This is a genomic window from Pseudoalteromonas sp. TAE79 (assembly GCF_000498015.1).
Lineage (GTDB): Bacteria > Pseudomonadota > Gammaproteobacteria > Enterobacterales > Alteromonadaceae > Pseudoalteromonas.
Genome location: NZ_AUTL01000058.1, coordinates 1 through 45,674, shown reverse-complemented (window position 1 = coordinate 45,674; position 45,674 = coordinate 1). Strand labels below are relative to the sequence as shown.

The 45,674-nt window shown below is 39.8% G+C and carries 32 protein-coding genes and 4 pseudogenes; 24 read left to right on the top strand and 12 right to left on the bottom strand.

Going from position 1 to position 45,674, the window contains the following annotated elements:
• The 4 genes and pseudogenes from L655_RS0102235 to L655_RS0102220 form a co-directional block, all read left to right on the top strand.
• A pseudogene (locus L655_RS0102235) lies at positions 1-321 on the top strand (replication initiation protein); the annotation flags it as partial.
• 1,906 nt (positions 322-2,227) lie between these two features.
• Positions 2,228-3,454, top strand: coding sequence for an RNA-guided endonuclease TnpB family protein (locus tag L655_RS0102230; protein ID WP_024603964.1), 1,227 nt, complete (start codon positions 2,228-2,230; stop codon positions 3,452-3,454).
• Between the two features lie 902 nt (positions 3,455-4,356).
• Complete coding sequence (locus L655_RS0102225) at positions 4,357-5,280, top strand: restriction endonuclease (RefSeq protein ID WP_024603963.1); 924 nt, start codon at positions 4,357-4,359, stop codon at positions 5,278-5,280.
• Between the two features lie 57 nt (positions 5,281-5,337).
• Complete coding sequence (locus L655_RS0102220) at positions 5,338-6,000, top strand: type I restriction-modification system subunit M N-terminal domain-containing protein (protein ID WP_024603962.1); 663 nt, start codon at positions 5,338-5,340, stop codon at positions 5,998-6,000.
• A gap of 11 nt (positions 6,001-6,011) precedes the next feature.
• Here the strand turns inward: L655_RS0102220 and L655_RS1000000127490 are convergent, their stop codons facing one another.
• The 8 genes from L655_RS1000000127490 to L655_RS0102175 form a co-directional block, all read right to left on the bottom strand.
• Complete coding sequence (locus tag L655_RS1000000127490) at positions 6,012-6,866, bottom strand: hypothetical protein (protein WP_024603961.1); 855 nt, start codon at positions 6,864-6,866, stop codon at positions 6,012-6,014.
• A 1-nt stretch (position 6,867) separates the two neighbouring features.
• A complete protein-coding gene (locus tag L655_RS0102210) occupies positions 6,868-7,149 on the bottom strand; it encodes a hypothetical protein (protein ID WP_024603960.1) in 282 nt (93 codons plus the stop codon).
• Positions 7,142-7,984, bottom strand: a complete 843-nt coding sequence (locus L655_RS0102205; RefSeq protein WP_024603959.1) for a SprT family zinc-dependent metalloprotease — start codon at positions 7,982-7,984, stop codon at positions 7,142-7,144. The genes L655_RS0102210 and L655_RS0102205 overlap by 8 nt, the downstream gene beginning before the upstream one ends.
• A gap of 5 nt (positions 7,985-7,989) precedes the next feature.
• On the bottom strand, positions 7,990-11,316 hold the full coding sequence (locus tag L655_RS0102200) for an HsdR family type I site-specific deoxyribonuclease (protein ID WP_024603958.1): 3,327 nt from the start codon (positions 11,314-11,316) through the stop codon (positions 7,990-7,992).
• Positions 11,300-12,316, bottom strand: coding sequence for a RhuM family protein (gene rhuM, locus L655_RS0102195; RefSeq protein WP_024603957.1), 1,017 nt, complete (start codon positions 12,314-12,316; stop codon positions 11,300-11,302). The genes L655_RS0102200 and rhuM overlap by 17 nt, the downstream gene beginning before the upstream one ends.
• 152 nt (positions 12,317-12,468) lie before the next feature.
• Complete coding sequence (locus L655_RS0102185; protein ID WP_024603956.1) at positions 12,469-13,671, bottom strand: restriction endonuclease subunit S; 1,203 nt, start codon at positions 13,669-13,671, stop codon at positions 12,469-12,471.
• Positions 13,672-13,697: 26 nt separating this feature from the next.
• Positions 13,698-15,218: a type I restriction-modification system subunit M gene (locus L655_RS0102180; RefSeq protein WP_024603955.1), complete on the bottom strand. Its 1,521-nt coding sequence runs from the start codon at positions 15,216-15,218 to the stop codon at positions 13,698-13,700.
• A 54-nt stretch (positions 15,219-15,272) separates the two neighbouring features.
• A complete protein-coding gene (locus L655_RS0102175; protein WP_024603954.1) occupies positions 15,273-15,890 on the bottom strand; it encodes a restriction endonuclease subunit S in 618 nt (205 codons plus the stop codon).
• Here L655_RS0102175 and L655_RS1000000127380 point away from each other — a divergent pair.
• From L655_RS1000000127380 to L655_RS0102095, 15 genes and pseudogenes are all read left to right on the top strand, one after another.
• Positions 15,889-16,026: a hypothetical protein gene (locus L655_RS1000000127380; protein ID WP_158000937.1), complete on the top strand. Its 138-nt coding sequence runs from the start codon at positions 15,889-15,891 to the stop codon at positions 16,024-16,026. The genes L655_RS0102175 and L655_RS1000000127380 overlap by 2 nt on opposite strands.
• A gap of 97 nt (positions 16,027-16,123) precedes the next feature.
• The gene (locus tag L655_RS0102165; RefSeq protein ID WP_080670010.1) at positions 16,124-17,509 is read left to right on the top strand and encodes a site-specific integrase; all 1,386 of its coding nucleotides are present in this window, start codon (positions 16,124-16,126) and stop codon (positions 17,507-17,509) included.
• Positions 17,502-20,090, top strand: a complete 2,589-nt coding sequence (locus tag L655_RS0102160) for a hypothetical protein (RefSeq protein ID WP_024603952.1) — start codon at positions 17,502-17,504, stop codon at positions 20,088-20,090. The genes L655_RS0102165 and L655_RS0102160 overlap by 8 nt, the downstream gene beginning before the upstream one ends.
• On the top strand, positions 20,087-22,081 hold the full coding sequence (locus L655_RS0102155) for a hypothetical protein (RefSeq protein ID WP_024603951.1): 1,995 nt from the start codon (positions 20,087-20,089) through the stop codon (positions 22,079-22,081). The genes L655_RS0102160 and L655_RS0102155 overlap by 4 nt, the downstream gene beginning before the upstream one ends.
• A 1-nt stretch (position 22,082) precedes the next feature.
• Positions 22,083-22,487, top strand: coding sequence for a DUF6262 family protein (locus L655_RS0102150; RefSeq protein WP_024603950.1), 405 nt, complete (start codon positions 22,083-22,085; stop codon positions 22,485-22,487).
• 680 nt (positions 22,488-23,167) lie between these two features.
• A complete protein-coding gene (locus tag L655_RS0102140) occupies positions 23,168-24,694 on the top strand; it encodes an arylsulfatase (protein ID WP_024603949.1) in 1,527 nt (508 codons plus the stop codon).
• A 767-nt stretch (positions 24,695-25,461) separates the two neighbouring features.
• Entirely contained in the window at positions 25,462-26,199 is a 738-nt protein-coding gene (locus tag L655_RS0102135) for a glycosyltransferase family 2 protein (protein ID WP_024603948.1), read from the top strand.
• Positions 26,165-26,848, top strand: a complete 684-nt coding sequence (locus L655_RS0102130) for a VTT domain-containing protein (RefSeq protein ID WP_033011230.1) — start codon at positions 26,165-26,167, stop codon at positions 26,846-26,848. The genes L655_RS0102135 and L655_RS0102130 overlap by 35 nt, the downstream gene beginning before the upstream one ends.
• Positions 26,849-26,860: 12 nt before the next feature.
• Positions 26,861-28,582 carry a glycosyltransferase family 39 protein gene (locus tag L655_RS0102125; RefSeq protein ID WP_024603946.1) on the top strand — a complete coding sequence of 574 codons (1,722 nt, stop codon included), beginning with the start codon at positions 26,861-26,863 and terminating at the stop codon, positions 28,580-28,582.
• Positions 28,582-28,740, top strand: a pseudogene (locus L655_RS1000000127770) (UDP-glucose 6-dehydrogenase); the annotation flags it as partial. The gene L655_RS0102125 and the pseudogene L655_RS1000000127770, both read left to right, overlap by 1 nt.
• 15 nt (positions 28,741-28,755) lie before the next feature.
• Positions 28,756-28,953 (top strand): annotated as a pseudogene (locus tag L655_RS1000000127765) (protein CapI); the annotation flags it as partial.
• Between the two features lie 565 nt (positions 28,954-29,518).
• Positions 29,519-30,487, top strand: a pseudogene (locus tag L655_RS0102115) (type I restriction-modification system subunit M); the annotation flags it as partial.
• Positions 30,480-31,673 carry a restriction endonuclease subunit S gene (locus tag L655_RS1000000126195; RefSeq protein ID WP_024603943.1) on the top strand — a complete coding sequence of 398 codons (1,194 nt, stop codon included), beginning with the start codon at positions 30,480-30,482 and terminating at the stop codon, positions 31,671-31,673. The pseudogene L655_RS0102115 and the gene L655_RS1000000126195, both read left to right, overlap by 8 nt.
• Positions 31,674-31,679: 6 nt before the next feature.
• On the top strand, positions 31,680-33,665 hold the full coding sequence (locus L655_RS0102100; protein WP_029751550.1) for an RNA-binding domain-containing protein: 1,986 nt from the start codon (positions 31,680-31,682) through the stop codon (positions 33,663-33,665).
• A 53-nt stretch (positions 33,666-33,718) separates the two neighbouring features.
• Positions 33,719-36,607 carry a type I restriction endonuclease subunit R gene (locus tag L655_RS0102095; RefSeq protein ID WP_024603941.1) on the top strand — a complete coding sequence of 963 codons (2,889 nt, stop codon included), beginning with the start codon at positions 33,719-33,721 and terminating at the stop codon, positions 36,605-36,607.
• Between the two features lie 314 nt (positions 36,608-36,921).
• On the opposite strand, the gene L655_RS0102090 is transcribed toward L655_RS0102095, so the two are convergent.
• A complete protein-coding gene (locus L655_RS0102090; RefSeq protein WP_024603940.1) occupies positions 36,922-37,299 on the bottom strand; it encodes a hypothetical protein in 378 nt (125 codons plus the stop codon).
• Positions 37,300-37,487: 188 nt separating this feature from the next.
• Between L655_RS0102090 and L655_RS0102080 the strand changes: the two genes are divergently transcribed.
• The gene (locus L655_RS0102080; protein ID WP_024603939.1) at positions 37,488-38,069 is read left to right on the top strand and encodes a hypothetical protein; all 582 of its coding nucleotides are present in this window, start codon (positions 37,488-37,490) and stop codon (positions 38,067-38,069) included.
• Between the two features lie 72 nt (positions 38,070-38,141).
• Entirely contained in the window at positions 38,142-38,987 is an 846-nt protein-coding gene (locus L655_RS0102075; RefSeq protein WP_024603938.1) for a hypothetical protein, read from the top strand.
• Between the two features lie 293 nt (positions 38,988-39,280).
• Here the strand turns inward: L655_RS0102075 and L655_RS0102070 are convergent, their stop codons facing one another.
• Together L655_RS0102070 and L655_RS0102065 are read right to left on the bottom strand one after the other, a co-directional pair.
• Positions 39,281-39,865, bottom strand: a complete 585-nt coding sequence (locus L655_RS0102070; protein ID WP_024603937.1) for a hypothetical protein — start codon at positions 39,863-39,865, stop codon at positions 39,281-39,283.
• 3 nt (positions 39,866-39,868) lie between these two features.
• On the bottom strand, positions 39,869-41,206 hold the full coding sequence (locus L655_RS0102065) for a cyclic GMP-AMP synthase DncV-like nucleotidyltransferase (RefSeq protein ID WP_024603936.1): 1,338 nt from the start codon (positions 41,204-41,206) through the stop codon (positions 39,869-39,871).
• 647 nt (positions 41,207-41,853) lie between these two features.
• On the opposite strand from L655_RS0102065, the gene L655_RS0102060 reads away from it, so the two are divergent.
• Positions 41,854-42,450, top strand: coding sequence for an HD-GYP domain-containing protein (locus L655_RS0102060; RefSeq protein WP_024603935.1), 597 nt, complete (start codon positions 41,854-41,856; stop codon positions 42,448-42,450).
• A gap of 337 nt (positions 42,451-42,787) precedes the next feature.
• Here L655_RS0102060 and L655_RS0102055 read toward each other — a convergent pair whose 3' ends face one another.
• The gene (locus L655_RS0102055) at positions 42,788-43,075 is read right to left on the bottom strand and encodes an endonuclease (RefSeq protein ID WP_241764425.1); all 288 of its coding nucleotides are present in this window, start codon (positions 43,073-43,075) and stop codon (positions 42,788-42,790) included.
• Positions 43,076-43,279: 204 nt separating this feature from the next.
• Between L655_RS0102055 and istA the strand changes: the two genes are divergently transcribed.
• The gene (istA, locus tag L655_RS0102050) at positions 43,280-44,824 is read left to right on the top strand and encodes an IS21 family transposase (RefSeq protein WP_024600838.1); all 1,545 of its coding nucleotides are present in this window, start codon (positions 43,280-43,282) and stop codon (positions 44,822-44,824) included.
• Positions 44,825-44,838: 14 nt separating this feature from the next.
• Complete coding sequence (istB, locus tag L655_RS0102045; protein WP_024603886.1) at positions 44,839-45,594, top strand: IS21-like element helper ATPase IstB; 756 nt, start codon at positions 44,839-44,841, stop codon at positions 45,592-45,594.
• Positions 45,595-45,674: the final 80 nt, after the last annotated feature.

The window sequence follows — 45,674 nt, the reverse complement described above, 5'->3', positions numbered from 1 at the left end:
ATAGCTATCAAATTCCTTATGAGTTGGATAACAAAAGGCAATATTGAGGAATTTAATGAACGCGATGCTATTACAACTATTAAAAAGCTAGAGCTTAAAAGGCAGCAATTAAAGTCTGAAGGCAATGGTAAAAAATTATCAACTGCAGAACTTAAACTGTTACTTTCTGCATACAATTACACTGGTAATGAGAAGCTATCTAATAAAATAGCTACAACCTTGATTGAAAGGCGTAATAACCGCGCAGAACAAGCATCCAGCAAAGAAGAAATAGATATTGCGAATAAACTGACTATAGATAATTTAGATATTCCATATTAAAAAGCATATTACATATTTTTGGTATGTGCTCTCAATAACACCAAAAATATGTAATGTAGCTCATATAAAATATGCTCACGTAGACCTATTTTTAATAACTTCCCATAAAATACGACGAATATAGCCCTACAAATAAATAAAACACCAAGAATATGTTACGTACATACAAAGGTACAAGCTCTCAACACCAAAAATATGTTGCGTACATGCAAAGATATAACCCCTAACACCAAAAATATGTTGCATACCTACAAAAATAGTACATGCAAAGATATAATCTCCATGATAAGAAATATGTTACATACACAAAAAAATGTTACATACAAAAATATAATCCCTCAACACCAAAAATATGTTACGTACATACAAAGATACAAGCTCTCAACACCAAAAATATGTTACGCATATACACAAATACAAACTTTCAACCTCAGAATTGTGTTAAATATATTAAAAAAGAGCTTAATCTATCATTTTGCATGCTAGCAATGAGACATATACTATAAAAATAGTGTATGTCGTCAGAACCTTATTCTAAAAAAGAACACCAAATATATGTAATCTAAACACCAAATATATGTAATCTAAACACCAAATATATGATCCGAAACACCAAATATATGATCTAAAACACCAAATATATGATCCGAAACACCAAATATATGATCTGCTATTATGTTTTTATCTTTTAATAACAATAACTTACAGACGCCTATAGTTCTTATAGATCTTATAGTTTTAATAGATTTAATAGAATTAATAGGTACTGTGGATATGTGAATAAGTTAATGACGATTCTAACGAGTTAATTGGATCAACATCTTACTAACTCATTGGTGAAATAGTTAATAATCAAGACTAATTACTCTATTAAGCTACTATTAAAAAGAATTAAGCTTTAAAAACACTATGGAGTAACTAAATATCTGATCTATAAAGCACTTTGCTGGCAATACTCAGTGATAGTTAAATTGCTAGCTTGCTACTCTTCTATAATACTACGCCAGTACTCAAGGCTACGTGTTTTCCTCATGTAAAGCTGGAGAAAGATTAATAGCTTTAACTGATTATTAGCAGGTGCCCTTTATTAGACGCTTATGGTAGTTATTACCTATTCATAAAGGCCTTTGAAAGGTCCTTTAAAAGACTAAAAACCAATCAAATATTTAACTTGAACAGGCAAGTATATATTTAGGTCTCTAAAGAGACCATTTAAGTTTTATTTTTAAACGCTACTTTTATCGAAATTTTCCGAGAAAACCCATTGCTCGACGCGAAGCGGCGTCGATGGGTAGTTCACTTTGGATAAATATCTCACTACCAAGTCACAATCCCAGATAAATAGGAAATGATCCAATTAATCCCTGTAATAGCTATGTATGAGCTATTTTTGCGGAAATATGCATTACAATCCCAGAAATAAAGGGAATGCTCCTACCAATCCTCTGTAATAGCTATGTATGAGCTATTTTAGTGGAAATACGCATCACAATCCCAGAAATACAGGGAGTTCTCTTATCAATCCCCTGTAATAGTTATGTATAAGCTGCCTTCGTGGAAATATGCATCACAATCCCAGATAGATAGTTATTTGGGAAGTGATTGGAAAGTTCCATGGGGTTTATTCTAAGTAATGAGGCAGAGTATTTTCCCCATTTAATGATAGAAGTTCTGCAGATGAGAGGTTTTGTTTACTAACGAAATACTTGAAAGCAAGTCGTCAACAAAGAAGGGCGTTTCGATAGTACAATTATCAAATCGGTACGGATGTGAAATCCCTAATAAGAAAACTTTTTATCAACTTTTTGCCGTAAAACACCGTTCCTTTAGGTCGGTGATATAAGGCAATAGTCGCGAAGCGACTAAGTGGGTTGTTCCTTTTTGATTGACTGTATATAATAACAGTATGATTATTCGCAAAGCTTATAAATTTCGTTTAAAAACAACACCCGATATTAACGCTAAAATGGCGCAATATGCGGGAAATTGTCGATTCTTGTGGAATAAAGCCTTAGCGATTAACTTATTTAAGTTACAGAATGAACAAAAAATTTGCTACTACCAAGAGTTGGATTTCTTTTCCAAACTTTGGAAAAAAAGCGAGGAGTATGGCTTTTTAACACTATCGCCCGCACAAACTATCCAACAAACATTAAAACAGCTTGAACGCGCCTTTAAAGACGCATTCGATAAAAACCAACCACTCAAACGGGTGCCTACTTTTAAGAAAAAAGGAGAGGTGAATAGCTTTAGTTTTCCACAAGGCTTTAAAATCGACAAGAATGGGAAACGTATTTTTTTACCTAAAATCGGTTGGGTTAATGTTAGAAAAAGCCAAGCTATTTTAGGAAAAGCTAAAAACGTCACTGTTTCACAAAAAGGAAAGCACTGGTTTGTTTCAATCCAAGTTGAACAAGAAGTAGCACCACTTAAGCACCCATCAAACGCCATGATTGGCGGAGATTTAGGCGTGAAACGCCTAATTACCCTTTCTGATGGCAGTTTTGTGGAGCCGATAGATACCAGCAAACAGACAATCAGGATCAAACGATTACAGAAGCAACTTGCTAGAAAAGTGAAATTTTCAAGTAACTGGAAAAAATTAAAAGCAAAGATCACAACATTTCATACGAAAGTTGCCAATATTCGTCATGACAAATTACATAAGATCTCAACACAGTTGAGCAAAAGCCACGCAATCATCGTGCTAGAAGATCTTAAAATTAGAAATATGACGAAAAACAGCAAAGGCAACAGTGAGCAGCATGGAAAAATGGTGAAACAAAAATCTGGCTTAAACCGCGTCATTCTCAATCAAGGATGGGGAATGTTTAAAGAGATGCTGAAATATAAGCAGGATTGGCTCGGCGGTCAGGTTATTTTTGTTGATCCGAAACATACCAGTCAAACGTGTCCAGCGTGTGGCCATCAATCAAAAGATAACCGATTAACGCAGTCTAAGTTTGAATGTGCGAAGTGCGGTTATCAAGATAATGCGGATCATGTTGGCGCATTAAATATTTTAGCGCGAGGTCATCGCGTTCTAGCCTGTGGAGAGATTGACATTAGTCAGCTTGTTGAAGCAGGAACTTGCCTTATGAGTGATCATAAGGCCCCGATGGTTTTAAACTAATCGGAATCCCCCTCCTTTCCTGAACTTGTTCAGGCGCTTAGCGAGGTGGGGGAGGATGTCAAAAGAGGGTTGCTCAATGCTGGCACAAACTAGCGATAAAAACCTTTACCCCAATCAAACTTAGATTACGAAGAAGTAAGTTGCGGGCTGGTGACTTCTTTGGCCAGCTTTTGTGATGTCAGGATAGATAGCGCTTTAACTAGTTTTTAAAAGCGCTACCTACGGCCCACCACCTAAACCCTATAGTTGGTTGCATCGGTTTTCCCAGATAGAGCCGGAATAACCCCCTGAAAACACCTAAATACAGGGAAATAAATCAAATTCCAACCTAAGTCATTGATCTATAACTAGAGGTTTACTGCATCGGTTTTCCGAAGAAATCCCAGATAAACTCTCTTTCAAGCCTAAGAGAAGCAGAGCTTAAAGCACAAAATAAACCTAAGCCATTGTTTTATAACTATAGGTTTGTTGCATCGGTTTAAAGCAGGGTATATAGGTTTGCTGCATCGGTTTGAGTGATTGACAATGGTGAACAAGGATTGATACATCAGAACATACGTCAAATGGATAAAAAACAGTCTAATATCACAACTTATTTCATAAAATACAAAAATCACCTGTGAGCAACTGAGGTAAATAGACCGAAAAACCCTATAGGTTTAGTGCATCGGTTTAAGAAAAATAGTGAAAACTCCGATATTACAATCATAAACGCACGAGGAGGCGTTTGTAACTGTGCGTTCTTAGTTCTTCTTACTACCCAACATCAACTGTGTTGATATGAGACACATGATCATTACATAATCTTTGCCCCTTAATCTTAATGTGTATATTATCTCAACTAATAAAACAAAAGGATTAGCTGTTTAGTTATTAACTAATACGGCTTGGCAGGGAATAGTATGTCGTTACCAGATTACCAATCATTCATGACTCCATTACTGCAGTGCTTAGCTAACGGTAAAACCGTCAAGCTTAAAGACATTGAAGCAAGCGTTTATCAAAACCTCGGTTTATCAGTAGAGCAGCTTAAGCTACGTATACCTAATGGTAAACAAACCTATGCCTACCATCGCTTGCAATGGGCTAAAACATACTTAGTTAAAGCAGGGTTAATTGAGCAACCTAAAAGAGCCTTTTGTACCATTACGAGCAAAGGTTTATCTGCGTTAGCAACAGGTGAACAAATCAATAACCAGTATTTAAGCCAATATCCTGAGTTTTTAGATTTTAAAACCCGTACTAAAGATACTAGCGACTCACTAGACGAAAACACCACCAGCTTAGTAAATAGCAACTCACACAAAACACCCGAAGAGCTGATAGAAGCAGCGGTAGATACACTCAACACTAACTTAAGCGACGAAATACTACAGGCCGTGCTTTCGGCCTCCCCTGCGTTTTTTGAAAACCTTGTAGTCGATTTAATGCTAGCTATGGGCTATGGCGGCTCACGTAAAGATGCAGGGCAAGCTACTCAGTATACTCAAGATGGTGGCATTGATGGCGTAATAAAAGAAGATAAACTCGGCCTCGAAATGATATATTTACAGGCTAAGCGCTACACCAATAAAACAGTGGGTAGAGCAGACATACAAGCCTTTGCGGGCGCACTTGATATGCACCGCGCTAAAAAGGGCGTATTCATCACCACCAGCGGCTTTAGTAAAGATGCACTGGAATATGTAGGCTTAATAGAAAAGCGCATAGTGCTTGTAGATGGTAAACAACTTACAGAGCTAATGCTTACTCATAACTTAGGCGTTAGCACCAAACAAGTATTTGAAGTAAAAGCGCTCGATAGCGATTACTTTTTAGAAGATTAACACGCACGTGCAGTGCGTATGTAGAAGCTCTACACAACTAATTAAGAGATTAGATTAATGGTTCAACAACACCAACAAGAATTAAAAAAGCAGCTTTGGAATATTGCTAACAGCTTGCGTGGCAATATGTCGGCTGATGACTTTCGTGATTACATACTTGGGCTTATTTTTTATAAATACCTGTCAGATAAGCTCAATACCTATGCTGATCAGCTACTAAGTGAAGACGGTATTGTATTTGCTAAAATTGACGAAACTACAGCAGAGGGACAAGAGTACTTAGAAGCTGTAAAAGAAGAGGCACTTGATAAGCTTGGCTACTTTTTAAAACCTGCAGAGCTTTTTCATGTACTTGCTGAGCGCGGTTCTAACGATAAGTTTATACTTGATGATGTAACCAACGTGCTTAACCATATTGAGCAAAGTACTATGGGCGTAGACAGCGCTGATGACTTTAACGGTTTGTTTGATGACCTAGATCTAACCTCTAACAAGCTAGGTAAAACACCGGATGCGCGTAATAAGTTAATAGCCAAAGTATTAGAGCACCTTGGTAACATCGACTTTCACCTAGAAAGTAGCGAAATAGACATACTTGGCGATGCGTACGAATACCTTATTGGTATGTTTGCTAGTGGCGCGGGTAAAAAAGCAGGTGAGTTTTATATAATGTCATCTTCATTTTTTACTAACGAATGCCACCTTCATAAAGCAGCTTAAACTGTTACCGCTTACCAATTAAATTTATCTATTTCTCTCCTTGCTTCACTATAAATTTTTAACCTATTTCCAACAGTAAAAAAGATCTTGCCATGAGCGTTTCCAAGATCAGTTTTCATGGAGTTGAAATTATTTTTCCATTCGCCTTTTGCGCCATCAAAGTGATTTGAGCAGTATTCGATTAATTGGTCCAAATCAACAAAACCATTACTTGATTCAAGTTCTAAAAAACCTTTAATCAATTGATGATTTTTCTGCCAAGGTTTTTGCGACCATATCTTGATTCTATGTAATTTAGTAAATTCATCTAAAGTGGAGTTCACTTGTTGTAATTCTGACGAAGGCTCAGTTATATCTGGAGCTTCCGATGGAGTGATGCAAAATAGTTTTTGAAACAAAGAGCCTATTGAATTAATTGATTCAAACTGACCTTTGTTTATAACTCGAATATTGGGTCGCTCATTTTTAACCCCGTCCTTATTTCCCTTGGTGTGCTTGGCTATCTTAAGGTTATCTATGTTCGGTAAAGGTTCACCAGCTTGATCACCATAAAATAAAAACTCTTTAAACTCTAAAGAGTCTTCATCGAATATGATCCAAACTACACAGCCTGAGGGTTTATCCGCTAATTTTATATGCACTTTTTGCTGGGTTGTTGAGGAAGACCTGTACGATGCCTTCAGTTGAATATGCCGAACAACCCCGTAACACTCGGCAATGATATCGTAACCTGAATTATCAACCTCTGGTTTTGCTACCTCAAGACCGCATTCATGTTCAAGCCAAGATAGTTTCAGTAACTCTCCTACAAATAAATGTTCAATTAACTTTTCTCTATATGACGAGTGTTCGTTATGCTTACTCATATTACTTGCGGTATCCTGTATGCCATTGGTTAGGTTTAAGTTGGGTTAAATATTCAATAGCAAAATCGAGTAGTCCTCTTTCATAAGCCCAGTCAATCTGCTGTTGAACACATTTGCGTTTTTCTTCATCACTAGTATCAAACCAATAACCCAAAATAAGTGATTGAGGCGGTTTACCATTGCCCATTTCTGATAATAGCTCTTCGAATTTAACCCACTGAGGGGGCATAGGGCATACTCTATTGTCACTAATACAAACTGATATTAATTCTGACTTATTCATTCAAATACATCTCCGCCATGTCATCTAATTTGGCTTTTACTTCTTTCCAGTTTGGCATTACTTGGGTTAATAAGCGCCAGAAGCGCTCACTGTGATTGTGTTCTGCAATATGGCAAAGCTCGTGCAGTATCACGTAATCAATACATTCTTTCGGGGCTTTAACTAGGTGTGGATTGAGCATCAAGTTACCTTTGGTAGAGCAGCTTCCCCATTGCTTTTTCATTGCCATCACACGAAAAGACGGAATGCCTGTTACCCATGTGGTCTTAGGAAGTAGTTCGGCTAGTCGCTCATGGAAAATAGCTTTTGCTTTATGCTGATACCATTTATCGATTAGCGGTTTAATTTTCGCAGCGCGGCTACCTTGACTATCCGGGGCAGTATCTTTGCTTATTTCATACTTGAGTGTGACGTTCAATTTGCCTCGGCTGAGCTTCACACTGGGCACTTGCTCAGCATCAACAATGACCTTGAGTACATAGCGCTTACCTAAATAAAATTGGGTTTCGCCACTTACATAACGCTTATGCAATACCGTGTCTTTTTGCTTTGCAAAGTCATTAATACTTTGCCATATCCATCTTGCACGCTTTTGCATGGCATCAACAATAGCATCATCACTAGCATCATGAGGCACAGTAGCTACAACACGTTGATCAGGGTGAATCTTTATAATTACTTTGCGAGCGGTTTTCTTAGTGTTATCACTAGGCTTTGTTTTACGAATGACATCATAGCAAATGGTGTCGTTACCATAAGTAAAAACACCTCGTTCGTTGGTTGTTGCGCTGCTTTTTTCAGAATGAATAGCAGCGGCTACCGTTTTTTGCGTCACTTACATTAGCCTCTAGCTATGCCTAATCGGGTTATCTTTAACACTTCTTCAATCAGCTTTTGAGCGTTATCAAGGCCAAGATCACCAAACAACATAGGTAACAACTTCATGTGTATGGCGTTTTCAATTTCCGCAGGGTTAATGGAATACTCAGCAACCGCGTCATTTACGACGGCATCAATATCAAAAGCAAGCGCTATCAATTTCTCATTATCCAGTGCCTTTTCAGTTAAAAGCTCACTATCGAATAAATGTTTGAACAGGCCAAAATAGGCTTGGGCATGTTTGTTTAACTTGCCTGCGTCATCCATAAAGTCATTAGGGACATCAGCGATCTTGCGGTCTTTTACTTCTTGCTCAAAATCAGCGAACAATATGTACTGCTTTACTGGCGCATCAAACATCGCTTTGGCATCTTCAATGGCCTTTTTAAGCATCTTAGAAAAATATTCCTGCGCATACGGATCGTCAGCTAAGTCTTGCTCAATCATCTTAGTGATTCGGCCTGTAATTTTATCTGTTTGGTTACGCGCTTCGTCATCGCTCATATCCTGTGGCTTAACGTCTTTGCCCAAGTTACCGACTAAATACGCCCCGTCAGGTTCTTTTACTTCAATACCCGCTATGTGTTTATCGAGCAAGCTACGGATATCTTCTGCGTATTCATCATAGTTAATGGTTTCGTCGGCATCCTCACGTACTTGTTTACGTAAATCTACAAAGGCTTTTAAGTCTCGTTTGTATAGGTCGCGTTTGTTATCAAACGACTTATCTTCAAAGTAGGTGGCTGACTGTAGCGCTACTTTCATACAGTTTGAAAATGCGGTTAGTGCTGAGTAGAAGTCATCACGCTTTTTAAGATTGGTATCGGTAAGCTTACCACCAACCTCATGTACTTTTGGTGCCAATGCTTGGCGTAAAGCGGGGCCATCTTGTTTGTTTTTAACCCCATCGAATATCGCCCACAAATCGCTGTGCAGCCCCGGAAGCTTTTTGTATTCCGTATCCATTCGGTTATATAAACCTTTCAGATCATCAATATCAAAGCCGCCTTGGGTACGCTCCGCAAGGTCTTGGTACTTTTCAATGGTGGTATCAAGCTCTTTTAAAATGCCTCGGTAATCAATTAAGTAACCAAACTGCTTTTTGCTATGTAAACGGTTTACACGGGCAATGGCTTGAATAAGGTTATGTTCTTTTAGAGGTTTATCAATATACAGTACGGTGTTCTTTGGCTCATCAAAGCCCGTTAGCAGTTTATCAACCACTATCATGATGTCAGGGCCGTCATCTCTGCCAAAGTCTTCAATAATGGCTTTGGTGTAGGCTTTTTCATCCATTTTATCAACATTGGCTTTCCACCAATTTTGTACAATGTCTTTGCTTTCTTGATCAACTACATCATGCCCCTCACGCGTGTCAGGAGCCGACATTGCAACAACTGATGTCACGGTGCCAATTTTATCTAAAGCCTCTTTATAACGTATTGCAGAGGCTTTAGAGTCACAGGCTAATTGACCTTTTAAACCTTGATGCTTAAAGTTTTGAAAATGGTCGGCAATATCATAGGCAATTAACATAATGCGATCGGCAGTTTGATAAATCTGACCTTTTTGCGAAAACTTTCTTTTTAAATCGGTTTTTTGTTTGTCGCTCAGCTTACTGGTACTGCGTTCAAACCACGCATCAATGGCTTTGTCGTTAACGTTTAGCTCTGGTATACGCTCTTCATACAAAAGTGGGGTTACGGTTTTATCTTCAACCGCTTGTTGCATCGTGTAAGAGTGAATGATCTTACCGAACTTGTTTTCGGTCTTATCGTCTTTTAATAGCGGCGTACCTGTAAAGGCGATAAAAGCCGCTTTAGGTAGGGTTTGCTGCATACGGATATTATTTTCACCGTTTTGGCTGCGGTGACCTTCATCCACTAATACAATAATATTAGGGCTATCGTTGTAACAGTCTTTGTGTTTTATGGCAGAGCCAAACTTATTAATGATCGAGAAAATAACCCGTTCGTTACCTTGACCAATTTGCTCGGCCAAACGCTTACCTGTGGTCGCCATCGCATCTTTTTTATCGCGGTCGGTCAGTACACCACCAGAAGCAAACGTACGGCTTAGCTGGTCTTCTAAATCAACGCGGTCAGTCACAATAATTACGCGGCACTGCGCTAGCTCTTCAAGCCAAATAAGCGCTTTGGATAAAAACACCATAGTAAACGACTTACCACTGCCCGTAGTATGCCAAATAACACCGCCTTGACGTGCGCCAGCGCCGCGAGCGGAAGAAGAGTCATCAAATGTATTAATTCGCTCAATAAGTGCTTTTATACCAAACACCTGCTGGTATCGAGCTACAATCTTGCCAGCTTTTTTATCAAATAAGGTAAACAGGCGGGTCATATCTAATAAGCGTTCAGGGCGTAATAAACTTACAATCAGCCTATCTTGGTCGGTTACCGTCAGCTCACCTGCGGCAATAAGCGACTGGTAATCTGTTTTATCTTTTGCAGGGCGATGATTAAACAGTGCATTTAATTGCTCATCACGCAATGTATGGTTTTTAAGCCTGACAAACTCAGCTTCCGGTATATGCTCTTCTTTCCACTTTGCCCAAAACTTCTCAGGGGTGCCGCACGTTGCATACAAGCCCTCATGCCCGTTTATGGCCAATAATAACTGGCTGTAGGCATATAAATGCGGTATTTCATCTTGCTTTTGGTTACGAATATGCTGAGAGATTGCTGCAAAGTTGGTCGATTTACCTTCTTTGTTTGAATCGGGGCGTTTTGCCTCAATCACCACTAATGGCAACCCATTTACAAAACACACAATGTCAGGTCTACGGTTACCTGTGCCCTCGGCATTTTGTACTACTAATTCTTCGGTACAATGAAACGCATTTTTATCAATATTATGCCAATCAATCAGCCTAATAGTGGGGGATGCTTTTTTACCATCAATAAATTCAGTCACACTCACGCCATACATTAGCGCATCATAAATTTTCTCGTTAGCGGCTTTTAGCCCCAAGTTCATAGCAGGGTTCAGCTCATGCATTACCTTATCAATGGCCGCTTCTGAGAGCGTATGCTGCTTACCTGCAAACGAAAACGTCTGTTTGGCTAAAAAGGCACGCATCACAGGTAACAACACCACCTGATGGGTACTTTTTTTGTTACCTGCTAACGTGTTCCCGCGAAGAGCTTCACACTCACTCGGTGGAATAAACGTATAGCCTAAGTTAATCAGCAACGTTAGCGCAGGAATTTTTGCGCTAAACTCTTCTTGAAATTTAACACTGCTTTTAACCTTATTTGGCATGGTCATCCTTGTTCCTTTGTTGTTGCTGTAAGCGTTGTTGTAATTGTTCTAATGCTTGCAGTTCGCGCTCATCTTCGCGTGTTGCTTCTTCTAATTTACGATGGTTGTCAAACTGCTCATAGCGCTGTTTTGCTATTTCTTCCATATGTGTACGGCTCACTTTGCCTGCATTGGCCAGTAAAGCTTGTTCGTTAAACGTTATAAAGTTGTCTACATACTGTCGCCAGTTCTCAAGCGTTAAACGCTGTTTGTTTTTTGCTCTTAACTCGGCAAATTCTAAAAACATATTAACTAATCGGTTAAGCTTATCTAGCTCATCGGCTTGCAGGTAATTTTTAGCTATTACCACATCGGCTTTACGCACACGATTGCCCGAAAAATTGGTCAGGTTCATATTTGGCAGATCAGGGTTTGCTCGCTCTATCACTAACTCTGCGGCCGTAAACCCGGTGGCGGCGTAAAATAGTTTATTTTGCACCTCAGCAAACAATAAACCGGTGTCTTTTTCATTGGCACGATAATCGTCAGATAAAGCAAATAAATCACGCACTTTCTGATAAAAGCGCTTTTCTGACGAACGTATGTCGCGAATACGTTTAAGCAACTCATCAAAATAATCCCATTTGGGGTCTTTAAGTCGCTCATCATCCATCGCAAACCCTTTGCTTAAATACTCGCTTAAGGTGCGAGTTGCCCATTGCCTAAATTGCGTGCCTCGGGTTGAGCGAACACGGTAACCTACAGCAATAATCATTGGCAGTGCATACAGCTGGGTAAGGTACTCTTTACCATCTGCCGCAGTTGTAAACTTAGAGTTGACAACTGCGGCCTCAGACAGCTCATTCTCTGTTAATACGCTTTTTACGTGCTTGCTAATATTTTGCTTACTGGTTTGATATAGCTGCGCTATTTCAAGTTGTGTAAGCCACACATTACCATCCAGCGTGCGTAGCACAAACTGCGACTGCCCATCATCAGTGGTGTAAAGAATGAGTTCATCTGTCATAGGTCTATATACTCCTTTTTATAGCTAGTTCACGCTAACTAGCTGCCTACCTGCAATTATCGGGCTGTGTTAATTTGTCTCAGCAATGCGAATACCCGCAGGGTCGCCCGTAGGCAAAAAGATTTGAATAGTGCGAGGTCGCTTTTGCGTGATCACGCGACCTCCTTATCATCCACTTTTACTCTGCGCTTGCCTGTTAATAGTTGCTGCATCAGCGCTTTTTTCTCTTGTTTTAGGTCTGCGAGTTGTTGTTCTAATAACTCGATTTCTTGGTCTGCATTAACTAATACAGAGGCAATTTTTTGTTGCTCTTCATCACTTGGTCTAAAAACTGGACAATCCAACACCTCATCTTTGCGAAGATTTGTTTGTTTTACACCATCGTCAAATTGTAAGTAATAGCTATTTCTGTTTAAGGTGTAATATAAAAAGATTGAGTTGATTGATTTTGGACGAAATCTAGCAACACGCTGATTTACAGTGAATTTTTCAGAAGTATCCACGTACAAACATTTTGCAATAGCCTTTCCATTTGGCACATCACTCATGACCATTAAAACATCTCCCACATTAGCTAAGCAAAAGGCGGAGTCAGTAGTTTTTTTCACGAGTCCATCAGATGAAATATATTTAGAATTTACGACTAAGTATTTGCCATCTTCAACAATATGCTTTTCGTGACCTTTACCGTTATTAAATTCAACGACATCAGCCAACTTAACTTCTTCCCACTCTCCCTCAAACGGTTTACCTGAATCATCAAGTAGGCGCTTTCTTTGGGTATGAGCGCCCGTGAGCAGTTGTTGCATTAGGGCTTTTTTCTGCTGTTTGCTGTTGTCGATTAGGCGCTCAGTGGTGCTAATCGCTTTATCCCACGTAGATAGGATTTTGGCGATTTTGCGTTGTTCTGGGAGTGGTGGAAGTGATATATCCAATCTAGCAACATTCTTATGTCCAACGTGAGGTTGTCCTGCCGGATTGAATAGCCTTTTAAGCATTCGCTCACGAGCGTCACTGTTTAGATATACCCAAAGGAACCCTTTGTCTAACTTATTAAGTTTTGAGCTTTTAACTGCTATTTTAAATGCATTGTTACACAATACACCTTCCTTCGCCTGATAAACGCTACCCGATGTGTTTCCAGTATTAACCATTACAATATCACCACTGAGTAATAGCTTATTTGGATATACATCCTTCACATAAACGGGAAACTTGTCTGTGAATAAATCTCTAATATAGATATATCTGACATATCCATCTTGCGGCTGTTTGATAGTATCTTTATCAGCTATTTGTACACCTTGTGTAAAGTCACATAAATTCCCTAAGCGGGTTTGTTCAAATTCACCCATGATTTTCCTCCCGACTTTTCATTCCATTAGGCACCATAACCCAGCTCCTTTAAATAGCCTTCCATTTCCGCTTCCAGTGTTTTTAACTCGCTTTGTAACTGGACACGCTCTGTGCGTACTGCCACTAAATCAATTTCAGCTTCTTCTTCAAAGGTATCAACGTAACGAGGGATGTTTAGGTTAAAGTCGTTCTCTTTGATCTCATCAAAACTGGCTAGGTAGGCGTATTTATCAACGCTTTCACGAGCCTTGTAGGTGTCGATAACTTTTTGAATGTTGTCTGCCGTTAACTGGTTTTGGTTTTTGCCTGACTTAAACTCACGACTGGCATTAATAAACAATACGTTTTTGTCGGTCTTGTGTTTTTTGAATATCAAGATGGCGGCTGGAATACCTGTGCCAAAGAACAACTTTTCTGGTAAACCAATCACGGTATCGAGCAAGTTTTCTTCAATTAGTTGTTGGCGGATTTTGCCTTCGCTTGATGCTCTAAATAACACACCATGCGGCACGACCACACCCATGCGACCTGTTTCGGGTTTTAGCGTTTCAATCATGTGGCTGATAAACGCATAGTCGCCTTTGGTTTTTGGTGGAATACCACGTCTAAAGCGCCCATAAGGGTCGTTGCTGGCATCATCATGCCCCCACTTATCCAAACTAAACGGCGGGTTGGCGGTTACGACATCAAAGTGCAATAAGCCGTTGCCGTCTTTATCAAGTAGCAGTGGGTTACGAATGGTGTCGCCCCATTCAATGCGGTGGTTGTCTTCACCGTGTAGGAACATGTTCATTTTGGCGAGTGCCCATGTTGAACCTATCGCTTCTTGCCCAAATAAAGCGTATTTTTTAGAGCCAGAGTTTTTGCGCACCATAGCGCCACATTTAAGTAGCAGTGAGCCACTGCCTGTACACGGGTCACATATTTGGTCGCCCTCGACTGGCTCTAAAACGGTTGCCAAAAGAGTTGAGACCTCAGGCGGGGTGTAGTATTCACCAGCGGTCGCGCCACTGCCAGCGGCAAAGTGTTTAATAAGGTATTCATAGGCGTTACCGATAATATCTAAGCTGCCTACACGCTCTGTGCTTAGGTTTAAAATGTCTTTACCAAAGTCTTCTAGTAAGTGGCGTAGTAAATCGTTCTTTTGTTTTTCTTGGCCTAAGCGGTCGGTGTTAAAGCTAATGTCTTGGAATACGTTTTTAAGCTTACTGCCGTTGGCTTCTTCCAGTGCGTGTAAGGCTTTATCGATGCGCTCACCGTTACCTGCTTCATAACGCTTTTCGTATAAATCCCAAAAACTTGCGCCTTCTGGTAGTACAAAACGCTGTTTCGACATCATGGCGTGGATCAGCTCTGGATTATCACCATATTGCGCAACGAGTTTGTTGTATTCGTCTTTATACACGTCAGAGATGTACTTTAAAAACAGCATGGTCAAGATGAAATCTTTATAAGTATCGGCACTAATCACACCACGGAAGGTGTCACAAGCGGCCCATACTGCTTTGTTGATATCGTCCTGATTGATTTGGTTGGTTGTGGTCATATTTTTTAAGTCCTTATTATTAATTTTTAAATCTGTTTTGTTTTAGGCTCTCTTTCAAACGCATGAGCTTTCAAGTGCGTGAATAGCAATGGCTTCTAGTTGTTGCTGTCTATTTTCAATCAGCTTTTGTAATACTTTTTGCTCTCTAACAGCGCAGCGGTGCATTGCAGCGAGTTGTTTTTGTTTCTCAAACTTAAGCACCTTAATGGGCACATTCTCTAATACTTGCCTGCGAATACTTAGGTGCATTGAACCCTCGGCAGTCGCTTTGAAATAACGCTGTGCAGGTTGTTGGTTGAGTTGCCAGCACAAGAAATCGGGCACGATCACATCTTTAAACTCAGGCTTTAAACGCACCATAAAAAAGTGTGGTGAGCAGAGTGTGCGCTCTAATACCTGTTCTACTAATACGCTGTAATGTTTTGCCCCTTTAGCGACAAATAACACATCGCCATTTTGTAACCAGTCGGGTTGTTTCTTCGTATTTAATACGGTTTCAACCATAGTGTATTGATTGATATCACCTGTTGGCTCGGTATCCCTTACCTGAACAACATTTACGTCACCATTGTCGTATTGCTTCACCGTGCCACGAAAAGGGTGGCCTAAGCGGATATCGGCAATATCACTCAGGCGCAGCTCTTCAGTAGCTTGGCGCATTTTTGCATTCATGAACGTTAAACCTTGGTTGTGTTCAGTAAACCGATTTGCTCAAAAAGTAAATAAACGCCAATGGGATATGACCAACTGGCGTTACAAAATCGGAATTAATTTAATGAAAATTATTGTGGCTGACATTGTTGGCTAGGTCAATTTATTTTTGCAGTAATCAAATACTGCAATTTGTTGTTGACACCTTAAATGCTCATGCGTATATTTTGCAGTATTGTAATGGAGCATTTAATTTGAGTGGCAATTATCCCAAAGTTGTAAAACAAACTGTAAATTTAGGCAGCCTGCCTTACGTATCGAATGTTGATGAGGAAGGTCAACGCACTGTTGCTTTTCATGAAGATCACATTGTTGAACGTTTCCCTAGAGTGTTATCGCTGGTTCGAATTCAGGACGCTCTCGAAATCAATTTATTCTTAGAGCACCGCTATAAAGGGCTTTTTATGCCGCCTAAACGTGGCGGTAAAAAGAACCCTCTTGGTGGCGTGTCGCTTATTACTGTGCAGTCATTAGCCAATTCGATGAGTTTGTTTTTGCAATGGGTTGAGAAGAATAACGTGGACTGGCATGAGGTTTATGCCGTAAGTGACAGTGATAAAGCGAAATATTGGCTTCCTGTGTACCGTTATCGCAAGCACCTTATAGAACAAGTGATTGCAAAGGATATCGACCGAGATACAGCAAACCTATACATCAACCATGTTAGGCAGTTTTACGAATGGGCAAGAAAGCAACGCAGAATTGATAAAGTGCCATTCAAATATAAAACCAAGGTCATTAAGAAAAAGCGCAAAGATGGCGGTTTAGATTTGCTGTTTACCGACTACGGGAGTGAGGAAAAAGGCTTTACCATTACCACGACTGATTTGCTGATCCCTAAAAAGTATAAGCAAAAGAAATCAGGCGATGCAGGTTTATCACCATACAGCCAAGATGAATTGAAGCTGCTCTATGCCAGCAAGGAACTAACAAAGCAAGGTGCTAAATTGAGAGTAGATTTAGCCGTGCAATGCGGCTTGCGAGCGGAAGAAATTGCCACTTTTACTGCGAGTCATGTTGTTGATCCTGCCTTGGATAATAAAGCAATTTATTACGTAACCATAATCGGCAAGTACGACAAAGAGCGCACGATAATGGTATCAAAAGGCTTGATGACATCACTTTGGCAATATCGTAACGGCAAAGAACATCAAGAAAGATTAGCTAAGTGGCAGCTTGAACATGGAAATTGTGATGATGCTCCACTGTTTCTTAATCGCTCTGGTGATTTTATGTCTCGTAAATCTATCGGCAATGTGATCTCAAAAGTGCGTAAGGAATTAGCGCCATTCGGGAAAACACTAAAGCGTGATTTTCATGATTTACGTTCAACTTTTGCAACAAACCTTGCTGGCTTTCTGATCCATAAGGATCTGCCCATTGGCTTTGTGCAATACAAGCTAATGCAGTTGATGGGCCATGCGGATTTTTCAACGACTCAGAAGTACATCAATTTCGCTAGATCACTGACATTTGATAAGCAAATGGCGAGTTGGGTAGATAAATTATTTGGTGAGTTTGTTGCTCCACTACAAGAAGATGCATTTAATGCCGAGCAATCAGGAGATGCAGATGCTTGATACCGTGCTTGATTTGTCACAGTTAGAAGAGCAGCTAGGCAGTTGTTTAACGGACGAAAACTGTAAACGGATTAAACAACACATTGGCTTTCTAAAACGGCTGTTGCTGCGCCATTCAGTGTTACGAAACCATTGCCAGAGCTTAATACAAGATGTTCACTCGCTATTTCGAGACGACTATTGGCTTAAATTAGAGGCCTTAGCACAAAGTATACCCCACAAAGATGACTTGATGTTCAGGGTCTGTTTATTTCACTTTGCAAGTGCAATTACCAAGGTAAATTCAAGACCTAGCAGCGTTTTTGTATTTGATACAAACATTGATTTATTGCATTGGTATCGGAAAAGCTTTCGCTTAGGTAAAGAGCTTAACGATGCCATAAGTGCATGGGGTCAGCAGTCAATGCTTGCAAGAAGTACCACTCTCTCTAACGCACAAATGGCGCAAAAATGTTTACAGCTGCTGTGTGAAGCAGCTCCATCAGTCGCTGAGCAACTTTATGAGTATGGCTTTCTATGGTTTAACTCAACCATGCACTTTAGACAGGTTTTTAACGAATACCCGATTAAAGATAAACACTGTGTACTTCAGTCGGCATTATTCTCGGTGCTTAACGCATTTAAGCCAGATCATTTTCAAGTTATTCGGATCACTATTAATGATAAATGCATAGACGTTACTGATTTAAACGATATTGAGCCACTGTTGGTTGAACAGCTTCAAGCGCTTGCTAATTCCGATAAATTTAAAGGTGAGCTAGAGCATGATGTTGTGTCAATGACTAGGCGCTTTATGGCTATTGTGAGTAGCATTCGAATAGTCGCTGAGAAGAACAAGTGTGCTTTTGTTGATGAAGGGCTTGATGGCTTCAAGAAAGATGAATTTGCTTTGCTTAAAGAAGCTAAGACATTACTAAGAAGAGATCAATTCACTGAGTTGCTTATACTGCTAGAGCTGCACTTTGGGCATGAGGTTCATCGCCATGATTACGTTGATCATTTGCTGCCTTTTTATTTTGAAAAGGAAAAGATGTTTCGTCACATTAATTACTTTGAATTAGTGAAACAGTGCCCTGAAATTGAGAATGAGCTATTAGAAATCCATCATTCTGAAACCGAACTTTTGCCAGAAAAAAACTATGGCATGGTTACTTTGCATGGCCGCTTCATCACTCTTAATCGAATTTTGGTGAAATTTGTATTACCTGATTATACAGAGCAACTTAAGAAGCATGGTTTTAAATGCCTCAGCTTAAACAAAAACCAAATACAAAAAAGTGTTTTTCAACGCATTCAGTCAGGTGTTAAAGGAAAAACCATAAGCTTAAGAACGGGCACGTCTTATTTTGAAACAATAAGATGGGTAATGGCAATTACAGGACAGACTGTGGTTGAGGCTTACAAACTGTCGTTTAAGCGCTATCAACGTCACGCCAGAAGAATGAAAATTGAAGATTTATACAGTGACGATGAATTAAAAGAACTGATCTTTTATATTGAAAAAGGGATTAAGGAAACGGATAACGTTAAACAATTAATCGCATTATATTTTGCACGCATCCAAGTTAAAAGCTGCTGGAATACGTCACCTATGACGGACATAGAACTCAGTGATATCACGGAAGTTTCTCTGCCAACCGCTAAAAAAAGTATTACAGTGTTGATCCAAAAACCGAGAAAAGGTTACGACACCGATACCTATTCACTAGATGGGCGAACTGTAAATAGTGTGATGCGTGACATAGTTCATGTAAGAGATACTTTGACCAACAGCTATCGCTACCTTGCGGATACACATACACGGCAATATCTATTTATCTCCAAAGAAAAAACCAATGTAAGTCGTGTATTGGCAGGCAATATCATTGCTTATATCAAAACTATTTTAAAGCGACTTGGTTGCACAGTTGATTATGATTCGATGCGCATTCGCAAGAATGGTGCAAATCACCTTTACCGTGAAGTAGCAAAGCAAATGCGTGCTTATGAATCAGCAAAACTTCACACCTTCGATACGTTCATCAAGCACTACCAACGAGTGAGTGAAGAAAAAACACAACAAACATTGCACACGGCAGTAGATGTGATGCAGCGTTATTTTACTGGTCGAGAAATTGACCCGAAAATTAAGGTGTTAATGGTTGATGACGGTAGCACTCAAAAAACGCCCACAGGTGAGTGTGCATCGCAAGGAAACGATTCAGAAGCGTCACAATACGGTAAAGAACATCGGCGTCTATCGGGCAGTAAAGACAATGGATGGTGTAGTGACTTTTTGGCTTGTGTGTGGTGCAAGCATTTTAGAACAGTAGCAGACCCAGACCATGTTTGGCAGTTGCTTAGTTATCGTGATTATGTTTTGGCAGATATGTCGGCCAGTATTTCTGATATTGAAAATAATGAATTTCAGCAGGAAGCGATTACTGCATTGCATCAGCGAGTTGATGACATACTAGAACAAGTAGCAATTAAAAACCCGATGGCAGTGACTAAGGGAAAGGAGCTGATGGCGGAAAGAGGAATGCATCCGTTTTGGGCATTTGCAGTAACGTCAGTTAAGAATGTGGGAGATATTTTATGACAGGAATTTCAGCTGCTGTAGATGCCTGTTTAAAGATTGATGGGCTTATTAGCATTAATCCTTATAGTTCACCGATTGATGCCGAGCTCACACCGTTGGTGCTTTGGCAATATATCCGCTCGAATAAAAAACAGATCACATTGTTCGGGGATGATTCTTGGTATTCGCAAGGCAACAATTTATCCGTAACCTTTAACGGTGTTGGGCCGAAGTATAAATATCAACTTAAAGCCCTAACACTTGGTATGTATACGCAAGGCTCAGGACAAGGCATGGAGCCTCTTGCATGGACTACGATACGTAGGAATATTGCTAACCTTAAGCGCCTTGCTAAGTGGCTTGAACGTTATGGCATTGAGAGCTTCGGTGGCTTAGATAAACTGCCAGAATTGCGTTTGCGCAATATCATATTGGACTTGGTGCAAGCGTCTGATGTAAAGAAGCATCCATCTTATGCACAGTCACTTCTATCTGCCATCTATTGGTTGAAGCTTTATTCAGTAGTTAAAAGCGAGCCGTTTTTCGATTTGATGAATGAATATTTTTTGCCATTTACCTTATTAAAAAAAGAACGCAGAAATAAACATTCAGTCATTCCGATTCAAATAATGAAGCAAGTTCTTAAGGCAAGCGAAGAGCACGTTAATGCCGTTGAGAAGATCATCGATAATTGGCACTGCCTGCAAATCAAACTCAATGATGGTGTTGAATACGCACCGAAAAAGTACCTTAAAAACTCGACATACGTTGATGGATTAAATGAGTCAGAATCTGCTGAATTAGACGAATATTATGAGCTGATTAAAAATCTTCGCAGATATGCCTTTGTGCTTGTGGTTAGTTATACAGGTATGCGTTATGGCGAAGCAATGGCACTAACTGATGATTCAGCTATTGAGCGAAACGGTAAATACTTTATCAAGACGTTGTTGTCTAAAACAACAGATGAAACCCAAAGCTTAGAATGGGTAACGAATGAAGTCACCTATCGGGCAGTAAAACTACTCACAAGAGTTTGTTCTGTTTACCGTGAACGTGCAGCCTTGCTGCTAAAGCATCACAGCGATTTATTACCACTAAAGCGTAAGTTGAATTTAGAGTTTGGTTTGAGTAATCGAACTTTGTTTGGTGTGTCACCCCATAAAAAATCCTGCGAGTTTTCATTAAATACTAAGTCGACTAAAAATGGCTTTAACAACATAAACAAAATGTTTTCGATCAGAGTTACTGAACACGATATTGCCGAGCTTGAGCGCATGGGGTGCAATTACCAATCGGTCAGCTCAAGCCATAAAAAGTTTAAGAAGCCATACAAAGTAGGCGATTTATTCAACTTTACGGCCCATCAATTTAGACATACCTTTGCATGGTTTATTGTTGCAAATCGTTTGGGTGATTTAGACGATATTAAGTATCAGTACAAACATTTAGAGAGCATGATGTCGTTGGTATACAGCCAACGGGGATATGAGTCTATGGAGGAGTTAATTGGGCTAACCGAAAGCTTCTCTGAGTTTATGATATCGCAAGCAATGGAAGATATGGTGGGTGCAGCACAAGACGGCACGCTTGCTGGGAAAGGCGGACAAAACTTTATCGCCAAATTAACTGAGATACTGGCTGATGACCTGACCACCGGAAGCACCCCTCACTTTAAAAATATGGAAGAGTTGATCACGTTTGCTGCTAAGCATACCAACAACTTTAGAGGCGTGTCACATGGGTACTGTACTAAGGGGTCGGAATGTAAAGTTCGTAATGCAGCAGATCCAAGCCACTGTGTATGGTGCGATAGCTACATTGCAACACCTCGACATCTACCCCACTGGCTGGTTGTTAAAAAGCGATGTGAATCGCAATTAGCTGCATTTGAAAAATTTCCGTCAGAGATAAAGCAGCGATTAAAAGCCTTTAGTACGGCATTAAATGACAACCTTGAAGCCGCCAATATCATCATTGACCAGTTAACGATAAAAGTGAAGGAAGCCTAATATGAGCGAATCATTTGAGATCACAACGGCAGATCGAATTGATATGGCTTTGTCTGAAATGGCAGCTAATAACGAAAAAATTAACGTTAGCCAAGTAGCTAAACGATTAGGAATTTCAAACTCTGCTATTTACAAGTTCAACCCTGAGAAAATCCCGGATATTCAGACTGCGCAAAAGCGTCAGAAAAATAAAGCAGAGGCTATTGCTGTTGGTACTGAAAATGAGCAGCTTAAGAAAGAGGTTGAATCGTTAAAAAAATCGAATCTTGATTATAAAGCGCTCGCTGAGGATTTGAGAACGCAAAATGAGTCATTGTGGGAGCACATTCAGCAGGTTTACAATATGTACGATGAAGTATTAGCTGAACGCAATGGCTTTGCAGAACGGCTAAAACACGGACTCTAAATATTCATAATTGAATTAACAATCATGAGATATTTACTATGAGTAAAAATACAAAGAAAATATCCAAAAATTAGCACAAAGGCAGCTAAAACATTAACCGATCCTAATGTGAGTAAGTCTTAACTTAATCTGTCAGGTGTGATTTTTAGATTTTGATCAAATCTGATAGTCGCATATGTGCCATGAGCGGTCATTCAAAAAATAAATGGCAAAAGGCAAGACGCGACCCCATGTTCCGTTTTTCTTGTCCTCTTGCGAAACATTATAGAAAAAGAGCTTCAAGTGAATTATTCACAAAGAGGTTTAGAGGCGCTGCGCTTTAGAGTTATCAACGTAGGTTGGTTTGAGCGCAGCGAAACCCAACGAAAAAGCCCCAACCAATTAGCGTCAATATTTTGCATGAACGGCTGTCTTGCATCGAGTGGTTGAACTCACAGCCAATAGCGGACATTAAAGCGTAACTCGTTTCTGCCCCAAAATGAGTTAACGTAATTGCTCTGATTTTCTGTATATAAATCAAGTTTAATCCTTATTTCATTGAAATATAACACTACTTGTTTAGTATTAAATATGTACAGCGTGTCACTTGTAGAAACAACTTAAAATAGCAGTATGAGTTTGCTGCAAGCGAGGATAAAAAATTACTGGTTATTAAAATCAGTTTTTTCAAGGAGAAAGTGATGTTTAAGTATTTTATGGTCTGTATGGCCATACTTGTTTTTAATCTACCCAGCAATGCTGCTGATAAACCCAATGTGCTTGTTATATGGGGTGATGATGTTGGCATGTGGAATATTAGTGCCTACCATCGCGGTATGATGGGAGGAAGTACTCCTAACATAGATAGCATCGCCAATGATGGCATGATATTTATGGATCACTACGCACAAGCTTCTTGTACCGCAGGGCGTGCAGCATTTATCACAGGTCAGTACCCGATACGTACAGGACTTAGTACGGTAGGTCTTCCAGGTGCTCCGCAAGGCTTGCAGAAGAAAGATCCAACACTCGCAACTATGCTTAAATCCAAAGGTTATGTAACAGGTCAGTTCGGCAAAAACCATTTAGGTGATCTTGATGAACACTTACCAACTAATCATGGTTTCGATGAGTTCTTTGGTATTCTGTATCACCTCAACGCAGGTGAATATGTTGAGCAGCAAGATTATCCGCAAGACGCTAAAACACAAGAAAAATTCGGCTTAAAAATGCGTGGTGTGATCCACTCTAAGGCACTAGGTAATGGTAAGCAAGAAATTAAAGATTTAGGGCAGTTTGGTAAAGAACGTCAGCGTAACCTAGATCAAGAGGTACTTGTAGAATCAAAACGTTTTATTCGTGATGCTGTAAAACAAGATAAGCCTTTCTTTGTTTGGCATAACACCACACGTATGCACTATCAAACTAACTTAAATAAAGATTATGATGGTAAGACTGGTTATGGCTTATACGCTGATGGTATGGCCGAAATGGATGATGATGTGGGCGAATTGCTTAACTTGCTTGATGAGTTAAAAATCACAGACAACACGATAGTGATGTTTTCGACTGATAATGGCGCAGCATCAAACTCTTGGCCTGATGGTGGTAACCAACCATTCCACGGTGAAAAAGGCGTTGGTGGCTGGGAAGGTGGTTTCAGAGTGCCATTAGTCGTAAAGTGGCCTGGTCACATTCCTAAAGGTGTAAGTACTGGTGAGTTCATGACAATGGAAGATTGGATGCCTACAATTATGTCATGGGTGGGAGATAAAGACCTCAAAGCTAATTTATTGAAAGGCACCAAAATTAATGGTCAAAGGTATAAAGTGCATTTAGATGGCTTTGATCAAAGTGATATCTTACTAAAAAACGGTAAAACAAAGCGTAAAGAGTTTTATTATTTCACCGAAACTACTTTCCATGGCATGCGTTATGGTGATTGGAAGCTTATTTTCACTGAGCAGAACCACTGGTTTAGATCAACGCAAAATGCACTTACTTCTCCTTACATTATTAACTTAAAAATGGATCCATTTGAACGCTTTATTGATGCTCGGGGTTATGATGAATGGGCAGAAAACCGTAGTTGGATTTTAGGCCCCGCAGGTAATCAAATTTCAGAATTTGTGAAAACCTTTAAAGCTTTCCCACCAAGTCAAGAAAGTATGTCTGTACAGGTTGGAAGTGTCGCTGAAATGATTTCACAGCAAGCACTCAATCGTTAGTAATGATTTAAATCACAGATTACAAATAAGAAGAGCTCCAGACTAATGCCGCTCACTTAATGTGAGCGGCATTTTTTTAGAGATAATACCTAGGTCGTTTTTCAAGTTTCATGAAATACTCTTTCTTGCGATGTTTCATCGGATTCTTACATATTGAAAAGATTGTTCAATTGAACTAGCAATTGATTTTTAAATTGGTCGGTATTAAATTGTAATGCTCAGCTTTTTTACACAACAAACATAAATTTTCTATTACTAGTTGTTTAGATTTAAATCTTTAATCGTCTAAGAAAATTAAAACTGTCAACGGTAGTTGTTGAAACAAAACAGTCTTCGTTCTAACTTATATTTGTCCATTAACGAGTGAGTAAATTGCAAAACTTGCGCATTGCTTCTGCCCCAAAGTGAGTAAAAGTAAATGCTCTAAAGACTGCTTAGAGCGAGTTACGGACATTGAACATATGCTGGTGAACGTGGATATTCTAATATTTTACAGTTAAAAAAAAATGTCTCAACAAAACTAATGGACTTGTAGCCATTAAAGTATGATGAAATCTACCCGAGAAAAGAGTCCTAATATTCAGAGTAATATTGCGTGTAGTGCTGTAAATCATTTTTTCAGTTTTTCTTAAGTAAATCTTAAGGTTTGCCTGATATTTTATTAAGACACTTTTTATTTAGCCGATAGGTTTCTTTAATTGCTTGACTTATCGGTGATTAATTTGCAAATTTATTATCGCTAATAACTAAAAAACAGGGATTTATATATGTTATCAGTTGTACTTCCTGCCAAAGACGAAGCCGAAAATATTGGCCATCTTATTGAAGAAATTCATACCAGCCTTGCTGATTTATACCCGTTTGAGATTATCGTTGTCGATGATGGCTGTAGTGATAGTACCTTTGAAACCGCCCTCGAAACTGGAAGAACATTAGGCTGTGATGTAAAAGCTATCAAACATGCCTACAGTGTCGGACAAAGCACAGCGATTGTGTCGGGTGTGTTACAGGCGAAATACACCTTGATGGCGACCCTTGATGCCGACGGACAAAACGATCCGGCTGATTTGCCTAAATTAGTTGAGCGCGCTCAACAAATAGAAGCCGCTAATTTTTGCGTAATTGGCTACCGTAAAAACCGAAAAGACACGCCTTGGAAACGTTTTCAGTCGCGTTTTGCTAATAAATTCCGCGATGCTATTTTACATGATGGTGTGCCAGATACCGGCTGTGGTTTGAAAGTAGTGCCCACAGCCACATACCTAAGGCTACCACACTTTAACCATATGCACCGTTATATTCCTGCTTTGGTCAAACGTATGGGAGGCGAAGTGCAAGTGCAAGAAGTGAACCACCGCGATCGTGAACATGGTCTATCAAAATACACGGCTTGGAATCGAGCTTGGGTCGGTATTGTTGATGTATTAGGCATGATGTGGCTTATTCGTCGTGGCAAAGTGCCAATGGTTAATGAAATTCAAACGAGTAACACTAGTGACGATTAACAGGCTCGCTAAATTTATTGTTAGTTTGTCGTTATTTATTGCGATAGCGTTTGCAGTTCAACAAGGTTTTTTTGAACATATCGCTGACAGTAACTGGGTCGCTAAGTTTGTTAAAGAACAAGGCAAACAAGCCGTTGTTGTATTGATGGCGATGGGGGCTGCCTATGCCGCTCTTGGTGCGCCACGCCAATTGTTAGCGTTTGCGTTTGGTTTTGCTTTTGGGGCTGTTGAAGGGGCACTTTTAGCGTTAGTAGCAACAGAGCTCGGTTGTATTTTGTCATTTTACGCCGCCAAATGGTTGTTTCGCTCAAGCTTGCAACGCAAATTTAATAAAAGTTTAATGAAATTTGAACGCTTGGTTAAAGACAATACCACCTTAAAGGTATTGATGATTCGGTTGTTACCTATCGGCAGTAACTTGTTTACTAATGTCGCAGCTGGAGCAACTACAGTACCGGCTCAGGGGTTTTTTCTTGGTAGCTTTATTGGCTACATTCCACAAACCTTAATTTTTGCCTACGCTGGCGCTGGAATTGGTTTATCAGAGCACGAAAAAATACTCATCAGTATTGCGCTGTTTATTGTTTCATCGGTAATTGGCTCACTGCTTTATCGCAGTCAATTTCGTCGTAAAGTACAAGAACTATAAAGAAGTTAGGTTATGAAAAATATAATAAAAACCTTCGAACAAGATGATTATTACGCCGTCTTAAAAATCTTACTGGCCTTTGCCGCTGTTATTATTTTATTAGGTATTGGTATTCGTTCACCGTGGCCTGCTGATGAACCTCGATTTGTTGAAGTAGCCAGAGAAATGGTTGCCACTGGCAATTGGCTATTTCCAATGCGTGGCGGTGAATTTTATCCTGATAAACCACCAGTTTTTATGTGGTCAATCGCTCTTTTTTATTCACTTATTGGCAACCTAAAACTGGCATTTTTACTGCCAAACGCCATCTGTGGCTTGATCACTTTATTTTTGGTGTATGATCTTGGGGCAAAACTCCATAGTGTTCGCGTGGGTCGCAATGCCGCTTTACTTTTATTAATTACACCACAATTTTTGATCCAAGCTAAAGCTGCCCAAATTGATGCGATGGTGATGTGTTGGATAACGATTGGTTGTTATGGCTTTATCCGTCATTTCATTTTAGGGCCCAATTGGCGCTGGTATTTTATTTCGTGGGCATTTATGGCGCTCGGCATTATTACTAAAGGGGTAGGTTTTTTACCTGTACTCATGTTTATTCCCATCATTGCTTATCGCTTGGCGAATAAAGACTATTTTAAAGGCAGGCTCACCTTCGCTTGTTGGTTAGGTTTTGTGCCCTTTTTCTTGGTGTTGGCGGCTTGGTTTGTACCGATGATGATTACGGTGGCAGAGCAAGCGACCCCTGAATTAATTCAGTACAAAAACAATATTCTGTTCAAGCAAACGGGCGAACGGTACGCCAATGCCTGGCATCACCTTGAGCCTTGGTATTATTTTATTGTTAGTGTAATTCCCGTGATGTGGTTTCCATTACCAATTTTATTGTTGAGCTCGCTAAAGCATGTTTATCACAAATTAAAAACAGATCCAGTATTGATGATATTGTTTGCTTGGGTTGTGCTTGTGGTGTGTTTTTTCAGTATTAGTCCGGGCAAGCGCGGGGTTTATGTGTTACCTGCATTGCCGATGTTGTCGCTGTTTACCACCATTGCTTACCATGAAGTTAAACTACCGTTATGGTTTAACCGCATCAGCAAAAGCATTTTATGGTTAATTGCTATTGTGCTTGTTGTCGCTTGCATTGGTTTATTAACGGGTCATAAAAAATTAGTGAAACCATTAACCGCATACCCTGAAATGATCCCGTGGGCGGCAGGTTTAGCGTTTATTTTAGCAGCGATATGGTTAGTTAGTTTATGGCGATTACGGTCGAAAAACGCCTTTTTTAATTTAGGAATGGTAATTGTCGCTTCTTGGTTAATAGTGAGTACCTTAGGATATTGGCTAGCCGAGCCCCTGCGCACACCCAAACATGTTATTGAAGAAGTGGAAAACACCTTAGGTCAGCATGGTGAGCGCGGTGAACTTGGGTTAGTGAAATTTAAAGAGCAATTTTTATTGTTTTCACAATTACCAATAACGCATTTTAGTTACCTAGCAACGGATGAAGAAGAAGAGCGTAACGCATGGCTATGGATGGGCGAGAAGGCGGGTCGATTTATTTTAGTGCCAGATGATGCCAACTTAACGTGTTTCGATGTGTCTAACGGGCAAGATATGGGCTACGCTCACAGGCAGCACTGGTTATTATTAAGTGCTAAGCAAATGGCAGAAAACTGCCAAGCGCCAAAAGTTATTAAGCGTTTTAGTGTTCCTAGAGAAGCGTATTAATGAAAATAGCTGTAGTAGGAGCAGGTTTTGTTGGTTTGTCTAATGCCATTTTACTTGCTCAGCATAATAAGGTGGTTATCTACGATATCGTTCCAGCGAAAGTAGATTTAATTAATAGTCGTAAATCTCCCTTTGTCGATAAAGAAATAGAAGCTTTTTTATTTAAAGATGATCTCGATTTTGTTCAGTCACTTGAAAGCGCGTTAGGAATTAAAGCCAAGAAAAATTTTATGCCGATGCAAGCGGGCGATGTTTACCAAACCTTTGCAGATATTGATGACTTATTTAATGTTACTGGCTATAAGCCTAAAATGAGTGTTGAACAGGGCGTTAATAACTTTGTTGACTGGTATCGTGAATTTTATGGTTAAGTGATTTATCTATCCATTTTTGCATAATAGTGACATCTAGAGATGTCCGCCTATATTTCTAATATCAGTAATTATCTGCTGTAATCAAACAGGACACTTTGATAATGGAATATTATCCAATACTATTCATCAAGGTCCGTTCATGGCACAAAACCGACCTCAGTCTCTAACTCATTTTTGTCCAAAAATGAGTTTGATCGACCGTCTGCTTCTCGCTCATGGCTGTCTGTCAGATGAAGTCTAAACCTATTCATTTAATCTGTAAGTTCAGATATGAGCTAGTACACCTAATGCTGTTAACACCAAGCGACTTTGTCGTATCTTAATTACCAAGCGATTCTGTCGTAATCACACTAGTACACCTAATGCATCTAATACTGCTAAAAATTAGCAAGTTCGGTGTTATCTCAATTCAATAGTAAGCGATAGATTTAGTAACAAAACTGCATTTTACACCTCATTTTTTCATTATCTATGGAGTAAATTTCTCAAAAACTGTTACCATTATTAAAATGAATAAATACAATGTGGTAACACTTTGTCACTTATTGAAAACGACATTATTTATACTCCGCAAATGGTATCTAAATTACTAGCAAAATTAGTAACTTTAAATAACCCGCACATTAAATCGGTTTACGATCCCACCTGTGGCTCTGGCTCATTGTTGTTGCGTGTTGCAAAAGAAGCTAATAACCCCGATTTAAAGTTTTACGGACAAGAGCAAAACCCAAGTACTTACAACCTAGCCCGTATGAACATGATTATGCACGACGTGCATTACACAAAGTTCGACATTCAAAACGACGACACGTTAGAAGTTCCCGCACACCTTGAGCAACGCTTTAGCGCCGTAGTCGCTAACCCGCCATTTTCGGCGGACTGGTCTGCCAACCCACTACACATGAATAACGATCGCTTTGCCGACTACGGTAAGCTGGCACCAAAAGGTAAAGCCGACTTTGCTTTTGTACAACACATGATCCACCAGCTTGACGACAACGGCACAATGGCGGTGGTGTTACCGCACGGCGTGTTGTTTCGTGGTGCGGCCGAAGGGCATATACGCAAACACCTTATTAAAGAAAAAAACTACCTTGATATGGTAATAGGTCTACCTACTAACATATTTTTTGGTACGTCTATTCCTACTTGTGTATTGGTGCTAAATAAACACCGTAAAGCCGACGATAACGTATTGTTTATAGATGCCAGTAATCACTTTGAAAAAGGCACTAACAACAACGTAATGCGTGAGGAAGACTTACAACGTATTTTAAATGCCGTAAGCAAACGCGAGTTCATTGATAAATATGCCTTTACCGCAACACAAGCAGATTTAGCAGAGAACGACTACAACCTTAATATTCCGCGTTATGTAGACACCTTTGAAGATGAAGAGCTTGTTGATTTGAGTGAAGTAGCAAAACAGCTAATTACAAATGATAAAGCGATGTTTGAAACAGATAAAACAATTGCCGGCTTTTGTGATGAGTTAGGGATTGATATGCCTTTTGGAGCGGTAAATGAATAAGTTAGTTCCAAAACTAAGGTTCCCGACTCCCTTAGTGAAATACAAGCGTTTTCGATTTGGTGACTTAGTTTCAATCAAAAGTAATAAATTTAACCCCGCTATTGAAAGTTTTGTATACCCTTGCATCGAACTTGAACACATTTCACAAGGAACTGGTATCTTGTTAGGTAGTGTTGCAAGCGATACGGTAGCAAGTCAAAAAAATAAGTTTGGAGCAGGTGATATTTTATTTAGCAAGCTTAGGCCTTACTTAAAAAAATATGCCATGCCGACTTTTACAGGTATTTGTTCGAGTGAAATATGGGTCATGAAGACGAACTCACTTTTGGAACACTCATACTTATATCAATACATTCAAACCGATAAGTTTATATACGAAGCTAATAAATCATCAGGTTCAAAAATGCCGCGTTCAGATTGGGGAGTTGTATCTGAGCTTAGTTTTTATTGCCCATCAAAATTAGAACAAGAAAAAATAGCTGATTTCCTTACTTCTGTAGATACTAAAATCAGCCAGTTAACTGAAAAGCACCGCTTATTAAAAGACTACAAAAAAGGCGTAATGCAACAAGTTTTCAGCCAAAAAATTCGCTTTAAAGATGATGATGGAAACGATTTTCCTAATTGGAATGAATATGCTTTAAGGGATATTCTTATTTTACAATCTGACGCATTAAAAATGGATGATGAAGCTACTTATGAGCTGATCACTGTAAAGAGGGGGTTTGGTGGGGTTAAAAGTCGTGGACACTTTAAAGGTAAGGATGTACTTGTTAAAAACCAATTCACTATCCACAAAGGTGAGTTTGTAATATCAAAACGACAGATAGTTCATGGAGCCTGCGGGTTGGTACCTGAAGAGCTAGATGGGGCTATTGTTTCTAATGAATACAATGTATTTAGACCTCAATCAACAAAGTTAGATATTGATTACTTTAACCGCTTGTCTACAACCCTCTACATACGACGTGCATTTTTTATTAATAGTGATGGCGTACATATTGAGAAGTTACTGTTTAAAACCCAAAGCTGGCTCAAAACCAAAGTTCAGTTACCTTGCTTGAAAGAGCAACAAAAAATAGCGCAATTTTTAGAAGCACTCGATAAAAAAACAAACGCTGTTAACGAGCAAATTGAACAAACCAAGCTATTTAAAAAAGGCTTACTACAGCAAATGTTTGTGTGAGAAATAATGACTAATAAAATTAATGACAATCCAATAGCGAATATTATTGATATTCAAACTTTGCAAGAGAGCGTAGAGGTTGAGTGCAAGCTGGCTGGTGGCCGCGACGGCCATGGCGCAGTGCCTAACGATATGTGGGAAACCTATAGTGCATTTGCTAATACCCGTGGTGGCTTAATTTTATTGGGCATTAAAGAAAAAAAAGGCACATTTACAGTTGAGGGTATAACAAACCCAGTACCGTTAATTAAGAATATTTGGGATATTGTTAATAACCCCAATAAAGTGAGTGTTAATTTACTCAGCGAAAGCGACGTGCGCGTTGAAACACTTGAAGGGAAATCAGTTATTGCGATTACTGTGCCACGCGCTCCGCGTCAAAGCCGCCCTGTATTTATAAATGCAAACCCACTTAATGGGACCTATCAGCGCCGTTATGAGGCCGACCAAAAGTGTTTGCCACCGACAGTAAATAAAATGCTGGCAGAGCAAGAGGAAGTGCGTGATAACCGCATTTTAGAGCACTTTACCCTAGACGATATAGACCCCGAAAGCCTGCGTATTTATAGACAAATGTTTGTTGATGCCAAACCACAACACCCTTTTTTAGAATTGAGCGACCAAGAGTTTTTGCGTTCAATACGTGGCTGGCAAAAAGACCGCGCAACAGGCAAAGCAGGCTTAACCCTTGCAGGCCTGGTAATGTTTGGTAAGTGGGATGCGATTCAAGACGCACTACCAAGTTTTGCACTCGATTATCAAGAAAAAGACGACAGTACACACCGCTGGATAGACCGAATTTATACCGATGGTTCTTGGTCGGGAAATGCTTTTGACTTTTATCGTAAGGTCTACCGTAAGCTCACGGTAGATTTAAAAGTAGGTTTTAACCTAACCGATGGCGGGCAACGGCAAGATACAACCCCAGCGCATGAGGCTATTCGTGAAGCACTTGTTAATACCCTCGCACATGCAGACTTTAGTACCGAAAGTAATATTTTAATTGAAAAACACCCTGACTTTATCGGCTTTAGAAATGCAGGGCTTATGCGAGTGCCTGTACATGAAGCTAAAGCAGGCGGTAATAGCCAGTGCCGTAATCCCGCTATTCATCAAATGTTTTTAAATATTGGTTTGAGCGAAAAAGCAGGCTCGGGTATTCCTAAAATATACAGTAATTGTAAAGCGCAAAACTGGCAGCCCCCACATCTATACGAAAAAGACGAGTTAAACCAAACCTTATTAGAGCTGCGTATGGTAAACATGGTATCGCCAGAGTTACACCAACGCCTAATTGAAACGTATGGTGAAGGTTATAACAAACTAAGCGAGCTAAAACGCACCATTTTAATGACCGCTATCACTGAGTCATGGTTTAACCACGAGCGTATTTGTTCGCTCACTTCAGAGCATACGAGAGAAGTGACACTTGCGTTAAGCCAGTTAGTTAATGCAGGGTACTTGGAGTCGGCAGGCCAGCACCGAGGCAAGATATATCATTTAAAAGGGATAGAAGTGCCAACGCCAGACAATGAGGCTGGTAGGAACATTAGCTTTGTATTATCACCTAGTCAGGCAGCGTTGCCCTTGATTGGTAGTAAAACAATTAATGAAGTGCCGGACTTAACAGAGCCAATGCCGGAGCTTAACCCGCCAGTGCCGGAGTTAGTGCCGGAGCTCAATCCGCCAGTGCCGGAGTTCGATTTAAGTGCTTCTAACCTTTGGCTTGAACTCAAAGAAATAGCATCGTCTATTGCCAAAAATTCAGGACGTAAACAAAAGCCTGATGTACAAAAAGCGATAATTGATTTATGTACTAAGTCGGCTCCTAATTGCTTAAGGCTTAGCGATATAGCGCAGTTGCTTAACATGAATACTGATACATTGAGAAAGCATTACTTACGTGAGATGGTTAAAGAGCAGGTATTATTTTTGGCCTACCCAACAATACCGAATCACCCTGAGCAGGGTTATAAGTTACACAAAGATTAGCAACAAGCTATGAATGTATTGCATAAGGCTAGTACCAAGGAATTGTAGATATAATGACTTACCAAAGTGAACAACAATTAGAAGATAACTTAATTGCACAGCTTAGCGAGCAAGGCTTTACGCGCGTAATTTTAAAGGACAACGCCGCACTTGAGGTCAATCTTAAGCAGCAGCTTGAAAAAGTGAATAGCTGTACATTAAGCGATACTGAGTTTACGCAAATATTGGGTAAGCTTGGTAAAGGTAATATATTTGCAAAAGCCAAAATACTGCGGGACCAACTTGATGTAACACTTGATAACGGCGACAGCAAGCACTTAACTTTATTATTTGATGAGCCGCATCTAAACAGCTTCCAGGTAGCGCAACAAATAACGATAAAGGGCACGTACACTAACCGATACGATGTAACGCTATTGGTTAATGGCTTGCCGCTGGTACAAATAGAGCTAAAGCGCCGTGGTATTGAACTAAAAGAAGCGTTTAACCAGATTAAGCGTTATCAAAAGCATTCGTTTCATGCCAACCATGGTTTGTTTAACTATGTGCAGCTGTTTGTAATGTCGAATGGGGTTAATAGCCAGTACTTTTCTAACAACAGTGAAATGTCGGCTAAGCAAACCTTTGACTGGACTGATAATGAAAATAATAAAATAAGCCAGTTACATGACTTTGCCGAAGCATTTTTAACGCCTTCGCACTTAACGCATATGCTAACCAAGTACATAGTGCTTAATGAAACAGGTAAGTACTTAATGGTGCTTAGGCCGTACCAGTTTTATGCAGTAGAAGCGATTGTAGAGCAAGTTAAAACCACAACTGATAATGGCTATATTTGGCATACAACGGGCTCGGGTAAAACGTTAACCTCGTTTAAAGCGGCGCAAATTATGACCTCGCTGAGTGAGGTTGATAAAGTAGTATTTGTAGTAGACCGTAAAGACCTAGACTACCAAACAGCGCTTGAGTTTAATGCGTTTGTAAAAGGCTCTGTAGACAGCACCGACAACACCAGCATGTTGTTCCACCAGCTGTTAGATAAGCCTATGAAAGGCAAAAAGGTTAATCAAAATCGTAATACTAAGCTGGTGGTAACTACACTACAAAAGCTTAATAACGTGGTGACTAAACAGCGCTATTTAAAAGAAATGCAAAGCCTGCAGGATAAGCGCATTGTGTTTATATTTGACGAGTGCCACCGCAGCCAATTTGGTGATACACATAAAAATATTACCGAATTTTTTAATAACGCGCAGTTGTTTGGTTTTACGGGTACGCCTATATTTGCCGACAACGCCGTTGCTAAAAACTCAGTTAAACGCACCACAAAAGATTTGTTTGGTGAGTGCTTACATCCTTATGTAATTGTGGATGCAATACGCGACGCTAACGTGCTTAAGTTTGCTATTGAGTACGTTGGGCGTTACCAATACAAAGATGGCTCTAACAACAACCTGGACATTGAAGTTGAAGACATCGACACCAAAGAGCTTTTAACCTCTCCTGCGCGCTTAGATAAAATAACCGATTACATTATTTCCCAGCATAATCGTAAAACGCATAGTCGTGAGTTTAACGCTATGTTTTGTGTTTCAAGTGTGGCTGAGCTTATTCAATACTATGAGCTATTTGCAGCGAAAAAGGCACAGGGAAAACATAACCTTAAAATTGCCACCATATTTAGCTATGAGGCTAATGAAGAGGAAGAATACGAACTAGGTAATAGTGATGACCCAAGCATTAAAGAAGCCTCTGTTAAGTATTTAAATGAAGGGCAAGCCGTCAAGCTACATGGCCGCGATAAGTTAGACTTATTCATTAACGACTACAATGCTATGTTTGGTACAAGCTACTCCACCAAAGACAGTAAGTTATTTGAAGACTACTACAAAAATATATCTAAGCGCGTTAAAGCCAAAGAGATTGATATATTGCTGGTGGTGAATATGTTTTTAACCGGCTTTGATGCCCCAAAAATCAATACGTTGTACGTTGATAAAAACCTTAAATATCATGGTTTGGTGCAGGCCTTCTCGCGCACTAATCGATTATTGGGTGAAACTAAATCGCACGGCAATATAGTGTGTTTTAGAAACCTTAAAAAAGCTGCTGACATTGCTTTTACGCTGTTTTCAAACAAGCAGCCTAAAGAATATATAGAAACCCCTTCGTATAATGAGCTACTAGTCGATTTTAACGACGCCTATGGTGCGCTAATCGCAATTACGCCTACCGTTGACTCAGTTAATGCTTTACCTGATGAAGAAGCTCAGGCGTTGTTTGTGAGGCAGTTTCGTGAGCTTATGCGCTTAAAGAACATGTTAAGCAACTTTGCTGATTTTGATATGGACTCAACCGCTATGGGCGAGCAAGAGTTTCAAGATTATACGAGTAAGTATGCCGACCTTGGCAGGCAGCTACGTGAGAACTCAAGTAAAGAAAAAGTATCGGTTTTAGATGACGTTGATTTTGAACTAGAGCTACTACACAGTGATATAGTAAATGTAACCTATATTTTGCAGTTATTGCGAGAGTTACACGGCGAAGAAAGCGGCGACGAAAAAGCCCGTAAACGTCAAGTAATAGCAAACCTTATAGCCACAGATCCAACCTTATTAAGTAAAAAAGCACTTATAGATAAGTTTATGGACGAGCACTTACAAGGCATACCTGCCAGTGCTGACGTTGATGAAGAGTTTGAGCTTTATTGGGAAAAAGAAAAGCGCCTAGAGCTTGAGAGGTTTGCCCACGAGCAAAAGTTAAACCAAGATCGCCTAGAAAAGCTAGTAACGCGTTATGAGCTAAGTGACGAAATGCCACTAAGGGATGACTTTGCTGATGTACTAGAAACCAAACCCAGCCTTTTACAACGCAGAAGAATACTGCCAGTAATAACGGATAAATTTAAACACTTTGTTGATACGTTTATCGCAGGGTTTTAAAGGAGTGAGGTGTTTTTCGTAAACCGTGAACGGTTTGTTAGGGACGTATAAGAAAAAATGTTGTATTTATGAATTTCGAACGTATTTGGAGTGAGTTTACGAAAGCTATATCTTAGTGTAGCAGGGCAACGTGTATTGAAATTACACAACAAAGTATAAAAATGAGACTGTAAAGCTGATAACTTTCTGGACTAGTTTTTTCGGCCGCTACGTGCCAGAAACGGATATTGGTATCACCTCACTTGAGGCTAAAATAGCAAGGTACGAGCACAGTCACCTGTTTTTCGTTCTTTGCAGTGACTTGTTAGTACTCATTACCAAATAAATATCCAGCTAGCTATGAGCATAGCTGAAACAGAAACTAATCCGATTTTGTTTGATGTTGCTGAAAATACAGTAAAACGTTGAGTAATATGTTCAGGTTCACCGCCTTTAACATGATAAAATACGTCAAATTTTTGGATTATAGGATTTGTACCAAGCCACATACCGAATGCAATTACCAAAAAAAGTGTTGTAAAACCAAATAATCCTCCTGATTCAAGGTTACTCCTAACTAAAATAAATAATGCGCCATAACCAAAAGAATAAAAGTACTTTCGTTCTTTTTCACTAATTAGCCTTAGAATATGGTTATGACGAGATCTATCTTCTTCTGAGTACCACCAGATAAGTGTTATGGCGCATACCACGTAATCTCATTTGAAAGCTGTACTAATACAGCGGAAGTGCTAGGTCAATTTAAGCGTATCTTTTCAGAGATTGTGCAAGATTCTCCATTCAAAGGCTGCTTCGTCGATGATAGTCAAATTGTAAATTTGAGTGATTTTATCGATTGGAAAGCACTCATCGAAAAATGAATTATGTTTCAGAGGATGATATGGAAAAATACTTATATTTAACAGAAGTGGAATGGGCTGATGCATGGGTCAATGGCGGCGAGATTCCAATAGCATTAGCTAGCTCTTATTTAAGTGACAATCGGGAAGGAATTTATACCCCTGATGAAAACTTAATTCATGATTCACCTGTAGACCTAAAAGGCTTATCTCCGTTCTTACACATAGCAGATGGTGCTCAAGTAAAAGGCCTAACTATGACCAACAACACCGTTAATGGTAGAAAAATGCCTGATGTGGTCAACGCGAGCTACTTTAATGAAGATGGGTTGATATTATCATTTTGCAATGAGTTTTCACCTGATATCGCTAAGGAAATGAGGAAAAAATGTTGCGTCAAAATTATCAATGTTGAAAAGTTAAGGAGAGTTATTGATAAGCAGCTTGGGTGTAAAGGTCGAATGGATGATTGTCTTTATACAGACAATCATGAAAGAAATCATTTCCTTAAGTCGATAGATGATAGTTGGCAAAAAGAATATCGCTTGTTTTGGCGTTCTCTTGAGAGTAAATGGGTAAAGTTACCTGCTGGTATGGCTGAATTTGTCTGTGAATTTGAATAAAAGCATAACAAGTATTAGCAGTCAGAGTTGTTTAGCAAAGCGTTAGCTGTATGCCGATAATCAAGGAAAACTATGTGTGAAATAGAACAATGTAATAATCGAAATATCCCACTACCAATTCAACGGGAAGTTCGTCAAAGGTGTGGTTTTGGCTGCGTGATTTGTGGTTTGCCTCTATATGAATATGAACATATGGAGGAGTGGGCTGTTGTCAAGCGTCATGTAGCTGATGAAATTACTCTTTTATGCGATCAGCACCATCGAGAAAAAACTGGTGGGTTACTTCCTATTGAAGTTGTGCGTGCGGCTAACAAATCTCCGTACAATTTGAGAGAGGGTAATTCAAAGCCCTATAATTTACACTTTGCTGGTACTGAAGCCACAGTTGAAATTGGTAGTAATAGTTTCACTTGTCAAGACAAGGGATATGGTACAGCTATGGTACCAGTAAGCGTTGATGGTACGCCTCTTATTGGTTTGATACTAGCGGATGGGCATTTGTTGCTCAATTTGGTTGTGTTTGATGAATTTAATTCTCCAGTGCTACATATCAAGAATAATCAATTAATATACTCAACTTCGCCGTGGGACATACAGTTAGTAGGTAAAAAACTAACCATTAGGGAAGCGCACAAAAAAATCCTGTTTGAAATCGAGTTTTATCCACCGAGTCGTGTAGTTATAAACCGTGGACGCTTACTGAGAAATGGTGTGGAGATTTTAATAAGACCAAGAAATATTTTGGTTACTAACAATTCAATGTTACTAAGTGAAAATCATGCTAACAATTGTTATGGCGGCCTTATCATTGGACACCATGACAAACCAGTAGGTGGCTTTATTGCACTACAGAGCGTGCCAAGATATCTAGGCGACCGTACAGAAGCGCTCAAGTTCGAAAAAGAGTCTCTCAAGTGAATGGAATGCAGCTAATAAGTTACTTGAGTGAACGCAAAATGTTCGGTGCTTTGGGTTTGGAGTTTGGTATGTACGCTTTCGTCAGCGCCACTTATAAAAGCGGTATTCCATACTATAAATAATTCATCAGTTACTAAATTAGCAAAGCCACTGACAAGGTTTTGTCCAAAGGCGGGTTATAAATATAACTCGCCTTTGTCCCAAAACGTGTTAACGTAATTACTCTATAGGTCGGCTTTGAGCGATAAGCGGACGGTCGGGTAAACTTGTTTTTGAACAAATAAAAATCTGATTTATTGTTTAGTTATACTGACATTGCCTGCTGTGTTTTTTCCTTCTCGCCAACAGCGATTAGTAAAGAATACCCCATTAAGCTCTTTAATCTCAGAGTTAATTAGATTCACTCTAGCTGCGCCATCATAAGATTGAGCGTCACCTCTCTTAGCTCGATCATTTTGTACTCGATACATATAGTTGAGTTCGAATGAGCCATCATCTTCTTTAGAGATCCTACAAATAGATGTGTTAGATTTTCCGTAATTTGTATGCATAATCATTTTTATAGAAAAAAAACTAGCTTTAATTTCTAATGGAAGCTCAACAGTTGTTTCACCATCAAAATTAGATTCTATTTTTGCAAGCCATTGCCCGTTTAAATCTGGACATATATATTTTTCGAAAAATTCAGGTTTAATCATGTAGATATACTTCCAAGCATACTCTCCAAATAACAAAGCCGATATCCCAGTTACTGATGCAGTAGTGGTAATAGATTTAATCAGGTCAAATCCAATAACAGTGCTGAATAGAAGATAAAGTAGGATACTAAATGGAATAATGATCCATAATTTAATTTTAAAAGGTACTACACTCCACATAATCTATCTCCTTCCAGAACCTTTAAATATTTTACTCTTTCGCTGTACTGTTTTTGCAGGCTTAACGTTTACATTGACTAGATTTACCCCTTTAACACTTCCGTTAGCTACAACAATGCATTCCATTGAGTGTTTTCCTGTATATGCTGCACCGCGCTTCTCACTATCCGATAATTGTGTGATAGTTTTGTGCCCAATATCATTAGAATCAGATGCTTGATCTCCAATATTTCTTACAGTCCAATGAATATTTGAGTCAGGTGGAAATGCTGTTTTATTATTAATGCTGAAGGTCATAGATTCGCCTTTAAAGACAGTAATTTCATCTGACTTAATTGTTTCTATGTGTTTACCATTTTTGTCATATCGACTAACCGACAAATCAGGCACAGTAGTCAATGTTGGTAAGCCTGCTTGACCTTCTTCATTAAAGCTAACCTGTGGGAAATAATGTTCGAAGAGGTTCGAGAAAATAAAAGTTCTGTCAGCGTCATCTGAATCTTGAGAAGCAATGCAAATTGATTTTAAAGAATCTAATTGCCTATGAGCAAAAGCTTGATCTTCTTCAGGCATATGAACAAGGTTGCTACCATCAAGAGGGCTATCTACTTTAAAGATAAATTCCAGTTTTTCACAAATATTAATTGCAGTTTCAATAAATGAAACATCATCACAATCGTTAATATGTAGATGTTCTGCTACCAAAACATTCAAAGCAAGTGAAGGAATCTTTTTGTACTTCTGATTTTGCCACTTAATGTTTGCCCATGCTTTTAGATATCTAACAACTCGTTTCATTAAGGCTCTATCAGATTCCTTATCAAAAGAATTTGTTAAATAATCCTGAATGGACTTGGGATCACTATCGATCCACCCACTATCGGTAGCTAATCTAACCTTTTCTTTTTCGATACAATAGTAAATGGGCGTATCTATAGTTAAATATGACTTAAATTTAAGCCCTTCACATGCATTTTTTGAATCCTGAAGCTCACATTCATCATTGATATTAGTGTAAGATATTAGCGCATCTTTTAAAGTTTCTTTGATATCTGATGCCTCAATGCCTTCAGATTCTGCATCAAAAAATAAATAAATACCGATATCTATATCGTAAGAAGAATAGCGATCTAATGGCCTGATTAGGGTATGACTCTTGTAAGAACCTTGAATCCAAAATCTAACATCGCAATCAAACGCTTCTTTAAGTTCAACTCTTAAAAATTCAATAAGTTCATTTTTTCTAGCCACTCCTTTATTTAACAGAAGTTTTGATAAAGTAAGTCTACTATGGAGAGTTTCATCGCTATCTTTGAGGTAAAAAAGATTGGTACATGACATATAAAGTTCCTTTTTTAATTTTATAGAGGTATATCAACTACATGACCGCTAAGCGATACTAGAGGCTGTTGACCTTTCAAGTATACTTTTTAAACATCATAGTGAGCAGGTATAATTTACTTCGCCAAAAACAAAAAATAGCGACTCGCCATGCCAAGACTAATGTTAACAGATGAACATTGGGAAATCCTGTACAAAGCAATGTTAAGTTCGGAGAGTGATCCCTGCTACTTCTAAAGCGAATGAAGCGAATCGGTCAAATCTTGACTTCACACATTAAGAATTATCTATGTCCGCTCATGGCACAGAGCCGTCATTCGGCTCTGAAACGTTTTTGTCCATCGACGATTTATCAATATAACTCACCTTTGCCCCAAAACGTGTTTAGGCGAATGCCTCAAAAGAGCGATAACCGGTCATTGAGGATGGCTAAATTTAGGGCTAATTAATAGATAAAGTTGTGTCGTTTATTCATATAGTCAAGCAAACGAGCAACGCGTATATCCTACATTTAAATTTATTTAAAATCTTGAAATACCCTCGGTTATTTGTTGGAATGTGGATAGATGAGCTTGAAGTCAGCAAAAATATGCGTGATGAGCGCACTATTAAATTGTTAGGCGTTGCTGAACAAGGAGAGATATTCAATGGCTTTTGCCCTCGCACCAGATCAAGAAAATGCTTACCCATCACTCATTACGGCATTGTGCGCGCGCGATGCGTATACTAGAGGCCATTGTGACCGCGTCTGTGTGCTTGCGTTGGAAGTGGGGCGTGCGGCCGATTTGAGTGCCCCCTCATTAGATGACTTGCGTATTGCCAGTCAATTACACGACGTGGGTAAGATTGGAGTTCGTGATACTGTTCTCTCGAAGCCTGGAAAGCTCACACCTGATGAAAGAGAAGAGATAAAGGCTCACTCGGTTATCGGTGAGAGAATAATTAGTGAGACATTCCTGACAAACAGAGACGAGGTCGCGTCTATTGTCAGACATCATCATGAAGCATTTGATGGAAGCGGATACCCAGACGGACTGGCTGGTGCCGATATTCCCCTGAGTAGTCGAATACTTTCGATCATTGATGCGTATGATGCACTGACGACTAGCAGGCCATACCGCATGGCTAAATCGCACCTTGAAACTATGAATATCTTGAAGCATGAAGTGGACACGAAGTTTGATCCAAATATTTTTTTGTTGTTTACAAAAGTCATAAAGGCCAGTTCGGCACGTGCCTCGTAAACGCTCGTTCCTAGAATACGGTGAACGCTGCCTAAAAAGTCTCTGCAGATGACATTTGATCCGCCACCCACTTTTTTGCTAACGCAAAAGCAGGCGTTGTCTCAAATGCACCTGAGCTCAGGCGTTGCTAATGTCTGCAAATGGCACAGAGCCGACCTTCGGCTCTAACTCGTTTTTGTCCAAAAATGATTTTGATCGACCGTCTGCTGCTCGCTCAAAGCTCTTCATTCTGAATTAAAAGCTAACCAATAAAATCTGAGGGTTTCACGTTGAAAATCACTTAATATAATTGATTATTAATTCTAAGCTTTCATAAATTATGATTAAGATGATATGTTTAAAGACCTCTACTCTCACAGCGACTTTTTACTACATCGTTTTGATTCTTTTGTAACTTTGAAATTTTTTCTGCTCTAGTACATTCCCAAGCATCTACAGGATACATTTTATCCCACGCATTCATTATCTGGCTTTGTGCTTTACTCATGCTGTATCGTTTATAGGTGTTCTCCATATACAGATAAGTACGCGCAATTTGCCCTCTAGCCATTTCAGGTGGCTCAGCTTTGCTGTCGTCAATCTTCATCGCACAACGTCCAAAATCGCTTTGAGCCGCTGGATGCATATTCCGGAGCATCGTGAACAGTGATTCCGGCCCATCGTGAACACCCGTTCTGGTTTTAGCGTGAACGCTCATTCCGGTTTTATCGTGAACACTTTTGACTGATTTTCCGGAATCGGTGTTCACACCAAACCAGTACAATTTCAACGCATTGATTATTAATTACTTTGTTAAGCTATTTCCTTTTTGTATTACTGAGGAAGGGATATGGCGACTAAGAGGATCACAATGCGTAAAATTCGAGAAGTGTTGAGGCTACATTTTGCTGCCCAACTCAGTGTCAGAAAAATAAGTGCCAGCACTAAGATCAGTGTCGGTGGTATTCAAAAACTACTCACTAAAGCCAGAGCTTTATCGTTAAGTTGGCCACTGCCCGACGAGCTTGATGATTCTGTGCTTGCTAGTCAGTTCTATCCTCGCGCCGACACTCGGCCATCCCAGCGATTTGAAGTGCCAGATTGGCCAGCCATTCGAAAAGAATTAACGGGCAAAGGCGTCACCAAGAACTTACTCTGGGAAGAATATACTCAGCAATATCCGAATCGTTGTTACAGCTATTCTCAGTTCTGCGATCGCTACATGACCTGGCTTAAAAAGCAAAAACGTTCGATGCGACAAGTGCATAAAGCAGGAGAAAAACTCTTTGTCGATTATGCGGGTCAAACGATGCCCATTGTTTGTAATGCGACGGGTGAAGTGAAGTTCGCCCAGATATTCGTGGCGGTGATGGGCGCATCAAATTATACATTTTGTGAAGCAACCTGGAGCCAAAGTCTACCCGACTGGATCGGCAGTCACGTGCGAGCATTTGAATTTATCGGCGGTATACCTGACATGGTTATCCCCGATAATTTACGCAGTGGTGTCAGTAAAGCGTGTCGCTACGACCCTGATGTTAACCCGAGTTATCAGCAATTGGCCGCGCATTATGGCACCGTGATTGTGCCTGCTCGTCCCAGAAAACCACAAGATAAAGCCAAGGCCGAAGTGGGCGTGCAAATCATTGAACGCTGGATACTCGCCAAGTTACGACACCAAACCTTTTTCTCATTAGCTGAGCTAAACCATTGCATCAAAGCCTTACTGCTTGAGGTCAATAATAAGCCCTTTAAGCAACTGAGTGGGACACGACAATCATGGTTCGAGTCAATCGACAAACCCGCCCTCGCGCCCATGCCCAAACTAGCTTATCAATTCACGGATATTAAACACGTCAAAGTGAATATTGATTATCACGTTCAGTATGATAACCATCTTTACTCGGTACCCCATCACTTGGTGGGTGAAAAGCTTGAACTTCATGCCAAAGACAACTTGATTGAGGCTTATTTCAAGCATAAACGCATCACCAGTCACCCGAGAAAATATCATCCGGGCATGACCACCACATCCGAGCACATGCCTGTAAAGCATGAGAAGCATCATAAATGGTCACCAGGGCGTTTAATGAATTGGGCGAAAGATATTGGAGATGACGTTTTGCTCTGGGTGAAAGCACAATTGGCACAGAAACAACATGAAGAACAAGCGTATCGTGTGTGCTTAGGCTTACTCAACCTATCAAGAAGCTATCCCGCCGATCGGCTCAATAACGCCTGTGCGATAGCCAATCAATACAGTTTATATCGGTTAAAACATATCAAAGACATACTCAGTAGCAACCAAGATAAATTGCCGCGAACGCAAGAAGAGCCGTCGACGTTATTGCCACAATCCCATGAAAATATCCGTGGTCCTAAAAGCTTCCATTAAGGTAAGGAAATTCTATGTTAGAACAAACGATAACTCAGCTTCGTCAACTCAAACTCAGTGGTATGGCCAACGCCTTAGTGAGCCAAATAGAACAACCAAGTACTTATGAAGGGTTGTCCTTCGATGAGCGACTACAACTGCTAGCAGACAGTGAAGCCCAAGACCGAGAGAGCCGAAAACAACAACGCTTACTTAAAGCGGCAAAACTTAAATTAGCCGCTAACGCCAGAGACATAGATTATCATCACCCGCGAGGTCTCAATCAATCGATGATGGCATCGCTACTGCAATGTGATTGGCTGAATAAATCACAAAACTTACTCATCACAGGCCCTTGCGGTAGCGGTAAAACCTATATCACTTGTGCGCTTGCGCATACAGGATGCATGAAAGGCTACAGCGTTAAATATTACCGACTCTCAAGGTTGATGCTTGCGCTGACACAAGCCAAAGCAGATGGCACTTACAGTCGAATGTTACAGTCACTCGCTAAGATCGACTTACTCGTTTTAGATGATTGGGGGCTTGAGCCACTTAAAGCGGCACAACGAAATGACTTAATGGAGATCATGGATGATAGGCACGGCAGTTCATCAACCGCCATCATCAGTCAATTACCCACCGAAGAATGGCATCAATCCATCGGCGATAATACCTTAGCCGATGCCATTTTAGATCGACTAATGCACAATGCTCATCGGATAAAATTAAAGGGGGAGTCTATGAGAAAAATTCAATCTAAAATTGACCATCGTGAACACTTAGGTTAAAAATGTCATGAACCCAATGCGTGGAATTTAAGTGTTCACGATAAAACCGGAATCGGTGTTCACCATCACCGGAATACGCA

Bases quoted from the DNA above. Each gene is read 5' to 3' on its own strand.
- L655_RS0102230 (WP_024603964.1), top strand. From the start codon at position 2,228: ATGATTATTCGCAAAGCTTATAAATTTCGTTTAAAAACAACACCCGAT.
- L655_RS0102225 (WP_024603963.1), top strand. From the start codon at position 4,357: ATGTCGTTACCAGATTACCAATCATTCATGACTCCATTACTGCAGTGC.
- L655_RS0102220 (WP_024603962.1), top strand. From the start codon at position 5,338: ATGGTTCAACAACACCAACAAGAATTAAAAAAGCAGCTTTGGAATATT.
- L655_RS1000000127490 (WP_024603961.1), bottom strand. From the start codon at position 6,866: ATGAGTAAGCATAACGAACACTCGTCATATAGAGAAAAGTTAATTGAA.
- L655_RS0102210 (WP_024603960.1), bottom strand. From the start codon at position 7,149: ATGAATAAGTCAGAATTAATATCAGTTTGTATTAGTGACAATAGAGTA.
- L655_RS0102200 (WP_024603958.1), bottom strand. From the start codon at position 11,316: ATGACCATGCCAAATAAGGTTAAAAGCAGTGTTAAATTTCAAGAAGAG.
- rhuM (WP_024603957.1), bottom strand. From the start codon at position 12,316: ATGACAGATGAACTCATTCTTTACACCACTGATGATGGGCAGTCGCAG.
- L655_RS0102185 (WP_024603956.1), bottom strand. From the start codon at position 13,671: ATGGGTGAATTTGAACAAACCCGCTTAGGGAATTTATGTGACTTTACA.
- L655_RS0102180 (WP_024603955.1), bottom strand. From the start codon at position 15,218: ATGACCACAACCAACCAAATCAATCAGGACGATATCAACAAAGCAGTA.
- L655_RS1000000127380 (WP_158000937.1), top strand. From the start codon at position 15,889: ATGAACGTTAAACCTTGGTTGTGTTCAGTAAACCGATTTGCTCAAAAA.
- L655_RS0102175 (WP_024603954.1), bottom strand. From the start codon at position 15,890: ATGAATGCAAAAATGCGCCAAGCTACTGAAGAGCTGCGCCTGAGTGAT.
- L655_RS0102160 (WP_024603952.1), top strand. From the start codon at position 17,502: ATGCTTGATACCGTGCTTGATTTGTCACAGTTAGAAGAGCAGCTAGGC.
- L655_RS0102155 (WP_024603951.1), top strand. From the start codon at position 20,087: ATGACAGGAATTTCAGCTGCTGTAGATGCCTGTTTAAAGATTGATGGG.
- L655_RS0102150 (WP_024603950.1), top strand. From the start codon at position 22,083: ATGAGCGAATCATTTGAGATCACAACGGCAGATCGAATTGATATGGCT.
- L655_RS0102140 (WP_024603949.1), top strand. From the start codon at position 23,168: ATGTTTAAGTATTTTATGGTCTGTATGGCCATACTTGTTTTTAATCTA.
- L655_RS0102135 (WP_024603948.1), top strand. From the start codon at position 25,462: ATGTTATCAGTTGTACTTCCTGCCAAAGACGAAGCCGAAAATATTGGC.
- L655_RS0102130 (WP_033011230.1), top strand. From the start codon at position 26,165: ATGAAATTCAAACGAGTAACACTAGTGACGATTAACAGGCTCGCTAAA.
- L655_RS0102125 (WP_024603946.1), top strand. From the start codon at position 26,861: ATGAAAAATATAATAAAAACCTTCGAACAAGATGATTATTACGCCGTC.
- L655_RS1000000126195 (WP_024603943.1), top strand. From the start codon at position 30,480: ATGAATAAGTTAGTTCCAAAACTAAGGTTCCCGACTCCCTTAGTGAAA.
- L655_RS0102100 (WP_029751550.1), top strand. From the start codon at position 31,680: ATGACTAATAAAATTAATGACAATCCAATAGCGAATATTATTGATATT.
- L655_RS0102095 (WP_024603941.1), top strand. From the start codon at position 33,719: ATGACTTACCAAAGTGAACAACAATTAGAAGATAACTTAATTGCACAG.
- L655_RS0102080 (WP_024603939.1), top strand. From the start codon at position 37,488: ATGGAAAAATACTTATATTTAACAGAAGTGGAATGGGCTGATGCATGG.
- L655_RS0102075 (WP_024603938.1), top strand. From the start codon at position 38,142: ATGTGTGAAATAGAACAATGTAATAATCGAAATATCCCACTACCAATT.
- L655_RS0102070 (WP_024603937.1), bottom strand. From the start codon at position 39,865: ATGTGGAGTGTAGTACCTTTTAAAATTAAATTATGGATCATTATTCCA.
- L655_RS0102065 (WP_024603936.1), bottom strand. From the start codon at position 41,206: ATGTCATGTACCAATCTTTTTTACCTCAAAGATAGCGATGAAACTCTC.
- L655_RS0102060 (WP_024603935.1), top strand. From the start codon at position 41,854: ATGGCTTTTGCCCTCGCACCAGATCAAGAAAATGCTTACCCATCACTC.
- L655_RS0102055 (WP_241764425.1), bottom strand. From the start codon at position 43,075: ATGCATCCAGCGGCTCAAAGCGATTTTGGACGTTGTGCGATGAAGATT.
- istA (WP_024600838.1), top strand. From the start codon at position 43,280: ATGGCGACTAAGAGGATCACAATGCGTAAAATTCGAGAAGTGTTGAGG.
- istB (WP_024603886.1), top strand. From the start codon at position 44,839: ATGTTAGAACAAACGATAACTCAGCTTCGTCAACTCAAACTCAGTGGT.